The sequence below is a fragment of the Dechloromonas sp. TW-R-39-2 genome (genome assembly GCF_016864195.1).
Classification (GTDB): Bacteria; Pseudomonadota; Gammaproteobacteria; order Burkholderiales; family Rhodocyclaceae; genus Azonexus.
Genome location: NZ_CP045202.1, coordinates 2741579 through 2798498, shown reverse-complemented (window position 1 = coordinate 2798498; position 56920 = coordinate 2741579). Strand labels below are relative to the sequence as shown.

The 56920-nt window shown below is 56.3% G+C and carries 54 protein-coding genes and 1 tRNA gene (2 of these 55 cut by a window edge); 46 read left to right on the top strand and 9 right to left on the bottom strand.

Annotation, left to right across the window (positions count from 1 at the left end):
• From carB to GBK02_RS13560, 3 genes are all read left to right on the top strand, one after another.
• A protein-coding gene (carB, locus tag GBK02_RS13570; protein WP_203467160.1) for a carbamoyl-phosphate synthase large subunit crosses the window boundary here: on the top strand, positions 1–2299 show its 3' portion. The gene continues 908 nt to the left of window position 1, outside the view; the window shows 2299 of its 3207 coding nt (coding positions 909–3207); its start codon lies off the left edge, out of view; it ends in the stop codon at positions 2297–2299.
• 66 nt (positions 2300–2365) lie between these two features.
• The gene (greA, locus tag GBK02_RS13565; protein WP_203467159.1) at positions 2366–2842 is read left to right on the top strand and encodes a transcription elongation factor GreA; all 477 of its coding nucleotides are present in this window, start codon (positions 2366–2368) and stop codon (positions 2840–2842) included.
• A gap of 36 nt (positions 2843–2878) precedes the next feature.
• Positions 2879–3340 (top strand): DUF4149 domain-containing protein, encoded by a 462-nt coding sequence (locus GBK02_RS13560; protein ID WP_203467158.1) that lies wholly within the window; start codon positions 2879–2881, stop codon positions 3338–3340.
• Here the strand turns inward: GBK02_RS13560 and GBK02_RS13555 are convergent, their stop codons facing one another.
• Positions 3341–3703 carry a YhbY family RNA-binding protein gene (locus GBK02_RS13555; RefSeq protein ID WP_203467157.1) on the bottom strand — a complete coding sequence of 121 codons (363 nt, stop codon included), beginning with the start codon at positions 3701–3703 and terminating at the stop codon, positions 3341–3343.
• A 32-nt stretch (positions 3704–3735) separates the two neighbouring features.
• On the opposite strand from GBK02_RS13555, the gene rlmE reads away from it, so the two are divergent.
• The 22 genes from rlmE to GBK02_RS13445 all read left to right on the top strand — a co-directional run bounded on the left by rlmE (position 3736) and on the right by GBK02_RS13445 (position 25036).
• Positions 3736–4353 carry a 23S rRNA (uridine(2552)-2'-O)-methyltransferase RlmE gene (gene rlmE, locus GBK02_RS13550; RefSeq protein ID WP_203467156.1) on the top strand — a complete coding sequence of 206 codons (618 nt, stop codon included), beginning with the start codon at positions 3736–3738 and terminating at the stop codon, positions 4351–4353.
• A 55-nt stretch (positions 4354–4408) separates the two neighbouring features.
• Complete coding sequence (ftsH, locus tag GBK02_RS13545) at positions 4409–6292, top strand: ATP-dependent zinc metalloprotease FtsH (RefSeq protein ID WP_203467155.1); 1884 nt, start codon at positions 4409–4411, stop codon at positions 6290–6292.
• A gap of 56 nt (positions 6293–6348) precedes the next feature.
• Positions 6349–7188 carry a dihydropteroate synthase gene (gene folP, locus GBK02_RS13540; RefSeq protein ID WP_203467154.1) on the top strand — a complete coding sequence of 280 codons (840 nt, stop codon included), beginning with the start codon at positions 6349–6351 and terminating at the stop codon, positions 7186–7188.
• Positions 7181–8533: a phosphoglucosamine mutase gene (gene glmM / locus GBK02_RS13535; RefSeq protein ID WP_203469413.1), complete on the top strand. Its 1353-nt coding sequence runs from the start codon at positions 7181–7183 to the stop codon at positions 8531–8533. The genes folP and glmM overlap by 8 nt, the downstream gene beginning before the upstream one ends.
• A gap of 83 nt (positions 8534–8616) precedes the next feature.
• Positions 8617–9366: a triose-phosphate isomerase gene (gene tpiA, locus GBK02_RS13530; RefSeq protein WP_203469412.1), complete on the top strand. Its 750-nt coding sequence runs from the start codon at positions 8617–8619 to the stop codon at positions 9364–9366.
• A 9-nt stretch (positions 9367–9375) separates the two neighbouring features.
• Positions 9376–9750 (top strand): preprotein translocase subunit SecG, encoded by a 375-nt coding sequence (secG, locus tag GBK02_RS13525; protein WP_203469411.1) that lies wholly within the window; start codon positions 9376–9378, stop codon positions 9748–9750.
• Positions 9751–9802: 52 nt separating this feature from the next.
• Positions 9803–9887: transfer RNA gene (locus GBK02_RS13520), tRNA-Leu, on the top strand.
• Between the two features lie 62 nt (positions 9888–9949).
• Positions 9950–10324, top strand: coding sequence for an NADH-quinone oxidoreductase subunit A (gene ndhC / locus GBK02_RS13515; RefSeq protein ID WP_203469410.1), 375 nt, complete (start codon positions 9950–9952; stop codon positions 10322–10324).
• A gap of 3 nt (positions 10325–10327) precedes the next feature.
• Entirely contained in the window at positions 10328–10804 is a 477-nt protein-coding gene (locus GBK02_RS13510; RefSeq protein ID WP_203467153.1) for an NADH-quinone oxidoreductase subunit B family protein, read from the top strand.
• A gap of 19 nt (positions 10805–10823) precedes the next feature.
• Positions 10824–11429 carry an NADH-quinone oxidoreductase subunit C gene (locus GBK02_RS13505; protein ID WP_203467152.1) on the top strand — a complete coding sequence of 202 codons (606 nt, stop codon included), beginning with the start codon at positions 10824–10826 and terminating at the stop codon, positions 11427–11429.
• Positions 11422–12675 carry an NADH-quinone oxidoreductase subunit D gene (locus tag GBK02_RS13500; RefSeq protein WP_203467151.1) on the top strand — a complete coding sequence of 418 codons (1254 nt, stop codon included), beginning with the start codon at positions 11422–11424 and terminating at the stop codon, positions 12673–12675. Before GBK02_RS13505 ends, GBK02_RS13500 begins: the two co-directional genes overlap by 8 nt.
• On the top strand, positions 12675–13148 hold the full coding sequence (gene nuoE / locus GBK02_RS13495) for an NADH-quinone oxidoreductase subunit NuoE (RefSeq protein WP_203467150.1): 474 nt from the start codon (positions 12675–12677) through the stop codon (positions 13146–13148). The genes GBK02_RS13500 and nuoE overlap by 1 nt, the downstream gene beginning before the upstream one ends.
• Positions 13148–14476 carry an NADH-quinone oxidoreductase subunit NuoF gene (nuoF, locus tag GBK02_RS13490; protein WP_203467149.1) on the top strand — a complete coding sequence of 443 codons (1329 nt, stop codon included), beginning with the start codon at positions 13148–13150 and terminating at the stop codon, positions 14474–14476. The genes nuoE and nuoF overlap by 1 nt, the downstream gene beginning before the upstream one ends.
• 51 nt (positions 14477–14527) lie before the next feature.
• A complete protein-coding gene (nuoG, locus tag GBK02_RS13485) occupies positions 14528–16858 on the top strand; it encodes an NADH-quinone oxidoreductase subunit NuoG (RefSeq protein ID WP_203467148.1) in 2331 nt (776 codons plus the stop codon).
• Positions 16859–17908 carry an NADH-quinone oxidoreductase subunit NuoH gene (nuoH, locus tag GBK02_RS13480; RefSeq protein WP_203467147.1) on the top strand — a complete coding sequence of 350 codons (1050 nt, stop codon included), beginning with the start codon at positions 16859–16861 and terminating at the stop codon, positions 17906–17908.
• A 10-nt stretch (positions 17909–17918) separates the two neighbouring features.
• Positions 17919–18407, top strand: a complete 489-nt coding sequence (nuoI, locus tag GBK02_RS13475) for an NADH-quinone oxidoreductase subunit NuoI (protein ID WP_203467146.1) — start codon at positions 17919–17921, stop codon at positions 18405–18407.
• 12 nt (positions 18408–18419) lie between these two features.
• Complete coding sequence (locus GBK02_RS13470) at positions 18420–19016, top strand: NADH-quinone oxidoreductase subunit J (protein WP_203467145.1); 597 nt, start codon at positions 18420–18422, stop codon at positions 19014–19016.
• Between the two features lie 13 nt (positions 19017–19029).
• Positions 19030–19341: an NADH-quinone oxidoreductase subunit NuoK gene (gene nuoK / locus GBK02_RS13465; RefSeq protein WP_203467144.1), complete on the top strand. Its 312-nt coding sequence runs from the start codon at positions 19030–19032 to the stop codon at positions 19339–19341.
• A gap of 2 nt (positions 19342–19343) precedes the next feature.
• Positions 19344–21419, top strand: coding sequence for an NADH-quinone oxidoreductase subunit L (nuoL, locus tag GBK02_RS13460; protein WP_203467143.1), 2076 nt, complete (start codon positions 19344–19346; stop codon positions 21417–21419).
• Positions 21420–21451: 32 nt separating this feature from the next.
• Positions 21452–22936: an NADH-quinone oxidoreductase subunit M gene (locus GBK02_RS13455; RefSeq protein WP_203467142.1), complete on the top strand. Its 1485-nt coding sequence runs from the start codon at positions 21452–21454 to the stop codon at positions 22934–22936.
• A gap of 12 nt (positions 22937–22948) precedes the next feature.
• Positions 22949–24427: an NADH-quinone oxidoreductase subunit NuoN gene (gene nuoN / locus GBK02_RS13450; protein WP_203467141.1), complete on the top strand. Its 1479-nt coding sequence runs from the start codon at positions 22949–22951 to the stop codon at positions 24425–24427.
• A 66-nt stretch (positions 24428–24493) separates the two neighbouring features.
• Positions 24494–25036, top strand: a complete 543-nt coding sequence (locus GBK02_RS13445) for an NUDIX domain-containing protein (protein WP_203467140.1) — start codon at positions 24494–24496, stop codon at positions 25034–25036.
• Between the two features lie 104 nt (positions 25037–25140).
• Here the strand turns inward: GBK02_RS13445 and GBK02_RS13440 are convergent, their stop codons facing one another.
• The 6 genes from GBK02_RS13440 to fabI form a co-directional block, all read right to left on the bottom strand.
• A complete protein-coding gene (locus GBK02_RS13440; protein ID WP_203467139.1) occupies positions 25141–28044 on the bottom strand; it encodes an adenosylcobalamin-dependent ribonucleoside-diphosphate reductase in 2904 nt (967 codons plus the stop codon).
• 210 nt (positions 28045–28254) lie between these two features.
• Positions 28255–29436 (bottom strand): acetate/propionate family kinase, encoded by a 1182-nt coding sequence (locus GBK02_RS13435; RefSeq protein ID WP_203467138.1) that lies wholly within the window; start codon positions 29434–29436, stop codon positions 28255–28257.
• Between the two features lies 1 nt (position 29437).
• Entirely contained in the window at positions 29438–30856 is a 1419-nt protein-coding gene (locus GBK02_RS13430) for a bifunctional enoyl-CoA hydratase/phosphate acetyltransferase (protein WP_203467137.1), read from the bottom strand.
• A 100-nt stretch (positions 30857–30956) separates the two neighbouring features.
• Positions 30957–31445 (bottom strand): hypothetical protein, encoded by a 489-nt coding sequence (locus tag GBK02_RS13425; RefSeq protein WP_203467136.1) that lies wholly within the window; start codon positions 31443–31445, stop codon positions 30957–30959.
• Positions 31446–31497: 52 nt separating this feature from the next.
• Positions 31498–32076 carry a hypothetical protein gene (locus tag GBK02_RS13420; protein ID WP_203467135.1) on the bottom strand — a complete coding sequence of 193 codons (579 nt, stop codon included), beginning with the start codon at positions 32074–32076 and terminating at the stop codon, positions 31498–31500.
• 81 nt (positions 32077–32157) lie between these two features.
• The gene (gene fabI, locus GBK02_RS13415; RefSeq protein ID WP_239003031.1) at positions 32158–32967 is read right to left on the bottom strand and encodes an enoyl-ACP reductase FabI; all 810 of its coding nucleotides are present in this window, start codon (positions 32965–32967) and stop codon (positions 32158–32160) included.
• A 368-nt stretch (positions 32968–33335) separates the two neighbouring features.
• On the opposite strand from fabI, the gene GBK02_RS13410 reads away from it, so the two are divergent.
• The 9 genes from GBK02_RS13410 to GBK02_RS13370 all read left to right on the top strand — a co-directional run bounded on the left by GBK02_RS13410 (position 33336) and on the right by GBK02_RS13370 (position 44171).
• Positions 33336–35219: an NAD(P)H-dependent oxidoreductase subunit E gene (locus GBK02_RS13410; RefSeq protein ID WP_203469408.1), complete on the top strand. Its 1884-nt coding sequence runs from the start codon at positions 33336–33338 to the stop codon at positions 35217–35219.
• Positions 35216–35932, top strand: a complete 717-nt coding sequence (locus tag GBK02_RS13405; protein WP_203467134.1) for a 2Fe-2S iron-sulfur cluster-binding protein — start codon at positions 35216–35218, stop codon at positions 35930–35932. The genes GBK02_RS13410 and GBK02_RS13405 overlap by 4 nt, the downstream gene beginning before the upstream one ends.
• Entirely contained in the window at positions 35925–36476 is a 552-nt protein-coding gene (locus GBK02_RS13400; protein WP_203467133.1) for an NADP oxidoreductase, read from the top strand. The genes GBK02_RS13405 and GBK02_RS13400 overlap by 8 nt, the downstream gene beginning before the upstream one ends.
• A 13-nt stretch (positions 36477–36489) precedes the next feature.
• On the top strand, positions 36490–37953 hold the full coding sequence (locus GBK02_RS13395; protein ID WP_203467132.1) for a Ni/Fe hydrogenase subunit alpha: 1464 nt from the start codon (positions 36490–36492) through the stop codon (positions 37951–37953).
• On the top strand, positions 37950–38447 hold the full coding sequence (locus GBK02_RS13390; protein ID WP_203467131.1) for a hydrogenase maturation protease: 498 nt from the start codon (positions 37950–37952) through the stop codon (positions 38445–38447). Before GBK02_RS13395 ends, GBK02_RS13390 begins: the two co-directional genes overlap by 4 nt.
• Positions 38448–38482: 35 nt before the next feature.
• Entirely contained in the window at positions 38483–39469 is a 987-nt protein-coding gene (locus GBK02_RS13385) for an HlyD family secretion protein (RefSeq protein ID WP_203467130.1), read from the top strand.
• 6 nt (positions 39470–39475) lie between these two features.
• The gene (gene rbbA / locus GBK02_RS13380; RefSeq protein WP_203467129.1) at positions 39476–42217 is read left to right on the top strand and encodes a ribosome-associated ATPase/putative transporter RbbA; all 2742 of its coding nucleotides are present in this window, start codon (positions 39476–39478) and stop codon (positions 42215–42217) included.
• A gap of 1 nt (position 42218) precedes the next feature.
• Entirely contained in the window at positions 42219–43358 is a 1140-nt protein-coding gene (locus tag GBK02_RS13375; RefSeq protein WP_203467128.1) for an ABC transporter permease, read from the top strand.
• A 99-nt stretch (positions 43359–43457) separates the two neighbouring features.
• The gene (locus GBK02_RS13370) at positions 43458–44171 is read left to right on the top strand and encodes a hypothetical protein (RefSeq protein WP_203467127.1); all 714 of its coding nucleotides are present in this window, start codon (positions 43458–43460) and stop codon (positions 44169–44171) included.
• Positions 44172–44216: 45 nt separating this feature from the next.
• On the opposite strand, the gene GBK02_RS13365 is transcribed toward GBK02_RS13370, so the two are convergent.
• Positions 44217–44660 (bottom strand): universal stress protein, encoded by a 444-nt coding sequence (locus GBK02_RS13365; protein WP_203469407.1) that lies wholly within the window; start codon positions 44658–44660, stop codon positions 44217–44219.
• Positions 44661–44742: 82 nt separating this feature from the next.
• Here GBK02_RS13365 and GBK02_RS13360 point away from each other — a divergent pair, with 82 nt between their 5' ends.
• From GBK02_RS13360 to GBK02_RS13325, 8 genes are all read left to right on the top strand, one after another.
• Positions 44743–46152: an MBL fold metallo-hydrolase RNA specificity domain-containing protein gene (locus GBK02_RS13360; RefSeq protein ID WP_203467126.1), complete on the top strand. Its 1410-nt coding sequence runs from the start codon at positions 44743–44745 to the stop codon at positions 46150–46152.
• Between the two features lie 51 nt (positions 46153–46203).
• Entirely contained in the window at positions 46204–47934 is a 1731-nt protein-coding gene (locus tag GBK02_RS13355; protein ID WP_203469406.1) for an alpha/beta hydrolase, read from the top strand.
• A 92-nt stretch (positions 47935–48026) separates the two neighbouring features.
• The gene (locus GBK02_RS13350) at positions 48027–48650 is read left to right on the top strand and encodes a chemotaxis protein (RefSeq protein ID WP_203467125.1); all 624 of its coding nucleotides are present in this window, start codon (positions 48027–48029) and stop codon (positions 48648–48650) included.
• A gap of 17 nt (positions 48651–48667) precedes the next feature.
• Entirely contained in the window at positions 48668–49408 is a 741-nt protein-coding gene (locus GBK02_RS13345; RefSeq protein WP_203467124.1) for an MBL fold metallo-hydrolase, read from the top strand.
• Positions 49409–49489: 81 nt separating this feature from the next.
• Entirely contained in the window at positions 49490–49936 is a 447-nt protein-coding gene (locus tag GBK02_RS13340) for a hemerythrin domain-containing protein (RefSeq protein ID WP_203467123.1), read from the top strand.
• On the top strand, positions 49933–50157 hold the full coding sequence (locus GBK02_RS13335) for a DUF2249 domain-containing protein (RefSeq protein ID WP_203467122.1): 225 nt from the start codon (positions 49933–49935) through the stop codon (positions 50155–50157). The genes GBK02_RS13340 and GBK02_RS13335 overlap by 4 nt, the downstream gene beginning before the upstream one ends.
• 29 nt (positions 50158–50186) lie before the next feature.
• Entirely contained in the window at positions 50187–51485 is a 1299-nt protein-coding gene (locus GBK02_RS13330) for a hypothetical protein (RefSeq protein ID WP_203467121.1), read from the top strand.
• The gene (locus GBK02_RS13325) at positions 51485–51865 is read left to right on the top strand and encodes a SirB2 family protein (protein WP_203467120.1); all 381 of its coding nucleotides are present in this window, start codon (positions 51485–51487) and stop codon (positions 51863–51865) included. Before GBK02_RS13330 ends, GBK02_RS13325 begins: the two co-directional genes overlap by 1 nt.
• 4 nt (positions 51866–51869) lie before the next feature.
• On the opposite strand, the gene fnr is transcribed toward GBK02_RS13325, so the two are convergent.
• Entirely contained in the window at positions 51870–52616 is a 747-nt protein-coding gene (gene fnr / locus GBK02_RS13320; protein ID WP_371810491.1) for a fumarate/nitrate reduction transcriptional regulator Fnr, read from the bottom strand.
• Between the two features lie 82 nt (positions 52617–52698).
• Here fnr and hemN point away from each other — a divergent pair, with 82 nt between their 5' ends.
• From hemN to GBK02_RS13300, 4 genes are all read left to right on the top strand, one after another.
• On the top strand, positions 52699–54102 hold the full coding sequence (hemN, locus tag GBK02_RS13315) for an oxygen-independent coproporphyrinogen III oxidase (protein WP_203467119.1): 1404 nt from the start codon (positions 52699–52701) through the stop codon (positions 54100–54102).
• A gap of 64 nt (positions 54103–54166) precedes the next feature.
• A complete protein-coding gene (locus tag GBK02_RS13310) occupies positions 54167–54832 on the top strand; it encodes a sulfite exporter TauE/SafE family protein (protein ID WP_203467118.1) in 666 nt (221 codons plus the stop codon).
• A 21-nt stretch (positions 54833–54853) separates the two neighbouring features.
• Positions 54854–55279 (top strand): universal stress protein, encoded by a 426-nt coding sequence (locus GBK02_RS13305; protein ID WP_203467117.1) that lies wholly within the window; start codon positions 54854–54856, stop codon positions 55277–55279.
• On the top strand, positions 55276–56920 hold the 5' portion of the coding sequence (locus GBK02_RS13300) for a cation-translocating P-type ATPase (protein ID WP_203467116.1). The gene runs 536 nt beyond the window's last position; 1645 of the gene's 2181 nt are visible here — the first part of the coding sequence; it begins with the start codon at positions 55276–55278; its stop codon lies off the right edge, out of view. Before GBK02_RS13305 ends, GBK02_RS13300 begins: the two co-directional genes overlap by 4 nt.

Genomic DNA, 56920 nt, shown 5'->3' with positions numbered 1-56920 from the left:
CGTTTCGCGTTCGTCGGCCCTGGCCTCCAAAGCGACCGGTTTTCCGATCGCCAAGATTGCCGCCAAGCTGTCCGTCGGTTACACCCTGGATGAATTGACCAACGATATTACGGGCGGCAAGACGCCGGCTTCGTTCGAACCATCGATCGATTATGTGGTTACCAAGGTGCCGCGTTTTGCCTTCGAAAAATTCCCGCAGGCCGACAATACGCTGACCACGCAAATGAAGTCCGTGGGCGAAGTGATGGCCATGGGCCGCACTTTCCAGGAGTCGCTGCAGAAAGCCCTGCGTGGCCTGGAAGTCGGCGTTGACGGTTTCAACCTGAAGTCGGTCGATCCGGAAACCATCGACGAACAGCTGGCCCGGCCGACCCCGGATCGCTTGTGGTATGTCGCGGATGCCTTCGGCGTCGGTATGTCGGTCGAGAAGGTTTTCGATCTGACCAAGATCGACCCGTGGTTCCTTGTTCAGATCAAGGAAATCGTTGATCTGGAACTGGAAGTCGAAAAACGCGAATTTTCGTCGTTGACCGCGGAAGAGCTGCGTTTCCTCAAGAAAAAAGGCTTCTCCGACCGTCGTCTGGCTTATTTGCTGAAGACGAATGAATCCGACTTCCGCAAGCGTCGTCACGAACTGGGCGTGCGCCCGGTGTACAAGCGTGTCGACACCTGCGCTGCCGAGTTCTCGACCAACACCGCCTACATGTACTCGACCTATGAGGATGAGTGCGAGGCGAATCCGACCGACAAGAAGAAGATCATGGTGCTGGGCGGTGGTCCGAACCGTATCGGCCAGGGTATCGAATTCGATTACTGCTGCGTGCATGCCGCGATGGCGATGCGTGAAGACGGTTACGAAACGATCATGGTTAACTGCAATCCGGAAACCGTGTCGACTGACTATGACACGTCGGATCGTCTGTATTTCGAGCCGCTGACGCTGGAAGATGTGCTGGAAGTTGTTGCTATCGAAAAGCCGGTTGGCGTCATCGTCCAGTACGGTGGTCAGACGCCGTTGAAGCTCGCACTGGCGCTTGAAGCCAACGGTGTGCCGATCATCGGTACCTCGCCGGAATCGATTGACGTTGCTGAAGATCGCGAACGTTTCCAGAAATTGCTGCATGAGCTGGGTCTCAAGCAGCCGCCGAACCGCACAGCCCGCACCGAAGAGGATGCGCTGCGTCTGGCGGCTGAAATCGGCTATCCGCTGGTTGTTCGTCCGTCTTACGTGCTGGGCGGCCGGGCCATGGAAATCGTGCATGAGCAGAAGGATCTCGAGCGTTACATGCGTGAGGCCGTCAAGGTTTCCCATGATTCGCCGGTGCTGCTCGACCGCTTCCTGAACGATGCCGTCGAGTGCGACGTTGATGCCCTGTCGGATGGTGACGAAGTCATCATCGGCGGCGTCATGGAGCATATCGAACAGGCTGGCGTGCACTCCGGTGACTCGGCATGTTCGCTGCCGCCGTATTCGCTCGGCGCCGAAGTCCAGGCCGAACTGCGTCGTCAGACCAAGCTGATGGCCAAGGCACTGAATGTTTGCGGCTTGATGAACGTGCAGTTCGCGATCAAGGATGAAGAGGTTTACGTCCTGGAAGTGAATCCGCGTGCTTCGCGTACCGTACCTTTTGTTTCCAAGGCCACCGGTCTGCAACTGGCCAAGATTGCTGCACGCTGCATGTCGGGTCGCAGCCTGAAGGACCAGGGCGTGACGAAGGAAGTCATCCCACCGTATTTTTCGGTCAAGGAAGCCGTCTTCCCGTTCGTCAAGTTCCCGGGCGTCGATACCATTTTGGGTCCGGAAATGAAGTCGACCGGCGAAGTCATGGGTGTCGGCGTGACCTTTGCCGAAGCTTTCGTCAAGTCGCAACTGGCTGCCAGCGTCAAGCTGCCTTCGTCCGGCAAGGCTTTCCTGTCGGTCAAGGACAGTGACAAGGTCAAGGCTGTCGATGTTGCACGTCACCTGCATGAGGCCGGCTTCCAGCTGGTTGCCACGCGCGGTACGGCACACGCCATCGAAGCAGCTGGTCTGCCGGTTCAGGTAGCCAACAAGGTGACCGAAGGTCGTCCGCACATCGTCGACATGATCAAGAACAATGAAATTGCGCTGATCATCAACACGGTTGAGGAAAAACGCCTGGCGATCAACGATTCGCGCTCGATCCGGACTTCCGGTCTGCAGGCACGGGTCACCATGTACACCACGATCTGGGGTGCAGAAGCTGCGGCAGAAGGCATTCGCAACAGTGGTGAGCTGGTTGTTTACCCGATTCAGGCGCTGCACGAGCAACTTCACTAAGAGAACCTGAGAACCGCCGGGTAGCCCGACTGGGGCGCCGGCGGTTTTCCTTTTGCTGGAAAAATTATGAGTAAAGTCCCGTTGACCGTGGCAGGTGCCGAAAAGCTCAGGGAAGAGTTGCATCGTTTGAAAACGATCGAACGACCCAGCGTGATTGCCGCCATTGCCGAGGCACGATCGCATGGCGATTTGTCTGAAAATGCCGAATACGATGCCGCCAAGGAGCGCCAGGGGTTCGTTGAAGGGCGCATTCAGGAGGTTGAAGGAAAGCTCTCGAATGCACAGATCATTGATCCGAAAGTCCTCGATGCCGATGGTCGCTGCGTTTTTGGTGCGACGGTCGATATTGAAGATCAGGACTCCGGCGAATCTGTGACCTACCAGATCGTTGGTGAGGATGAGGCGGATATCAAATCGGGCAAATTGTCGGTTGCATCACCGATGGCCCGTGCCTTGATTGGCAAGTATGCCGGTGACGTTGCGCAAGTGCAGGCGCCGGGTGGTTTGCGCGAATACGAAATTATTGACGTTCGGTACGAATAAGGATTTCCGGACTGAAAACAGCCTTGCAGGTCTGCTGTGCGTAAATTTTCCGACGCTTTGTATCTCTCGTGCCTGACCTTGTGGATAGGTGGCATGTGGTCAATCGGTTATATGGTTGCCCCGGTTCTCTTTGCCAGTCTGGCCGACCGCCAACTGGCCGGTTTGCTGGCTGGAAAAATGTTTGCCCTGATTGGCTGGGTGGGTTTGGGTTGTGCCGCTTATCTGCTGATTTTTCTTGTTGTTCGGGGTGGCGTGCGTGCCTTCCGGTCAGCCATGTTCTGGCTGATTCTGGTGATGATGCTGCTGACGGCAGCCAGTCAGTTCGGTATCCAGCCTTTGATGGCGCAACTCAAGGCGGATGCCTGGCCGCGCGAAGTGATGGAGACGGTATTGCGTGACCGTTTTGCGGCTTGGCATGGCATTTCCAGCATTCTCTACCTGGTGCAGAGTATGCTGGGCCTGTGGGTTGTTATCTGGAGTGGGCGAGGGCTGAAGTAATCAGCCCTGGAAAGCGCGCTTGGTTTTGCGCGGTTCGGAGGCGGGACGACGCGATTTTGTGCTGCCGGGCTTGTTGACCGCAGGCGTGCCTGCCGGGGCGGGGCGGTACACAATCAGCAGCTTGCCGATGTGCTGGACAGGGGCGGCGCCGAGGTTGGCGCAGATTTGCTCGTAGTAGGCAAGGCGGTTTTCTCGGCTGTCGCCATAGACACGAATCTTGATCAGTTCGTGTGCCGCCAAACAGACTTCGATTTCCTTGAGAACAGCCTCTGTCAGGCCGTTTTCGGCAATCGAGACAACGGGATTTAGGCTGTGGGCCCGGGCGCGTAGTTCGCGACGTGCATCGGAAGATAATTGCAGCATGTGTAAACCTTTCAAAAGCGGCATTTTACCGAATGAAAAGAACCAGAACCAGTAAAGCATGGATGCGTGAACACATTAATGATACCTATGTGCAACTCGCGCGCAAGGAAGGCTGGCGTTCACGTGCCGCTTTCAAGTTGATGGAAATCGACGATAAGGACAAACTTCTGGCAAGAGGCGAGGTCGTCGTGGACTTGGGGGCGACGCCCGGGGGCTGGTCGCAAGTGGCTGCCAAGCGAGTTGGCGGCGGAGGCATGGTCTTTGCCCTTGATTTGCTGGAAATGGAGCCCATTCACGGTGTCGACTTCATCCAGGGCGATTTTCGGGAGGATGAGGTACTGCATCAACTTGAAGAAAAACTCGATGGCCGGACTGTGGGGCTTGTAATGTCGGATATGGCCCCCAATATGTCAGGAGTGCCTTTGGTCGACCAGGCTCGGGTAATGTACTTGGCTGAGTTGGGTCTGGAGTTTTGCAAGGCACACTTGAAACCGGAGGGTGCTTTTCTGGTCAAAGTATTCCAAGGCTCCGATTATGAGAATTTCCTCCGGGCCATGCGTGAGGTTTTCAAAACGGTTGTTGTACGTAAACCCGATGCTTCGCGTGACCGAAGCGCTGAGCTTTATTTGCTCGGTCGTGTGTTGCGCTGACAGTTGTGTATAGAATGGCGTTTTTGTCGCTCGGCGCCGTAGAAGGAGAGCAAGCTTGAACAACATGTTCAAAAACCTCGCAGTCTGGCTGGTTATCGGTCTTGTACTGATGACGGTTTTCAACCAGTTCAACAGCCGTCAGGTTGCGACCGGTTCCGTCGAATATTCGCAATTCATCGAAGAGGTGAAGCAGGGGCGCATCTCCAAGGTTGTTATGGAAGGACGTACGCTCAAAGCGACGACGACTGAGGGCAAGCGCATCACGTCGTATGCGCCGCCTGATTTGTGGCTGGTTTCCGATCTGCTCAAGAGCGGCGTGAAAATTGAAGCCAAGCCAGAAGAAGAGCCGTCTTTCCTGATGAATCTGTTTGTCAGCTGGTTCCCGATGCTGTTGTTGATCGGCGTCTGGGTATTCTTCATGCGTCAGATGCAGGGTGGCGGAAAGGGTGGAGCATTCTCCTTTGGCAAGTCGCGCGCCCGGATGACGGACGAGGCTCAGAATGTCATCACATTTGTTGACGTTGCCGGTTGTGATGAGGCTAAGGAAGAAGTTCAGGAAATCGTTGATTTTCTGCGTGACCCGTCGAAGTTCCAGAAGTTGGGCGGCCGGATTCCCAAGGGGGTGCTGATGGTCGGCAACCCGGGTACGGGTAAAACCTTGCTTGCCAAGGCGATTGCCGGTGAGGCAAAAGTGCCTTTCTTCAGTATCTCCGGTTCCGATTTCGTTGAAATGTTCGTTGGCGTCGGTGCGGCTCGTGTTCGCGACATGTTCGAAAACGCCAAGAAGCACGCGCCGTGTATTATCTTCATCGATGAAATCGATGCGGTTGGCCGTCATCGTGGTGCGGGCGTCGGCGGTGGTAATGACGAGCGCGAGCAAACGCTCAATCAGTTGCTTGTTGAAATGGATGGTTTTGAAGGTCACTCCGGGATCATCGTGATCGCTGCGACCAATCGTCCTGACATTCTGGACCCGGCGCTGCTTCGTCCGGGTCGTTTCGACCGTCAGGTTGTCGTTCCCTTGCCGGATATTCGCGGCCGTGAAGAAATTCTCAAGGTTCACATGCGCAAGGTGCCAATTGCCGGTGATGTCAAAGCGGATGTGATTGCTCGTGGTACGCCCGGTTTTTCGGGGGCAGACCTGGCAAATCTGGTTAATGAGGCAGCCTTGTTTGCTGCTCGCCGTAACAAGCGTCTGGTTGATATGGACGACTTCGAAATGGCGAAGGACAAGATCATGATGGGCAGTGAGCGCCGCAGCATGGTGATGTCCGAAGAAGAAAAGATGAACACGGCTTACCACGAGTCTGGTCATGCCGTGGTTGCCAAGATCATGCCTAAATCCGACCCTGTTCACAAAGTGACGATCATCCCACGTGGTCGTGCGCTCGGCTTGACCATGCAACTGCCCGAGCAGGATCGCTATGCGTATGATCGTGTCTATCTGATGAGTCGCATTGCCGTTCTCTTTGGTGGCCGCATTGCCGAAGAGTTGTTCATGAACCAGATGACGACGGGGGCTTCCAACGATTTCGAGCGTGCAACCTCGATGGCACGCGATATGGTCACCCGCTATGGCATGTCGGATGCGCTGGGCCCGATGGTGTATGGCGAAAACGAAGGTGAGGTTTTCCTCGGACGTTCGGTCACGACCCACAAGAGTGTTTCGGAAGCGACCATGCAGCAGGTTGATGCCGAAATTCGCCGGATTATTGACGAGCAGTATGCGTTGGCCCGGAAAGTCCTTGAAGAAAATCGCGACAAGGTGGAGGCGATGACCAAGGCGCTGCTTGAATGGGAAACCATCGATGCCGAGCAGATCAACGACATCATGGAAGGCAAGCCACCGCGCGCGCCGAAGCCGAACCAGAGTACATCGCGTGCCTCGAAGCCCGATGACTCACATGACGCCGAGCCGAGTGCTGCTGCGCCGGCCTGATCAGGCTGATTCATCAACAAGCCGGGAGCCTGTTCCCGGCTTTTTCGTTTCTTGCTATGTCAATTCTTCAATGTGGTTCTTATCAGCTTGATCTGACTGTTCCCAAAGTCATGGGGATTGTTAATGTAACGCCGGATTCTTTTTCCGGTGATGGTCTGGCGGGCGATGTCGATCGGGCAATTTTGCATGCCCGTGCGCAACTGGAAGCAGGGGCGGATATTCTCGATATCGGTGCCGAGTCTTCGCGCCCGGGTGCGATTCCAGCATCTGAAGCGGATGAGTTGGCGCGTCTCGTTCCCCTCTTGAAGGAAGTGACAGCTTGGGGGGTTCCTGTGTCGGTGGATACCTACAAGCCTGCCGTGATGCGTTCAGCCTTGGCGCTGGGGGCTTCGATGATCAATGATATCGCTGGCTTGTCCCATCCGGGGGCTCTGGAGGCGGTTGCCGGGAGTGAGTGTGCAATTTGCCTGATGCACATGCAGGGCGCGCCAGGCACGATGCAGTCAGCGCCGGTCTATGGCGATGTTGTGCGTGAGGTGCATGATTTTCTCGCGCAGCGAATTAAAGCCTGTCGGGCGGTGGGTGTTGATGATCGGCGACTGGTTCTTGACCCTGGTTTCGGATTTGGCAAAGCGCTGACGCATAATTTGCAGCTTTTTCGTCAGTTGACCGCGGCAGTCCCCGCAGGTTTTCCTGTCTTGGCGGGAATTTCACGTAAGACGATGCTTGGGCAGATAACCGGTCGTCCGGTTGAGGGACGGCAGGTTGCCAGTGTGGCTGCTGCACTTCTTGCTGCTCAAAAAGGTGCGAAAATATTGCGTGTGCATGATGTTGGCGCAACCAGGGATGCCTTGGCTGTCTGGTTGGCAATTGAACGGGAGCTTGATGATGAGTAGAAAATATTTTGGTACTGACGGCGTGCGTGGCCGTGTTGGTCAGGCGCCAATCACGCCGGATTTTGTCATGCGGCTTGGTTATGCAGCCGGCAAGGTGTTGATGGAAAGTCGCAAAATGCCAGCTGGTGAGCGCCCATCCGTGCTGATCGGTAAAGATACCCGTCTGTCGGGGTATATGCTTGAGTCGGCGTTGGAGGCCGGATTTTCTGCGGCGGGTGTTGATGTCTGTCTGGTTGGGCCGATTCCGACGCCGGCCGTGGCTTATCTGACGCGCGCTCTTCGGCTGCAGGCCGGGATTGTTATCTCGGCATCTCATAATCCGTATTACGACAACGGGATTAAGTTCTTTTCGGCACAGGGCACCAAGCTGCCTGATGAGGTTGAGTCTGCCATCGAGGCGGGTATCGACCAGCCGATGGTGTGCGTGCCGGCTGCTGAGTTGGGGCGGGCTACCCGCATTGATGATGCGCGCGGCAGGTATATTGAGTTCTGTAAAAGCACCTTCCCAAACGACCTGGATTTGCGCGGTCTGAAAATTGTGGTTGATTGCGCGCACGGTGCTGCCTATCACACGGCGCCCAGCGTTTTTCATGAGTTGGGTGCAGAGGTTGTTGCAATTGGCGCTCAGCCCAATGGCCTAAATATCAATGATGGTTTCGGAGCGACTGCGCCTCGTGCCCTGTGTGATGCTGTTCTTGCGAACCGGGCGGATCTGGGGGTCGCGCTGGATGGTGATGCGGATCGAATCCAGATGGTCGATGCGGAAGGTAACCTCTACGATGGTGATCAATTGCTTTACGCCATCGTCCGAGGCCGTGCGCGTCAGGGCCAGGTTGATGGTGTGGTTGGAACGCTAATGACCAATCTGGCGCTCGAGCACGCCTTGGGAAAAATGAATATTCCGTTTGCGCGAGCTGCGGTGGGCGATCGGTATGTGGTTGAAATGCTCAACACAAAAGGCTGGTTGTTCGGCGGTGAGAATTCGGGGCATATCCTCGTCCTTGATCGTCATAGTACAGGGGATGGGCTGGTTGCTGCATTGCAGGTTCTCGCCGCCATGCGGCAGTCAGGTGAGGATTTGAAATCACTGCTTGGCGGATTGAGTCTCTATCCGCAAAAATTGATCAATGTGCCAGTCAGCAAAGGGTTTTCATGGAAGGAAGATCCTGAAATCATGGCTGGTTTAGCGATGGTTGAGTCTGAGATTTCAGGGCGAGGAAGGGTTTTGCTTCGTGCATCAGGGACCGAGCCTTTGCTGAGAGTGATGGTGGAGGGCGATGATGCTGTGTTGGTCCAGTCCGCTGCCGAGAAGCTGGCTGAGATAGTCCGGCGGGCAGCGCACTAGCGTGCTCATGGACATGGATATTGCCGTGCCAACGTGCTGTCGCTATAATCCAAAGGTTTTTGCCAATCAAAATAAGCGGGCTTATGCGTAAAAAGTTTGTCGCCGGTAACTGGAAAATGCATGGCAGCATCCAGCAAAATGCGGCACTGCTTGAGCGCATAAAGCATGAGGTGGTGGGTGGTGCGTGCGATGTTGCTGTGTGCGTACCTTATCCCTATCTTTCGCAGGTTCAGCAGCTGCTTGGTGGGTCTTCTGTTGCCTGGGGGGCTCAGTCGGTCAGTCAGTATCCGCTGGGCGCGTTTACGGGCGAAGTTTCAGCCTCAATGCTCATGGAGTTTGGTTGCCGCTACGTGCTGGTTGGCCACTCTGAGCGACGCAGTTTGTTTGCCGAGTCAGATGCTGTTGTTGCTGATAAGTTTTTTGCAGCGCAGGAGGCGGGTCTTGTTCCAATCTTGTGTGTTGGCGAAACTTTAGCTGAGCGCGAGTCTGGTCAGACTACGGTAGTGGTTTCTCGTCAGTTGGCGGCGGTGCTTGAGCGTTCGGGGGCTTCTGCTCTGAGGGGGGCGATTGTTGCTTATGAGCCGGTCTGGGCGATAGGTACGGGGGTTACGGCCTCTCCTTTGCAGGCTCAGGAGGTGCATGCAGCAATCCGGGCGTTTGTGGCCGGGTTTGATGGGGTAGTGGCTGAAAAGCTTCGCATTCTTTATGGGGGGAGTGTGAAGTCTGGTAATGCAAAAGATTTGTTTGCGCAGTTGGACATTGATGGTGGTTTGATCGGTGGAGCTGCGCTGGTTGCGGACGATTTTCTGGCGATTTGCCAAGCGGCGAATTGATAGGCGTAAATAATGAATTGGTTATTCTCTGTTGTTTTGACGGTCCATATTCTTGTGGCTCTGGCGATTGTCGGGTTGGTGCTGATGCAGCACGGCAAAGGAGCGGACATGGGTGCGGCTTTTGGTAGCGGTGCTTCGGGTAGTTTGTTTGGCTCATCGGGCTCGGCAAATTTCCTGAGTCGTGCAACCGGAATTCTTGCTGGTGTGTTCTTTGTGACGAGTTTGACCTTGGCATACGTCGCGTCAAATAAGCCAAAAACGACTGGTAGTGTGATGCAAGAGACGGTACAATCGCAGCCGGTTTCGGGGTCCGCGTCTGCGGGCGTTGAGGCGCCAGTGGTGCCGGTTGATGCGGCTTCCAAGGCAAAAGATATTCCGAAGTAACGCAAGGCTGTTTGCCTGGCAACGAGTCCTCGCCGGGTAAGCAGATGGTAGTGCCGACGTGGTGAAATTGGTAGACACGCTATCTTGAGGGGGTAGTGGCGCAAGCTGTGCGAGTTCGAGTCTCGCCGTCGGCACCAATCATTGGGGCAGTGGCCGTAAGGTGCGCTGTTTCGTACAAGAAACTGAAAATTGGCGGCGGATCATGGAAAACTACTTTCCAATCCTGATGTTCGTCCTGGTGGGGGTTGCGGTTGGCGTTCTGCCGGTTGCAATGGGTTTCCTGCTTGCACCCAGCAAGCCGGATCCAGAGAAGCTTTCTCCCTACGAGTGCGGCTTTGAGGCTTTCGAAGATGCACGTATGAAGTTTGACGTGCGTTATTACCTGATTGCTATCCTTTTCATTCTTTTTGACCTGGAAATTGCATTCCTGTTTCCGTGGGCAACAATTTTCAAGGATATCGTCGCGACTGAATCGATCAAACTGTTCGGTTTTGTCGAAATGCTGGTTTTCGTTACCATCCTGGTTATTGGCTACGTGTATGCCTGGGCCAAGGGTGCGCTGGAATGGGAATAAAGCATGGCTATTGAAGGTATTCTCCAGGAAGGTTTTGTCACCACGACGGCTGACAAGCTAATCAATTACATGCGCACAGGTTCGATGTGGCCAATGACTTTTGGTCTTGCCTGTTGTGCAGTTGAAATGATTCACGCGGGCTGCGCCCGCTACGACCTTGACCGCTTTGGCGTGGTTTTTCGCCCGAGTCCGCGTCAGTCAGATGTGATGATCGTTGCAGGTACGCTGACCAATAAAATGGCGCCGGCCTTGCGTAAGGTTTACGACCAGATGGCAGAGCCGCGTTGGGTTATTTCCATGGGTTCCTGCGCCAATGGTGGTGGCTACTATCATTACTCGTATTCCGTAGTGCGTGGCTGCGACCGAATTGTACCGGTCGATATCTATGTTCCCGGTTGCCCTCCCACGGCGGAGGCTTTGCTGTACGGCATCATCCAGTTGCAGAACAAGATTCGCCGTACTAACACCATTGCTCGTTAATTGCCAAGGCTGATTGACTATGTCCGCCAAGCTGGAAACGCTTAGCCAGAATTTGCAAAAGCACTTCGGTGAAAAACTGAAGTCGCTGACGCTTGCGTTGGGAGAGGTGACTATTGAAGTTGCTTCCGCCGACTATTTTTCCGTGATGCAGACGTTGCGCGACGAAGCTGATCTTGGCTTCGATGAGTTGATCGATCTTTGCGGTGTTGATTATTCGACCTATGGTGATGGTGTGTGGCAAGGCAAGCGTTTTGCCGCTGTCTCGCATCTCCTGTCGATTCCGAACAATTGGCGTCTACGGGTTCGTGTCTTCGCCGAGGATGATGCCTTTCCTGCGGTCGACTCGGTAACGTCAGTGTGGACCAGTGTTAACTGGTTTGAGCGCGAGGCATTTGATCTGTTCGGTATCGCCTTTGTCGGTCACGATGATTTGCGTCGCATTCTTACTGATTACGGGTTTATCGGTCATCCTTTCCGCAAAGATTTCCCAATTTCCGGTCATGTCGAAATGCGCTACGACCCGGATCAGGCACGAGTTATTTACCAGCCGGTAACCATCGAGCCACGTGAAAATACCCCGCGCATTGTGCGCGAAGATACTTACGGGGACCCCGCACATGGCTGATATCCGCAATTTCACGCTTAATTTCGGCCCGCAACACCCGGCCGCACACGGTGTGCTCCGTCTGGTTCTTGAGCTTGATGGTGAAGTTGTCCAGCGTGCCGATCCGCACATTGGTCTGCTGCATCGTGCCACTGAAAAACTGGCTGAAACCCGCACTTGGGTCCAGTCCGTGCCCTATATGGATCGTCTCGACTATGTGTCGATGATGTGCAATGAGCATGCTTACTGTCTGGCGACCGAGAAATTGCTCGGCATCGAAGTGCCTGAGCGTGGCAAGTACATCCGCACCATGTTTGACGAAGTTACGCGCATCCTGAACCACTTGCTCTGGATTGGTTGTCATGCACTGGACGTTGGTGCAATGACCATGGCGCTCTATACCTTCCGCGAGCGCGAAGACTTGATGGATGCCTACGAGGCTGTGTCCGGTGCTCGTCTGCATGCCGCCTATTACCGCCCGGGTGGTGTTTATCGCGATTTGCCAGATCGTATGCCGCAATACGAAGCTTCAACCTGGACCAGCGCCAAGAGAGCCAAGGAACTGAACGGTAATCGCGGTGGTTCGTTGCTGGATTTCCTGGAAGACTTTACCGATCGCTTCCCGACGTATCACGCGGAGTACCACACGCTTCTGACCGATAACCGGATCTGGAAGCAACGTCTGGTCAATGTTGGCGTCGTAACACCAGAGCGTGCGCGCCAGATGGGATTCTCCGGCGCCATGCTACGTGGTTCCGGGATTGCTTGGGACTTGCGCAAGAAGCAGCCGTATGCCGCTTATGACAAGATGGATTTTGATATCCCGGTCGGTGTGAACGGCGATAGCTATGATCGTTATCTGGTTCGCATGGAAGAAATGCTCCAGTCGAACCGCATTATCAAACAGTGCATTGACTGGCTCCGCAAGAATCCGGGGCCTGTGATCACTGATAATCACAAGGTTGCACCGCCGTCGCGTGAAAACATGAAGACCAACATGGAGGAGCTGATTCATCACTTCAAGCTCTTTACTGAAGGGATTCACGTTCCGCCGGGTGAGGCTTATGCAGCTATCGAACACCCGAAGGGTGAATTCGGCATCTACTTCGTTTCGGATGGTGCAAATAAGCCATACCGCATGAAGATTCGTGCGCCGGGTTATGTTCACCTGGCCGGTATGGACGAAATGTCCCGCGGCCACATGCTTGCCGACGTCGTTACGATTATCGGTTCCCAGGATATTGTTTTTGGCGAGATCGACCGCTGATGTTTTCCGCTGAAACCCTCGAGAAGTTCGCACGTGAAGTTGCCAAATACCCGGCTGATCAAGCTCAGTCGGCAGTAATGGCCTGTCTCGCGCACGCACAGGAAGAAAAAGGCTGGTTGCCCCCTGAGGCAATCGAAGCCGTCGCCAACTATCTTGCTATCGCTCCGATGGCAGCTTACGAGGTCGCTTCCTTTTACAACATGTATGATCTCAAGCCGGTCGGGAAGTACAAGATTACAGTCTGTACCAACCTGCCTTGTGCTCTTTCCGGTGGCTATCACGCCGGTGAATACCTGCAGAAAAAGCTGGGCGTCGGCTACGGTGAGACGACCAGCGACGGCAAGTACACCCTGAAAGAGGGCGAGTGTATGGGTGCCTGCGGCGATGCTCCTGTATTCATTGTCAATAATCGCTCCATGTGCAGCCACATGCATCCGGAACAGATCGACAAGCTGCTTGAGGAGTGCAAATAATGGCAATGCTTGGTTCGATCAACGGCGTCCTGATGGAAGGCCTGAACGGCGATAACAGCTGGAGCCTGAGTGATTACGTGGCGCGTGGCGGTTATGCGCAACTCAAACGTATTCTGGAGAGCAAGATTACCCAGGAAGACGTTATCAGCGAGGTCAAGAAGTCCGTTTTGCGTGGTCGTGGTGGTGCAGGTTTCCCGACAGGCTTGAAGTGGTCTTTCATGCCACGTTCGTTTCCTGGCGATAAATACGTTGTTTGCAACACCGATGAAGGTGAGCCCGGGACATTCAAGGACCGGGACATCATGCGCTACAACCCGCATGCAGTCATCGAGGGTATGGCCATTGCAGCTTATGCAATGGGTGCCAACCGCGGCTATAACTACGTGCATGGCGAAGTCTGGCTTGAATACAAGCGTTTCGAAGAGGCTCTCGACCAAGCTCGTGCCGCCGGTTTTATCGGGCAGAATATTCTTGGTTCCGGCTTCAATTTCGAGTTGTTTGCTCACCATGGCTACGGCGCCTATATCTGCGGCGAAGAAACTGCGCTGCTTGAGTCGATTGAAGGCAAGAAAGGGCAGCCGCGCTTCAAGCCACCCTTCCCGGCATCCTTCGGGTTGTACGGCAAACCGACGACAATCAACAATACCGAAACCTTTGCGAGCATTCCTTTCATTCTGAAAATGGGTGGCGAAGATTTCCTTAACCTGGGCAAGCCAAACAACGGTGGCACCAAGCTGTTTTCGGTGTCTGGCCATGTCAATCGCCCAGGTAATTACGAGATTCCCCTTGGTACACCGTTTTCGACCTTGCTCGAAATGTGTGGAGGAATGCGTGGTGGTCGCAAGCTGAAGGCAGTTATTCCGGGTGGTTCGTCCGCCCCTGTAATGCCGGCGGATGTGATCATGGACTGCACCATGGATTACGACTCGATCAGCAAGGGCGGTTCAATGCTGGGTTCGGGAGCTGTCATCGTCATGGACGAGACGGTATGCATGGTCAAGGCGCTTGAGCGTTTGTCTTTCTTCTACTACGAAGAGTCATGCGGTCAATGCACCCCATGTCGCGAAGGTACGGCATGGATGTACAAGATTATTCACCGGATCGAAAACGGTCTGGGCAAGCCCGAGGATCTCGATCTGCTGGGTAGTGTTCTTGGAAATATTTCCGGTCGCACGATCTGTGCGCTTGGCGATGCTGCAGCCTTTCCGGTGCAAAGTTTCCTCAAACACTTCCGTAGCGAGTTCGAATACCACATCGAGCACAAGAGCTGTCTTGTGCCCAAGGATGTGCAATGGGCGGGTAGTGGTTTCCACAAGGTTGCGGCTTAAGCCCAACCTTCCAAGCGATAGATACGAAAGAACTGGCTACAAGGTAGCGACATGCTAGAAATCGAGATCGACGGCAAGAAGGCGCAAGTACCCGATGGCAGCACGGTGATGGATGCCGCGCAGCAGGTTGGGGTTTATATTCCGCACTTTTGCTACCACAAGAAATTATCGATTGCCGCCAACTGCCGGATGTGTCTGGTGCAGGTTGAGAAGGCACCGAAACCCCTGCCTGCCTGTGCGACTCCGGTCACAAACGGCATGAAGGTGTTCACGCATTCGGAACTGGCCGTCAAGGCACAGAAGGGCGTGATGGAATTCCTCCTGATCAATCACCCGCTGGACTGTCCGATTTGCGACCAAGGCGGTGAGTGTCAGTTGCAGGATATGTCCGTCGGTTACGGCCCGATGAAGAGCCGCTATACCGAGGAAAAGCACGTCGTTTTCCACAAAAATGTCGGTCCGCTCATTTCGATGGAGGAAATGAGTCGCTGCATCCACTGCACGCGCTGTGTCCGTTTTGGTCAGGAAATTGCAGGGATCATGGAGCTTGGCATGGCCAATCGCAACATGCATTCCGAAATCACGACATTCTTGGGGCGTACGGTCGACTCGGAATTGTCGGGTAATATGATTGACCTCTGCCCGGTAGGCGCGCTGACTTCCAAGCCATTCCGCTATACCGCGCGTTCGTGGGAGCTGCAGCGTCGCAAGTCGGTCAGTCCACACGATTCCGTTGGTGCCAATCTGGTTGTTCAAGTCAAGCACGATAATGTGATGCGTGTTCTGCCGCGTGAAAACGAGGCGGTCAATGAATGCTGGATTTCCGACAAGGAACGTTTCTCTTATCAGGCGCTTAATTCCGAGGAGCGTTTGACCAAGCCGATGGTGAAGCAAGGCGGCGAGTGGCGTGAAGTTGATTGGAATGTTGCACTCGACTACGTCGCTCATGGTCTGAAGGATGTCGCCCGTACTCACGGCGGAGACTCGATTGCTGCGCTGGCATCGCCAAATTCGACGCTGGAAGAGCTATTCCTGCTGGGCAAGGTTTTCAAGGGCCTGGGCAGCGGCAACGTCGATTTCCGTCCGCGCCAGAGTGACTTTGGCACTGATTTCAAGCGTGCCGGTACGCCTTGGCTGGGTATGCGCCTGGCTGAAATCAAGGATCTTGATGCCGCGCTTGTGATTGGCTCTTTCCTGCGTAAGGATCACCCGCTGATCGCTCAGCGTTTGCGTCAGGCTGCCAAAAAATATACCAAGGTCAGTTCCTTGTCGGTTACTTCCGACGACCAGTTGATCAGCTTTCACGCCAACATGGCGGTTGCACCATCCAAGTTGGCCAGCTCGCTTGCCGGGATTGTCAAGACTGCGGCCGAATTGAAGGGCGCAGCTGTTCCGGCAGGTCTGGAAGGCGTTGCCGTATGCGAGACCAGCAAGAAAATCGCACAGAGCCTGATCGAAGGCGAAAAGCGTGCGATCTTCCTCGGGAACGTTGCGACCCAGTCGGCTCAGGCCGCGCAATTACATGCCCTGGCGCTCCAACTCGGTCAGCTAACCAGCGCTACTGTTGGTTTCCTCGGCGAAGGTGCCAACGTGGTCGGCGGTCATGCCGGCTGGGCTCTGCCTTCCGGTGCAAATGCACGTCAGATGTTTGAGCAGCCGCGCAAGGCTTATGTTCTGATGGGGATTGAGCCAGAATTTGATTGTGCTAACCCGCAACTGACTCTGGGCGCACTTAAACAAGCCAACCTCGTTGTTTACGCTTCCGCATTCAAGCATGCTCCAGCACTTGAATACGCCGATGTGATTCTCCCGATTACGCCTTATACCGAGACGGCGGGTACGTTCGTCAATATCGAAGGCCGTATCCAGAGCTTTAACGGTGTAGTCAAAGCACGCGGCGACGCACGTCCGGCCTGGAAGCTGCTTCGTGTTCTTGGAAATGTCCTGAATCTTGATGGTTTTGACTACCAGTCTAGCGAGGCAGTGCGTGACGAAGTGCTGGGTGCAGGGGCCGAATTCGTTGCCGGTCTTGATAATGGCCTGAATGGTGTGGCTATTGCTCTGCCGGCAAGTCAGGATGGGGTTGAGCGCATTGCAGATGTGCCAATCAACTTTGCCGACGCCATGGTACGTCGCTCACCTGTGTTGCAGCAGACCGCAGATAGCGTTGCACCGACTGCACGGATGAATGAACAGGTTCTGACTCAGTTGGGGCTGGTTGCCGGCGCTCAGGTTCGCGTCAAGCAAGGCTCCGGCGAGGCAGTTCTTGTCGCCAAGCTTGACAACAACGTACCGGCAGGTTGTGTCCGTGTTGCTGCAGCGCATGCCTCGACTGCCGCACTGGGCGAGATGTTCGGTACCCTCTCCGTGGAGCGTGCATAAATGGACGCACTGATGAATTTTGGTTCGGGCATCTTTGGTGGCGTTTGGCCTGCAGTCTGGGCCTTGCTCAAGATCGTTCTGATCGTTGCTCCGCTGATGCTCAGCGTCGCGTACCTGACTTGGGCCGAGCGCAAGGTAATCGGTTACATGCAGGTGCGAATCGGCCCGAATCGAGTCGGTCCGTGGGGCTTGATCCAGCCAATCGCTGACGGCCTGAAGCTGTTGATGAAGGAAATTGTCGTACCGAGCGGTGCGAACAAAGCTATCTTCATCATCGCTCCGATGCTCGCTATCGCGCCTGCTCTGGCTGCTTGGGCGGTCGTACCGTTCAATGAGACGCTGGTCTTGGCCAATATCGATGCCAGCCTGCTTTACATCATGGCGATCACCTCGATGGGTGTTTACGGGATCATCCTTTCCGGCTGGGCATCGAACTCGAAGTATGCTTTCCTTGGCGCAATGCGAGCTGCAGCACAGATGGTTTCTTACGAAATCTCGATGGGTTTTGCGTTGATCTGCGTATTGATGGTTTCGAACAGCCTGAACTTGGTTGATATCGTCCATGCCCAGCAACAGGGCCGCTTCGCTAGTTGGGGACTGAGTTTCCTCTCTTGGAACTGGTTGCCGCTCCTGCCGATGTTCCTGGTCTATCTGATTTCCGGGGTGGCTGAAACTAATCGTGCTCCATTCGACGTTTGCGAAGGCGAGTCCGAAATCGTTGCCGGTTTCCACGTTGAATACTCGGGTATGGCATTTGCCGTGTTCTTCCTGGCTGAATATGCCAACATGATCCTTGTGTCGACGCTGACTTCGATCATGTTCCTGGGTGGCTGGTCTTCTCCGTTTGGCTTCCTGCCTGACAGCATTCTCTGGCTGTTCGCCAAGGTGGGCGCCATCCTGTTCCTCTTCCTCTGGTTCCGTGCCACTTTCCCTCGCTATCGCTACGATCAGTTGATGCGTCTCGGCTGGAAGGTTTTTGTGCCGGTTTGTCTGGTCTGGCTGGTTGTCGTTGGCGTCTGGATGATGTCACCGCTGAATATTTGGAAGTGAGGAGATAAATATGGGTTCGATGAAGGAAATCTTCAACAGCCTCCTCCTCAAGGAGTTGTTGAAAGGCATGGCAGTGACCGGCAAATATTTCTTTGCCAGCAAGATCACCGTGCAGTACCCCGAGGAAAAGACCCCGCAGAGTTTCCGCTTCCGCGGCCTGCATGCATTGCGCCGTTATCCGAATGGTGAAGAGCGTTGTATCGCCTGCAAGCTGTGCGAAGCAATTTGCCCGGCCATGGCGATCACTATCGAAGCCGAGCCGCGCGATGATGGTTCACGCCGCACGACGCGTTACGACATCGATCTGACCAAATGTATTTTCTGTGGTTTCTGTGAAGAAGCCTGCCCGGTCGATGCTGTGGTTGAAACGCGCGTTTTTGAATACCACGGCGAGAAACGTGGTGATCTGTACTACACGAAGCAGATGTTGCTGGCTAACGGCGACCGCTACGAGAATCAGATTGCCAAAGATCGTGAACTCGATTCTGCTTACCGCTAACAGGTACAAGTGATGGATTTTCAGACACTGGTCTTCTTTTTTCTCTCGGCGATTCTGATCGTTGCCAGCCTGCGGGTGATTACTGCCCGTAACCCGGTTCATGCCGCGCTGCATCTGATTCTCGCTTTCTTTACCTGTGGCGGTATCTGGTCGCTGCTTCAGGCTGAATTCCTCGCTATCGCGATCATCCTGGTCTACGTCGGCGCGGTCATGGTGCTGTTCCTGTTCGTCGTGATGATGCTCGATATCAACATGGATCGCATTCGTCAGGGGTTCTGGAACTACCTGCCGCTGGGTGCCTTGCTTGGCATTCTGATGGTTCTCGAAATGGGGCTGGTGCTGGGTAGCAAGTACTTTCAGGTACCTGCCGCTGAAGCAGTCGTCGCCGCAGGGACATCGAACACCAAGAGCATTGGTGCCTTGATGTTCACGGACTACGTATTCCCGTTCGAATTGGCTTCGATTGTGCTGCTGGTCGGCATGATTGCAGCGATCGTCCTGACCTATCGTGGTCCCAAGAAATCCAAGTACACCAATCCGAATCAGCAGGTTTTCGTCAAGGCGAAGGATCGTATCCGCGTCCTGCAGATGCCGGCTGAAAAAGACTGAACCCGGGAAGACTATGCTTACTTTGTCACTCTCGCATTTCCTGATTCTGGGCGCGATTCTTTTCGCGATCAGCGTAGTCGGCATTTTCCTTAACCGGAAAAACCTCTTGGTGCTTCTGATGGCCATTGAGTTGATGCTTCTCGCGGTCAACATGAATTTTGTTGCTTTTTCGCATTACCTCCAGGATCTTTCCGGTCAGATTTTTGTTTTCTTCATTCTGACTGTCGCCGCTGCCGAATCAGCGATTGGCCTTGCCATTCTGATCGTGCTGTTCCGCAACCTGAAGAGCATCCATGTGGATGACCTGGACAGCCTTAAGGGTTAAACATGGAAATGCAGAAACTTTACCTGCTCGTACCGCTTGCACCCTTGGTGGGTGCAATCATCGCCGGCCTCTTTTGCCGAGTGATTCCGCGCTGGGTTGCTCATACGGCAACCATCGCGGGCGTTGCGATTGCCTTCATTGCCTCGTTCATCATTTTCAAGGATGTACTGGCGGGACACACCTACAACGGCACGGTCTACACTTGGATGACCAGTGGTGACTATCGTTTCGAAGTGGGTTTCCTGATTGATACCCTGACGACGACAATGATGCTCGTTGTGACCTTCGTTTCACTGATGGTCCATATCTACACCATGGGCTACATGAAGGAAGATCCGGGCTATAACCGTTTCTTCAGCTACATCTCTTTGTTTACCTTCTCCATGCTGATGCTGGTGATGAGCAACAATTTCATGCAGCTCTTCTTCGGCTGGGAAGCTGTGGGCTTGGTGTCCTATCTGCTGATCGGCTTCTGGTATACACGCCCAACCGCGATTTTTGCGAACATGAAGGCGTTTCTGGTCAATCGCGTTGGTGACTTCGGTTTCATTCTCGGTATCGGCCTGGTTCTGGCGCATTTCGGATCGCTTGACTACGCCACCGTTTTCCAGAAGGCCCCGGAACTGGCTAACACGACAATTTCCCTGTTTGCCGACCGCGAATGGGCAACTGTCTCGTTGATGACAGTGACCTGTATCTGCCTGTTCATCGGAGCCATGGGTAAATCGGCCCAAGTGCCGTTGCATGTCTGGCTACCTGACTCAATGGAAGGTCCGACCCCGATTTCTGCCCTGATTCACGCAGCAACCATGGTTACTGCTGGTATTTTCATGGTATCCCGCATGTCGCCGTTGTTCGAGTTGTCGACGACAGCGTTGTCCTTCGTGATCGTGATCGGTGCAATCACTGCATTGTTCATGGGCTTCCTGGGCATCATCCAGAATGACATCAAGCGTGTCGTGGCGTACTCGACACTTTCTCAGCTTGGTTACATGACTGTCGCGCTGGGTGCATCGGCTTACTCAGTGGCTATCTTCCATCTGATGACACACGCTTTCTTCAAGGCCCTGCTGTTCCTTGCTGCGGGCTCCGTCATTATCGGCATGCATCACGATCAGGACATCCGTAACATGGGTGGCTTGCGCAAATACATGCCGATTACCTGGATTACCTCGCTGATTGGCTCGCTGGCCCTGATCGGTACGCCGTTCCTCTCTGGTTTCTACTCCAAGGACTCGATCATCGAGGCGGTTGCGCTGTCCCATATTCCTGGGGCTGGATTCGCTTACTTTGCTGTGATGGCCGGTGTTTTCGTGACTGCCTTCTACTCCTTCCGCATGTATTTCCTGGTGTTCCACGGGGAAGAACGATTTGGCAAGGCACATGAAGGTCACGATGCGCACCATGACGTCCATCACGATGACTCCCATGCCGATGCGCACGGCGATGACCATGGTCATGACGATCACGATCATCATCACGGTCTGGCACCGGGGCAGAAGCCGCACGAGACGCCTTGGGTCGTTACGCTACCGTTGGTCCTGCTGGCTATTCCGTCGATGTTCATTGGTTTCATTGCCATTGGCCCAATGGTCTTCGGTGACTACTTCAAGGGCGTGATTTTCATCGATCACCATGCCCATCCGGCGATGGAGCATCTGTCCGAGCACTTCCATGGTGCCGTTGCGATGGGTATTCATTCACTGACCAGCCTGCCTTTCATTCTGGCCCTGTCCGGTGTCGTGCTGTCGTGGTTCTTCTACATGAAGCGCCCGGATATCCCGGCTGCCATTCAGCGCAGATTCTCGGCAATCAATACCCTGTTCGAAAACAAGTATTACTTCGATAAGGTCAATGAACTGGTGCTCGCCGGTGGCGCGCGTCTGCTGGGCAAGGTTTTCTGGCGCGGCGGCGATGTTGCAATCATCGATGGCTTCATCGTCAATGGTTCTGCCAAGCTGGTTGGCTGGATTGCCTCCGTGACTCGTTTCTTCCAGACCGGTTACGTTTATCACTACGCTTTCACGATGATCATCGGTTTGTTTGTACTGATGACCCTGTGGATCAACCGCGCCTAGCGTGATCAGTTCGCAGAAGAGCAAGGAATAACATGTCGAATTACCCGCTGCTATCTTTCGCCGTTTGGATTCCGATCGTTACCGGTCTGGTGGTACTCGCCACCGGTTCGGACCGGAATGCACCTCTGGCACGGATGCTTGCACTTTTTGGTGCCATCGCCGGCTTCCTGATCACCATCCCGCTCTGGACCGGATTCGATCTGGCTAATCCAGGGATGCAGTTTGTCGAACTCAGATCCTGGATCCCACGCTTCAACATCAATTACCACCTTGGTGTTGATGGCATCTCGATGCTGTTCGTGGTGCTGAATGCCTTCGTCACGATTATCGTGGTTGCGGCAGGCTGGGAAGTCATTCAGGAGAAGGTCGCTCAGTACAACGCGGCTTTCCTGATCATGTCCGGCTTGATGAACGGTATCTTTACTTCGCTTGATGGCGTCCTGTTCTACGTCTTCTTCGAAGCCTCGCTGATTCCGCTCTATCTGATCATCGGTGTCTGGGGTGGCCCCAACCGTGTTTATGCAGCCTTCAAGTTCTTCCTTTACACGTTGTTCGGCTCGCTGTTGTTCCTGCTGGCACTGATGTACCTGTTCATCCAGTCCGGCGGTAGCTTCTCCATTCTTGAGTGGCACAAGTTGCCGATTGCTCTGGGCGCTCAGACCTGGTTGTTCCTCGCATTTTTGGTTGCCTTCGCCGTCAAGGTTCCGATGTGGCCGGTGCATACCTGGTTGCCGGATGCCCACGTTGAAGCACCGACCGGTGGTTCGATCGTACTGGCAGCTATCGGCCTGAAGCTTGGGGCCTACGGTTTCCTGCGTTTCTCGCTGCCGATCGCCCCTGACGCTTCGCACGAGTTGTCCGGCCTGGTTATTGCCATGTCGCTGATTGCTGTGGTCTACATTGGTTTCGTCGCCCTGGTTCAGGAAGACATGAAGAAACTGGTGGCATATTCATCGATCGCCCACATGGGTTTCGTCACGCTGGGCTTCTTCATGTTCAGCCCGATGGGTATCGAAGGCGCACTGGTGCAGATGGTTTCGCACGGTTTCGTGTCCGGTGCAATGTTCTTCTCGATCGGTGTCATGTACGACCGTGTGCATAGCCGTCAAATTGCTGATTACGGTGGTGTGGTCAACACCATGCCGAAGTTCGCAGCCTTCTTCATGCTGTTCTCGATGGCTAATGCCGGTTTGCCTGCAACGTCCGGTTTCGTCGGCGAGTTCATGGTCATCCTTGGCGCCGTCAAGTTCAACTTCTGGGTAGCTTTTGCTGCAGCCAGTTCGATGGTGGTTGGTGCTGCCTACACCCTGTGGATGTACAAGCGCGTGATTTTTGGTGATGTTGCAAATCATCATGTTGCCGAGCTGAGTGACATCAACAAGCGCGAATTCGCCATTCTGGGCATTCTCGCCATCTGCACGCTGTGGATGGGTCTCTACCCGCAGCCTTTCACGGAAGTCATGCATGCATCGGTCAACGACCTGCTGCGTCACGTCGCCATCAGCAAGATTCAATAAACGGTAGCCGACATGTTCGACAATTTCGTTATTCCCGACCTCCTGCCCGCTGCACCGGAAATTTTCCTGGTGGTGATGGCTCTGGCCATTCTGATGATCGATCTTATGGTCAAGGACAGTCGTCGCACGGTGACCTTCGTTCTTAGCCAACTCACCCTGGTAGGGTGTGCGCTGATCCAGTTCTCGACCAGCACCGGTGAGATCGCCTACACGTTCAGCAATATGTTCGTCGATGATCTGATGGCCGATTTGCTGAAGCTGTTCCTCTACATGACCGTGATCATGGTCATGTTCTACTCGCGTGCTTATGTAACTGCCCGCGAAGCGATGAACAAGGGCGAATATTACGTTTTGACGCTGTTTGCCACGCTGGGCATGATGGTCATGATTTCGGCCAATCATTTCCTGACCGTCTATCTCGGCCTTGAACTGCTCTCGCTGTCGCTTTACGCAATGGTTGCGATGAACCGTGACTCTGTTGTGTCCACCGAAGCGGCGATGAAATATTTCGTTCTTGGTGCCTTGGCCTCCGGGTTGCTGCTCTACGGCATGTCGATGATCTACGGTGCTACCGGTACCCTGGAAATCACCGGCGTTGCCGAGCGGCTCTATGGTGGTGGCGTCAACAAGTCGGTTCTCGTCTTCGGTCTGGTTTTCCTGGTTTGCGGCCTGGCTTTCAAGCTTGGCGTCGTTCCCTTCCACATGTGGATTCCGGACGTCTATCACGGTGCACCGACCTCGGTGACCCTGCTGATCGGTTCTGCACCCAAGCTGGCTGCCTTCGCCATCGTCATGCGTTTGCTGGTCAATGGCCTGATCACCATGGCCGCCGACTGGCAAGCCATGCTGATCATTCTGTCAGTTCTCTCGATGGCCATTGGTAACCTGGCTGCCATCGCCCAGACCAATCTCAAGCGTATGCTGGCTTATTCGGCCATTTCGCACATGGGTTTCATGCTGCTCGGCATCACCACCGGTGTCGTCAGCGGCGATGCCCGCTATGCGCTGAATGCCTACAGCTCGGCGATGTTCTATGTGATCGCCTACGTGCTAATGAGTGCCGGTACTTTCGGCATGATTCTGCTGATGTCGCGCGCTGGTTTCGAAGCTGACAATCTGGAAGACTTCAAGGGCCTGAACAAGCGCAGCCCATGGTTCGCCGGCATCATGTTGATGCTGATGTTCTCCATGGCTGGCGTGCCGTTCTTTATCGGTTTCTTCGCCAAGTTCTCGGTTCTGCAGGCAGTTGTTGCTGCGGGCTACCTCTGGCTGGCCATCGTGGCTGTCCTGTTCTCGCTGATCGGTGCCTTCTACTACCTGCGTGTGGTCAAGCTGATGTACTTCGATGCGCCGACAGACGACACGCCGCTTACCGCTGGCATGGACATGCGTATCCTGATTTCTGCCAACGGACTGGCTGTTGCTTTCCTGGGTATCTTCCCGCAGATGATCATGTCCTTGTGTGCATATGCACTATTGCGTTCGCTCTGATACGCAAGCCTGTAGCTAGTATTCAAACGCCCCGTTGATCGGGGCGTTTTCTTTTGGGGGAATCAAATGAATCAAGATAGCCATCTCATTGAAACTGAAATTTCGTCCGAAGCCGTTTTCAAGGGAGTTTTACTGGAGGTGCGCAAGGATAACGTCCGGCTGCCCAACCAGGCTGAGTCTGTGCGCGAGTACATTGTTCATCCCGGTGCAGTCGTTATTCTGGCTTTCCTTGAAAACGGGAATCTTCTCTTCGAGCGCCAGTTCCGTTACCCACTGCGTCGCATTTTTCTCGAATTGCCGGCCGGGAAAATTGATCCGGGTGAGGCTATCCTCGATACGGCTCGTCGCGAACTTCTGGAAGAGACAGGTTATGTGGCTGCGAGTTGGGAGTATCTTGGTGTGATGCATCCCTGCATCGGTTATTCCGATGAGCGGATTGAGATTTTCGAAGCGCGTGATTTGAAACTTGCCGGTGAGAAGCAACTGGACCACAACGAGTTTCTCGATGTGGTTGAGCTGGCTCCTGCCGCTGCCAAGGAGGCGGTGTGGAAGGGGGAGATTACCGATGCAAAATCGATTACAGCGCTGTTCTGGCTGGACCGGCCATAAGCCGATCGCTCAAATTTGACCAGATTTTGCGGTCGACCGTGAAATTGATGTAAAAAAGCCCCGGGGATTTCTCCGGGGCTTTTTTGTCAGCAGGATTTATTGGCTTAGCCGCAGGTCCCCACCGCGCCACAGGCGGTGCAGAAATCACAGCCATCTTTGCGGATCATGGTGTGGTTGCCGCATTCGCCGCACAGCTTGCCCTGGGTCGGCAGCACCTTGTTGCTGGTCGTGTCTTCCGGGGCTTCGAGAATGCCCATCTGCTGCAACGGGAAACCCTTGTCATCAAGAATGCCGAGCATGCAGTAGCGGTGGATGATCAGATTGGCGATGTAAGCCACGGTCGACGGGTAGGTCTGTTGCTTGCGCGAACCTGGTACGAAGGCCATGAAATCGCCGAGTGGCTCGGAGTAGTCAATCAGCTTGCGCAGCTTCATGCCGATCCAGGCGGGATCGAGAACCCGCATGTCGAGCGACAGCAGCTTGGACAGACCATCGAGGGCACGTGGGTAGTTGCCCGAAAGCCACATCGAATACGGGCGGGTAACACCATCCGGCAGGGTGATTTCCTTGAGTCCGAGGACGAAGTCTTCACCGGTCGAGGGGTTGTTGACGTCGACCGTCCAGGACAGCGTACCATCCGTACCGGTCTTGGGCTCCTTGGCGCTGAACAGCGCATCCTTCACCGGGGTCGGGCCTTCATGCTTGAAGGCACCCAACTGCTCGCAACGCCAGGCAATGACCTGGGCCATGGCGGAAACGACGGACGGAACGCGTTTGCGCTCACCATGCGGCGGCATCGGCATTTCGAAAGAGTCGCCCGGCGTTTTTGACAGGGCTTCCAGTTTCATTTCGAGCCAGCCATGGTCCTTGGCGCGCATGTCCATCGACAAGGTCTTGGCGACGGCGCCCAGGCCGCGTGGTTCAGCCGGGCCGTTGGCCCATACTTCAAATGGCCAGGCACGGCCTTCCGGCTCGACGTGGCCGACAAACAGCGCAAACTTGCCGATCGGCGAGTCAAGCATGTAGGTCCAGCACAGATTGCCTTCCGGCAGGCTCGGACGGCCCGGCCAGCGCAGGCTGGAGAGCACCGGGGCTGGCAGGTTCTTGATTGACAGACGGCGGTTGGCGTCGGAAACGAAATCCTGCGGAGCCTTGGCATCCGTCGACGTTGCATCGGCCTTGGCCGGTTCGACTGCAGCAACCGACAGGACGGAGCCCAGCACGCTGTTCGGACGGTAAGTAGCCAGTCCCTTGAGGCCGGCCTTCCAGGCGCTCATGTAGAGATCCTGGAAATCTTCGTACGGGTAGTCGGCAGGGACGTTGACCGTCTTCGAGATCGAGGTGTCGATGTGCGGAGCGACGGCAGCAACCATGTCGGCGTGAGCTTGCGCCGAGATTTCGAGGGCTGTGACGAAATACTCCGGCAACTTGGTGACATCGCCACCCTGATGCTTGTACAGGCGCCAGGCGTAATCTTCAACCGAATACTCTTTCAGCGTGCCATCCGGCATGCGCTTCTTGCGGTTGTAGGTCCAGGAGAACGGCGGCTCGATGCCGTTCGAGGCGTTGTCGGCGAAAGCCAGCGAAATGGTGCCGGTCGGGGCGATCGACAGGAGGTGCGAGTTGCGCAGGCCGTGCTTGCGGATTTCTGCCTTGACGTCATTCGGCAGGCGCGAAGCAAAGTTGCCGCCGGAAAGATAAAGCTCGGCGTTGAACAGCGGGAAGGCGCCGCGTTCCTTGGCCAACTCGACGGAGTAGAGGTAGGCAGCATCGCGCATGCTTTCGGTGATGCGCGTTGCCATGGCACGGGCTTCGACCTTGTCGTAGCGCAGGCGCAGCATGGCCAGTGCGTCACCGAGGCCCGTGAAACCGAGGCCGACACGACGTTTGTTGGCGGCTTCCTGCTGCTGGCGTTCGAGCGGCCAGTGGGTTGCATCAAGCACGTTGTCGAGCATGCGGGTCGAAATGCGGACGACTTCCTCGAAGGCGGCGAAATCGAATTCGGCCTTGTCGGAGAAAGCATCACGCACGTACAGCGTCAGGTTGATCGAGCCCAAGCAGCAGCAGCCGTATGGCGGCAGCGGTTGTTCGGCACAAGGATTGGTCGCCTCGATCACTTCGCAGTAATTGAGGTTGTTGTCCTTGTTCATCCGGTCGAGGAAGAGAATGCCCGGTTCGGCGTGGTCATAGGTCGATTTCATCACCTGGTCCCACAGGTCGCGGGCGCGCACCTTACGATAAACCCACAGGCCGTCTTCACGCTGGAAAGCCCCGGCCGAACGCATGTCGGCATTCGGTTCGGCGCGATGCAACAGCTCGACATCGGTGTCGGCATCGACAGCTTCCATGAAGGTGTCGGTAACGCCGATGGAAATGTTGAAGTTGGTCAGGTCGCCATGATCCTTGGCGTGGATGAATTCCTCGATATCAGGGTGATCGCAGCGCAATACGCCCATCTGGGCACCGCGACGGGCGCCGGCTGATTCAACCGTTTCGCATGAGCGGTCGAAAACACGCATGTAGGAAACCGGGCCGGAGGCACGCGACTGGGTGCCCTTGACGCGGGCACCTTGCGGACGAATGGAGGAAAAATCGTAACCGACGCCACCACCACGACGCATGGTCTCGGCGGCCTGGGCGAGGGCGGTGTAGATGCCCGGTTTGCCATCGGTGTTTTCGACGATGGAGTCGCCCACCGGCTGGACGAAGCAGTTGATCAGCGTTGCCTGGAGGTCAGTACCGGCTGCCGAGTTGATCCGGCCGGCCGGGATGAAACCGTTTTCCTGGGCCCAAAGAAATTTCGATTCCCAGTGGGCGCGATCTTTTTCCTGCTCAACCTGGGCGAGCGCGTAGGCAACGCGACGACGAACGTCGTGCACATTGGTTTCCTTGCCCTTGGCGTACTTTTCGATCAGGACTTCGGCGGAAATTTCCTGCTCGGGCAGGGGCGCGAACTGCGGTGGCGCCGGGATGTCGGTCAGCGACAGTTGTTCGGAGACTGGGCTCATTTTTTGCTCCTCAGCATGGCTTTGTGAATTGAATTTGTTAATCTTGGTATAGGTGTGAATCTACTATATCTAGTAGGTCAAGGCAATCCGTTGACTAGATACGGTGTTTTCTGCTCGTTGGCTCAGTGTTCTGTCATGGCATAAAAAAAGCCCGAAAAAACAAAGCCCCGGCACCTTTCGGGGCCGGGGCCTGGGGCTTAAAATATTTTTTTAGAGGGCCAGCAGCGTCTGTGCGTGATGCGCAATCATCCACTCTTCGTTGGTCGGAATGACCATGACGTCGACCGTGCTGTCGCTTGTTGAAATACGCAGTTTGTCGTCGTTATTGGCTGCCTCGTCGAGGTTGATGCCGAGCCAGCCAAGACGGCTGCAGACACGGCGGCGAACTTCGGCCGAATGTTCGCCAATGCCGCCGGTGAACACCAGAGCATCGACGCCTTCGATTGCGGCCGCAAGTGAACCGATTTCGCGCAGGATGCGGAAGCAGTAGAGCTCGATCGCTTCTTCGGCTTCCGGCTGGTCGGAGGCGAGCAGGGTACGCATGTCCTGGCTGATGCCGGAGACGCCGAGCAGACCCGATTCTTTGTAGAGCAGGCGAGTCAGATCCTTCGAATTCATGCCCTTGTTGTCCATCAGGTAGAGCAACACGCCCGGGTCGATGGCACCGGTCCGGGTACCCATCATCAGGCCGTCGATGGCGGTGAAGCCCATCGTCGAGGTGATGCTCTTGCGCTCGAGCATGGCGCACATCGACGAACCGTTGCCGAGGTGAGCGACGATGACCCGGCCGTTGGCCTTGCTGCTGTGTTCCGGCAGGACGCGGGCGATGAACTCATAGGACAGGCCATGAAAACCGTAGCGTTTGACGCCTTCCGCGGTCAACGCCCGTGGAATGGCAAAAGCCTGGGCGACGGGCGGGTTGGTCCGGTGGAAGGCGGTGTCGAAACAGGCGACCTGGCGGACTTGCGGCAGCAGTTTGGCGATGGCCTTGATGCCGTTGAGATTGTGCGGCTGGTGCAGCGGGGCGAGGGTGATGAATTGTTCGAGCTGGGCGACAGTGTCGCGGTCAACGGCCATCGGGGCCGAAAAAAGCTCGCCGCCGTGCACGACGCGGTGGCCGACGGCAACCAGTTCGGTGCCGGTCTGGTGTTCCTGGATCCAGGTCAGCAGGAAATCGAGCGATGCCTGATGCTGGGCTTCCTGCTCGCCGCTCAGCTTGAGTTCGATTTCATGCTTGCCGGCCGGGTCCTTGGCGATCAGCTTGGCGCTGGCGCCGATGCCGTCGATCTGGCCGGAGAGTGTCGGCTTGTCGGCCAGGCCGCCATTCAATTCGTAGAGTGCAAACTTGATGGATGACGAGCCTGCATTAATGGTCAAAATGCCTTTGTTCATATCAGGCAGTTCCCTTCTTTCGGTTAGCGTGTGCGATGAGTGCTGCAATGACGCAGGAGGCGGTCCGCGTTTCGGCGGAGTCGGCACGGCTGGTCAATACAATCGGGACGGTCGTGCCGAGGACGATGCCGGCGGTCAATGCGTTGGCTAGATATTCCAACTGCTTGGCGACCATGTTGCCGGATTCGAGATCGGGTACGACAAGGATTTCGGCGTGGCCGGCGACGGCGGACTTGATGCCCTTGGTCTTGGCCGCGACGATGGAGACGGCGTTGTCGAAGGCGAGCGGGCCATCAAGAATGCCGCCGCGAATCTGTCCCCGGTCGGCCATCTTGCACAGGGCAGCGGCATCGAGCGTGGACTGGATCTTGGGATTGACGGTTTCGACGGCGGAGAGAATCGCCACCTTGGGTTCGGGGATGCCGATGATGTGGGCCAGGTCGATGGCGTTCTGGATGATATGCACCTTGTCTTCCAGCGTCGGGGCAATGTTGATTGCCGCATCGGTAATCAGCAATGGCCGATGGTAGGTGGGCACATTCATCAGGAAAACATGGCTGATCCGGCGCGACGTGCGCATGCCATTGGCTCTGGCCACCACTTCGCTCATCAGCTCATCGGTGTGCAGGCTACCTTTCATCAGCGCTTCGGCGTCGCCGGTGCGGACAAGCGATACGGCGAGTGCGGCCGAGTCGTGGCTATGCTTCGAATTGACGATGCGGATGCCATGCAGATCGATGCCGAACTCTTCGGCCACCGCACGGATTTTCGATTCGGGACCGACCAGGATCGGTTCGATGATGCCTTCCTGGAAAGCGATGACCGGCCCCTTCAGCGACTCGCAATCGCACGGATGGGCCACTGCGGTCGGAATGGGCTCCAGTCCCTTGACGCGGGAAAGCAGGTGCTGGTAGCGCTCATGCTTGTCGTCGATGCGGATTTCCGGGAAATGGACGTCCTGCATGTGTGACACTTTTTCCGAGGGCGCCAGCACTTCGGCGGTGCCGCGTACCACCTGCAAACCTTCCTGGTTGGTGCATACACAATCGAAAATGACGTGCTGGTTATGGTCGAATTTCTGTTTGACCGTGACGGTAATGGTGATCGTGTCGCCAATCGTGACCGGACGGGCAAAATGCAGGGTCTGGTCAATCAGGTTGGTGCCGGGGCCGGGGAACTGGGTGCCGAGTACCGTCGAAATCAGCGATCCGCTCCACATGCCGTGGGCGATAACCTCGCGAAACATGCCGCTTTCGGCATATTCGCGGTCGACCACGGCAGGGTTGATATCGCCGGTCAAGACAGCGAAGAGTTTGACGTCTTCCGGCATCAACGTTCTGGTCAGGCTGGATGTATCGCCGATGTGTATCTCGTCATAAACCTTGTTGACGAGCAAGCGCCGTTGATTGGACTCCTGCATGGTAGTGCTCCCGAAAAATGACATGAACCATTCGGTTCTGCTGGGTGTTCTGTGTGGAGGCTGTCGCCCCTGGAATTTGCGTGCTTTTGCCCGGTGTTCCTCAGGAGGCTCTTTGCCGGGTGCGCCGATCGCTGGCTGCGGTCATGGGCGGAATGTCGACTTGCAGTCCGGGAACGAGTTGCGACAGGCGTTCAAGCACCCATTGGTTGGCTTCGTAGGTAAACTCGCGGGCTGTCAGCGGTGCACCGGAAAATGCCTCGACGAACAGGGCGACCGCAGCAGAGCGACTGACGCCGTATTCGCAGTGCACCATGACCGATATTTCAAACGGTGCCGCCTGCAGTTCCGCGACAAAATCGTGGATGCGGCGCGCCATCAGGTGGTCGAACAGGCCTGGAATGGGCGCTGGCAGGTATTCATCGGCCGGCTGTGCGTCGTAGAACGACAGGCGCAGCACATGGTGGAACATGGGGTCGAGCTTGGCATCGGCCTGGCCTGGGTCGGTGATCGAGATGACAGCCATGTAGGGATTGCCAGCCAGTGACTCGGCGAGTTCGCGGGAGGCGAAATGAACTTGATTGATGGTCATGATCCGGAGTGGCCGGCAGGTTGGTGAGGCAGTGTGGTGCGCAAAAAGTGATTCATTCCATGAAAACAGGATCGGAAAAAACCAGTGTTCCGTCCAGGCGCATCATCAGGTTGTCGGCCTTGATCAAATCGGGCAGGGCGCCGTATTCGCTCGAAAACTCCTCCAGCGCCTTGAGTGACTGCTGGACGGTTTCTGTCCAGCCCATGGGGGTGACAACCAGATGGTGCAAGGCGATGCGTCCCATATCCTGCGCCAGATTGCGCCAGATCATGCAGGCGTCGAAATACGACGATGAAATTTTGGTGGCAACTTCGGCTGCTTCGCCGGCGACCGGCAGCGGATAGAGTTTTTCGACTTCGACGATATGGAACGGGAAACCGCGGGAAGAGCGGCCAACCGTGCCGTGATCGGCGAATACGACAGGAAAGTGCCGACCTGTCGGCCTGTCCTCTGCCGTGTAATAGGCATAGTCGGTCGGCGAAGAAAGTACCTTGAAGACACGGGCTTGTCCGTCGATCACATCGCCATCCAGCACGATGGTGTTTTCGCCGCGACCGATTTCCAGCCTTCCGTTGAGCAAAGGATGGTCGGGAACGGGGTCTGGAATGATGCCGGGACAAATGTCAGTCATGGTCAACTCCGCCTGTCTGCCTAGTTGGTGGCCAGAAGCATGGCACAAGACGCAGCGTGGCTGCGTCTTGTTACACCTTGCTTAAGCGACGATATGGGCTCCGCCATCGACATAGATCGTCTGGCCGGTCATGCCGGAGGAACCCGGCGTGCACAGGAAGGCCGTCAGGGCGCCGACTTCATCGATGGTCACGGTACGGCCGAGCGGTGCTTTCATTGCATCGGCTTCGAGCAGCTTGTTGAAATCGGCAATGCCGGAAGCAGCACGCGTCATGATCGGACCGGGCGAAACGGCAAAAACGCGGATGCCCTTGGGGCCGAGGTCGTAGGCCATGTAGCGGACGGCCGATTCAAGCGCTGCCTTGATGATGCCCATCACGCCATAGTTGCGCACGACGCGCTCGGCGCCGAGGTAGGACATGGTGATCAGCGAGCCGCCGTGGGCCATCAGCGGTTCGAGGGCTTTGGCCATGCGCAGGAAGCTGTGGCAGGAAATGTTCATGGCTGAATCAAAGCCGGCTTCGGAGGTGTCGATGACACGGCCGTGCAGATCGTCACCGTTGCAGAAAGCCATCGAGTGAATGGCGAAGTCGAGTTCGCCGAATTCCTTGCCGCATTCTTCGATAGCCGACTCAAGGCTGCCTTCTTCGGTCACGTCAAGCTTCAGGAACAGCTTGGCACCCAGGGCTTCAGCCAGGGGCTGGGTATATTTTGCCGTCTTGTCGTTCTGGTAGGTCAGCGCAATTTCGCCGCCGAGTTCGCGAATGGCCTTGGCAACGGCAAAAGCGATCGATTTGTCGTTGGCGACACCGGTGATCAAGCCTTTTTTGCCGGCCAGCGGGAGCATGGCGTTCGTTTTAACCAGCGGGGATTGTTCATTTATTGTATTCATGCTGTTCTTCCTTCCAATGTCAGGCCGGAGATGGTGCGACGCACCATTTCTTAGCAATAACAACGATTTAACGTGGGTTTTGGATTGCTGTAATGCAGCATCATTGTTGCACAGTCCGATTTCACTTTGTTGACAATCACTACTCCTTTTGAGCTAGGTCAACCCTTGCGCATCCTGCGGTTTACTTGTCGGCATTTTTGGCATTCAGGCCGTGTCGACCGTGGGCTATCGGGATGCGTTGATGAATGCTGCCAACCCCTTGAATAAAAATTCTAGGTTATTGATCTTTCTCAACAAACCTTGTTTTGTTGGTGCTAGCCTGAGGTGGAACCAATAACTTCCGGGAGGTTGTTGTGGCACTTGGCGAAATGCATGGCGAAGCGATTGCCGGAATTGTCGATCGGGTCATCGCGCGTTACCGTCGCGATTCAACCTGCATGGTGCAGATACTGCGCGAGGTGCAGGAGGCTTGCGACTGGATTCCTCCCGAGGCGATTGACCGGATTCAGGCTGTGCTGGGCGTGGCGCGTGCCGAGATAGAAAGCGTGGCCGGGTTTTACAGTTTTTTGTATCTCCAGCCACGCGGTCGATACCGGATTCTCTTTTCGGACAATATTACCGACCGGATGCAGGGCAGCGAGGCCTTGCTCGAACAGTTGTGCCGTAGCTTGTGGGTCGAGCCGGGCAAGGTGTCGGAAGACGGCCTGCTCAGTATCGACCGGACATCCTGCACGGGCATGTGCGACCAGGGACCGGGGATGCTGGTCAATAATCGGGCAATTACGCGGTTGACCGCAGTACGCATCGAGCAAATTGCCGAACTGGTTCGCAACCAACGGCCATTGAATGAGTGGCCGGCAGAGTTCTTCGATGTTGCCGACCATATTCGTCGGGCGGATATTCTGCTCGATCAGCCAATGCAGCCGGGCGATGCGCTGCGTGCTGCCCGCGAGCGCGTACCGAGCGATGGCCTGATTGCTTCCAACATGCGTTCCTGGCGGGAGGGATTGCCCTCGGGCATCGGCGGGCCGGCGGCAATGCTTGATGAAATCAAGCGGGCCAATCTGCGTGGCCGGGGTGGGGCTGGTTTCATGACCGGCCTGAAATGGGAGGCTTGCCGCAATGCGCCACTGAAAGCCGGGCAGCAGCGGATCATTGTCTGCAATGCCGACGAAGGAGAGCCGGGTACCTTCAAGGACAGGGTGTTGCTCGGTTCATATGCCGATCAGGTGTTCGAGGGCATGACCGCGGCCGCCTATGCCATCGGGGCGCAGCGCGGGTTCCTGTATTTGCGTGGCGAGTATCGCTATCTGCTTGATGCGCTGAATGCGACCTTGAATGCCCGGCGCAAGGCAAATTTACTGGGCCGGGATATTCTGGGAATTCCGGGCGCCGATTTCGATATCGATATCCACCTTGGGGCGGGGGCTTATGTCTGCGGCGAGGAGTCGGCGCTGATCGAATCGCTTGAGGGCAAGCGTGGCACGCCGCGCAATCGGCCTCCGTTTCCAGTCACGAATGGCTATCTGGATCAGCCGACGATCGTCAATAACGTTGAAACCTTTGCCGCCGTTGCCCTGATTGCGCTGAAAGGCGGCGACTGGTATGCCGCTTTCGGTACCCGGCATTCAGCTGGCACCAAATTGCTCTCCGTTTCCGGTGATTGCGCCCGTCCGGGTATCTATGAATATCCCTATGGCGTGACGGTGCGCCAGGTGCTGGAGGATTGTGGTGCGAGCGATACCCAGGCAGTGCAGATCAGTGGTCCATCCGGCATCTGCCTGAGCGAAGCAGAGTTCGACCGGGCCATCGGTTTCGAGGACATTCCAACGGCGGGCGCATTTACCGTCTTTGATCGCAGTCGCGACATGTTTGAAGTGGCGCGTGCTTATGTCCATTTTTTCCAGCATGAGAGTTGTGGTTTCTGCACGCCTTGCCGGGTTGGAACGTCGTTGCTCAAAAAACTGATGGACAAGTTGCATGACGGGCATGGCTCGCCTTACGACCTCGGTGAAATCGAAAAACTCGACAAGCTGCTGCAGTCGATGAGCCACTGCGGCCTGGGGCATACCGCCGGCAATCCGGTGATCGACACGATTGCCCGCTTCAGGCCGGCTTACGAAAAGCGCATGGTGCACGATCAGTTTGTCCCGGCGTTCGATCTTGACCGGGCCTTATCGACCGCCAGGCAAATGACCGGACGCGATGATTCACAAGCGCATCTGGACGTTGAACAAGGGAGAAGCGCATGAGCCAGACTTTCACGATCGACGGCAGAGTGATCCCTTTCGAAGTCGGCCAGACCGTCATGCAGGCTGCCAGCCAGGCTGGAATCTACATTCCCCATCTGTGCTACCACCCGGCGTTCAAGCCGAATGGTTCGTGCAAGCTGTGCACCGTCAAGGTCAATGGGCGTCAGAGTGCATCCTGCACGCTGCGTGCGCAGTCCGGGATGGTGGTGGAAAGCGATACCGAAGAAATCAACGCCGAGCGCCGGATGCTGACGCAGATGCTTTTCGTTGAAGGCAATCACTTTTGTCCTTCCTGCGAAAAGAGCGGAAATTGCCAGTTGCAGGCCACGGCATACCATCTCGGCATGATGTCGCCGCATTTCGATCACTTTTTCCCGGATCGCGCGGTCGACGCCTCGCATCCGGATATTTTGCTCGACTTCAATCGCTGCATCCTCTGTTCGCTGTGTGTTCAGGCCAGCAGGGAGGTCGACAAGAAGCAGGTTTTTGCACTGTCCGGGCGCGGTATCGGGACGCACCTGATCATCAATGCTCGCTCCGGCCGTCTGGCCGATACGGATTTCTCACTGGCCGACAAGGCTGCACAGGTTTGTCCGGTCGGCGTCATCCTCAAAAAACGCACCGGTTTTGCCGTGCCCATCGGCCAGCGGACTTACGACCAGCAGCCGATCAGTGTGCCGGGCAAGGTTGCCGAGGAGATTCGCCATGATTGAGCCCAGGAAAAAGATCAAGGTGGCAACCACTTCGCTGGCCGGTTGTTTTGGTTGCCACATGTCCCTGCTCGATATCGATCAACGCTTGTTCACCTTGCTGGAGCACATTGAATTCGATCGCTCGCCGCTGACCGACATCAAGACCTGCAGCCCGGATTGCGATATCGGGATTGTCGAGGGAGGCTTGTGCAACACCGAGAATATTCATGTACTGCGCGAATTTCGCCGGAACTGCAAAATCCTGATTGCGCTGGGCGCTTGTGCAATCAATGGCGGCTTGCCGGCGCAGCGCAATCATTTGCCGCTGGCAGTGCTGCTCGAAGAGGTTTATCACACCAGCCCGGGGCTGGCCAACGGGATGATTCCGAACGACCCCGAGCTGCCTTTGCCCCTGGATCGTGTTCATCCGATCCATGAGGTGGTCCATGTCGATTACGCCATTCCCGGCTGCCCGCCATCCGGGGATGCCATCTGGAAGGTGTTGACCGATCTGCTGGCCGGTCGCGAGCCCGAATTGGGGCATGGCTTGCTGCATTACGATTGATTGAGGTGGGACGATGACTTATTCGCTGGAATCAGCCGAACACCCGGAGCGCTTGCGCCGCGTGGCAATCGATCCTGTTTCGCGGGTCGAAGGACATGGCAAGGTAACGATCCTGCTTGATGAGCACAACAAGGTGCATCAGGTACGCCTGCATATCGTCGAGTTCCGCGGCTTTGAAAAATTCATTCAGGGGCGGCCTTATTGGGAAGTGCCGGTAATGGTTCAGCGCCTGTGCGGCATTTGCCCGGTTTCCCACCACCTTGCGGCCTCGAAGGCGCTTGATCAGGTCGTCGGTGCAAAGCGACTGACGCCAGCGGCAGAAAAACTTCGCCGCTTGATGCATTACGGCCAGATGCTGCAGTCGCATGCGCTGCATTTCTTCCATCTCTGTTCCCCGGACCTGCTTTTCGGTTTCGATAGCGATGTCAGTCGCCGCAATATCGTCGGTGTTGCGGCGGAGCATCCGGAAATAGCCCGACGCGGTGTGCTGTTGCGTAAATTTGGCCAGGAAGTGATTCGCCTGACCGCAGGAAAACGGGTGCACGGAACGGGGGCGGTGCCCGGTGGCATGAACAAATCATTAACCCCGGCCGAGCGCGACGAATTGCTTGGCGAGATTTACCAGATCGTTGCCTGGTCACGCGATGCCGTCCATTTGATCCAGAAGGTGCATAGCCAGAATCCGGCCCTTTACAACAGCTTTGCGACGGTTCGTTCCAATTTCATGTCACTGGTCGGCAATAACGGCCAGCTCGATTTTTACCATGGCTCGCTGCGTGCCCGTGACGAAAATGGCAAGCCGATCTTCGATGGCGTCGATTATCAGGATTACGCACGTCATATCGAAGAGGAAGTTAAGCCGTGGAGCTACATGAAGTTTCCTTATTTGAAATTGCTCGGCAAGGAAGACGGCTGGTACAAGGTTGGCCCGCTGGCCCGGGTCCAGAACTGCGACCAGATATCGACGCCATTTGCCGAACATGAGCGCAAGGAGTTCATCGATTACGCCGGTGGAACGCCGATGCATGCGCCGTTGGCCTATCACTGGACGCGGATGATCGAAATGCTGCATGCCGCCGAAGTCATCAAGGAATTGCTGCACGACGATGATCTGCTGGGCAGTGACCTGATGGTCGAGGGCAAGCGGCAGCACGAAGGCATTGGCGTGATTGAGGCGCCGCGCGGCACTTTGCTCCACCATTACCGGATTGATGACGACGATCTGGTCACGATGGCCAATCTGATTGTGTCCACGACCCACAATAACCAGGCCATGAATGAAGCCGTCCGGCAGGTCGCCAGGCGTTACCTGAACGGCCATGAAGTGACCGAAGGCTTGTTGAATCATGTCGAGGTTGCCATTCGTGCCTTTGATCCCTGTTTGTCCTGCGCAACGCATGCCCTCGGGAAAATGCCCCTGAGTGTCGAATTGCGCGATGCCGAAGGACGCTTCCTGCATGCCTTGAATCGTCAATGAAAGCCCCGTTTCTTATTGTTGCGACGGGAAATCCGAGTCGTGGCGATGATGCGCTCGGCCCGCTGCTGTTGGCCAGAATCGCCGACTGGCTGGCCGGGTCGCCGCTGGCCAGCCGTTTTGAACTGATCGAGGATTTTCAGCTGCAGATCGAACATGCGCTGGATCTCGCCGGGCGACAACGGGTCTTGTTCATCGATGCCGGTATGCGGACGCCGGGGCCGTATCGTTTTTTTGAAATCCAGCCGACTGGAGACATGGCGCACACCACGCACGCCCTGTCGCCGGAGGCGGTGCTGGCCGTCTGTGGCCGGATCGGGAACGAAGCTCCGCCGCCGGCTTTCGTCCTTTGTTTGCGCGGTGAGTCGTTCGTGCTCGGAGAGCCGCTGAGTACCACGGCAAGCCACTCCCTGGCGGCTGCTTTTGCCTTCCTGGTCCGGGTTTTCGAGAAAACAGAGGTGGCTGACTGGAGGGCGGCGTCGTATAATTCGAATTAATGACTTGTTGGTCAGTAATTCGAATGAGGTGGTATATGAACCGTTCTCGTCTGATCAAAATGCTGTTTTTCCTGGTTTTAGCCGGGTCGACCGCAGCATTGGCCTACTTTCTCTACTTGCAGCGCCCCGTCGGTCTGCCGGCCGGCCTGGCTGCCGGAAATGGGCGACTCGAAGCGATCGAGGTTGATGTCGCTACCAAAATCGCCGGGCGCCTGGGCCGGGTGGATGTTCGCGAAGGCGATCAGGTGCAGGCGGGGGCCGTGCTTGCCCGACTTGATGCCGATGATCTGCGCGCCCAGTTGCGTCTGGCCGAAGCGCAGGCCCGCCAGGCCCGGCAGGCCGTGAATGAGGCACGGGCGGGCGTACGCAAGGCGGACAGCGACGTGTTGCTGGCCGGAAAAACACTGCAGCGCTCCAGGGAACTGGTCGGTCGTGGCTTCATCAGTGGCGACAAGCTCGATCGTGATAGCAGCGGTTTGCAGGGCGTGCAGGCCGGCCAGTCGCAGGCGCAGAGCCGTGTGGCCGAGGCTGAAGCGGCGGTCGCTGCAGCCGATGCCCGGGTCGATAGCCTCAAGGTCAATGTCAACGATACCGATCTCAAGGCGCCGATCAGTGGCCGTGTACTTTACCGGCTCGCCGAGAGCGGCGAGGTCCTGGCGGCTGGTGGCAAGGTGCTGACCTTGCTCGATTTGTCGGATATGTACCTGACTATTTACTTGCCGACCGAAATTGCGGGGCAGGTCGCCCTGAACAGCGAAGCCCGGATTGTGCTCGATGCCTTGCCCGGGCAGGTGATTCCCGGTCGGGTCAGTTTTGTTGCGCCGAAAGCGCAATTTACGCCGCGCGAGGTCGAAACCCGGAGTGAGCGGGAAAAATTGATGTTCCGCCTGAAAATCAAGCCGGATCCGGCCTGGCTGGAGGCGCATGCCGATCTTGCCAAGGCCGGTATGCCGGGGGTGGCTTATGTCCGTCTGCAGCCTGACGCCGTCTGGCCGGCCAATTTGCAGGTGAGCGGGAAGTAGGGCGCCATGGAACGTCAGCCGGTGGCTTGTTTGCAGGGCGTGAGTCATCGCTATGCAACATCCGTCGCTCTCGACCGGGTGGACATAGCCCTGCCGGCAGCTTGCATGGTCGGCTTGATCGGCCCTGACGGTGTGGGCAAGTCATCATTGCTGGCCTTGGTTGCGGGGGCGCGCCAGATTCAGTCGGGGCGGGTCGAGGTGCTGGGCGGCGATATTGCCAACGCCCGCTTCCGGGCGCAGGTCCAGCCGCGCATCGCATACATGCCGCAAGGCCTGGGCAAGAATCTTTACCCGACTTTGTCGGTCTTCGAAAATGTCGATTTCTTCGGCCGCTTGTTCGGGCTGGGGCATGCCGAGCGCGAGCAGCGCATCTCGGTCCTGCTGGAAAGTACCGGCCTGAGCTCGTTTCGTGATCGTCCGGCGAGCAAGCTGTCCGGGGGCATGAAGCAAAAACTTGGCTTGTGCTGTGCGCTGATCCACGATCCCGATCTGCTTATTCTGGATGAGCCGACGACGGGGGTCGATCCGCTGTCCCGCCGCCAGTTCTGGCAACTGATCGCGCGCATACGCCAGCACCGGACGGGGATGAGTGTGCTTGTCGCAACGGCCTACATGGAAGAGGCCGAGCAGTTCGACTGGCTGGTGGCGATGGACGCCGGCCGGGTGATCGGCGAGGGTGCGCCGTCCGACTTGCTCGATGCCACCGGGCAAACGTCGCTTGATGCCGCATTCATTGCCCTGTTGCCCGAAGCGCGGCGCCAGACGCATCGCGAATTGATCATTCCGCCGCGCAGTGCCCAGCGCGGGGGGCTGGCCATCGAAGCAGAGGCCTTGTCGCAGCGTTTTGGCGACTTTACGGCGGTCGACCGCGTCAGTTTCCGGATTGAGCGTGGTGAGATTTTTGGCTTTCTCGGGTCGAATGGCTGCGGCAAGACGACGACGATGAAAATGCTGACCGGGCTTTTGCCGCCGAGTGAAGGCCTGGCTCGTCTGTTCGGCCAGCAAGTCGATGCGACCGACCTTGAAACGCGCAAGCAGGTTGGCTACATGTCGCAGGGTTTCTCCCTGTACGGCGAATTGTCGGTTCGGGCCAACCTTGAATTGCACGCCCGACTCTTTCATTTGCCGGATGATCGGCGTATTTCGCGCATCGCCCTGCTGATGCAGCGTTTCGGCCTGGAAATTTATGCCGATGTGCCGGCGCTCGATTTGCCGCTGGGTATCCGGCAGCGTTTGTCGCTCGCCGTTGCGGTGGTGCACGAACCGGCCTTGCTGATTCTCGACGAGCCGACTTCCGGGGTGGATCCGGTGGCGCGCGATGCATTCTGGACGCTGCTGGTCGAGCTTTCCCGCGAGCAGGGCGTGACCATTTTCATCTCGACGCATTTCATGAACGAGGCTGCCCGCTGCGACCGGATCTCCTTGATGCATGCCGGCAAGGTGCTGGCCAGCGATACGCCGGCCGGTTTGTGTGCGGCGCGGGGCAAGGCGACGCTCGAAGAGGCATTTATCGATTACCTGGAGACCGCGACCGGCGCGAGCAAGGAGGTTCCACAAACGCTCACCTCCGCGGTCGACCTTGCTCAAAGCCATGAAACCCGGCTCGAACCTTTGCCGCCCGCCTGGTTCAGCCTGCGCCGCCTGCTTGGCTACGCCTATCGCGAAACGCTCGAACTGCGTCGTGATCCGATTCGCCTGGCATTTGCCTTGCTCGGCTCGGTGCTGTTGATGTTCGTGCTCGGCTTCGGTATTTCACTGGATGTCGAAGGCTTGCGTTTTGCCGTACTCGATCGAGACCAGTCGCCGGAAAGCCGGGCGTACATCGCCAATATTGCCGGTTCGCGCTATTTCATCGAGCAACCGGCAATCATCGACGATGCCGATCTCGACCGGCGAATGAAAAATGGCGAATTATCGCTGGCGATCGATATTCCTCCGCGTTTCGGCAGCGATTTGCGGCGCAGTCACTGGCCGGAAGTCGGTATCTGGGTCGATGGTGCAATGCCTTATCGCGGCGAAACCGTCCGCGGCTACGCACAGGGCGTCCATTTGCAATATGTCCAGCAGATGATTCGCGAAGCGAGCGGTATCGAGACAACTTATCCGGCCAACATCATTTCGCGTTATCGCTACAACCAGGATTTCAAAAGTATTTACGCCATGGTGCCGGCGGTCATTCCCATCCTGCTGATTTTCATCCCGGCCATTTTGATGGCGCTCGGGGTTGTCCGCGAAAAAGAGCTGGGCTCGATTACCAATCTCTATGTGACGCCGGTGACTCGGCTTGAATTCCTGCTGGGCAAGCAATTGCCTTATATCGGCGTGGCCTTGATCAGTTTTGTCCTGCTCGTCATTCAGTCGCAGCTGATGTTCCATGTGCCGATCAAGGGCAGTTTGCTTGCGCTGTGCTGTGGCGCATTTCTCTATGTGATTGTCACGACCGGGCTGGGCCTGCTGATCTCGACCTTTACGCATACCCAAATTGCGGCCTTGTTCGGAACGGCCATTCTGACGATCTTGCCGACCGTGCAGTTTTCCGGGCTGACCACGCCGGTCGCTTCGCTTGAAGGGTTCAGTTACTGGATAGGCCAGTTTTTCCCGGCCAGTTATTTTCTGGTGATCAGTCGCGGTGCCTTCACCAAGGCGCTGGGCATGATTGACTTGCTGCCGCAGTTTGTCGCGCTGGCCGCTTTCATTCCCCTGCTCACCTTGCTTTCCGTGCTTTTGCTCAGGAAGCAGGAGAAATAGCATGCATGCGCTGCTGCACAGCCTGAGCAATATCTATCGTCTTGGCGTGAAAGAGCTGAAAAGCCTGTGGGCAGACAAGGTTTTGCTGGCGCTGATTGTCTGGGCTTTCAGCGGGGCGATTTATACCGCGGCAACCGGTGTCTCCCAGGAATTGCACAATGCCCCGCTGGCGGTCGTCGATGAGGACCATTCACCGCTGTCTCGACGCATTGTCGATGCTTTTTACCCGCCTTATTTCAGTACACCGCAGCAAACCACGCTGGCTGAACTGGATGCCGGCATGGATGCCGGACGTTACTCGTTTTCCCTGGTTATCCCGGCCAATTTCCAGCACGACATCCAGGCGGGTCGCCATCCGGAAATACAGTTGAATATCGATGCGACGATCATGGCCCAGGCGTTTATCGGTGCCAGCTACATCAAGAGCATCGCCCTCGGTGAAATCAGCGAATACCTGACCGGTACGCGGGAGGCCGGCGCAACGCCAATCAGGCTGACGACGCGGGTACGTTTCAATCCGAATCTGACCGGCGTGTGGTTCGGCGGCGTCATGGAGGTGATCAACAATGTGACCATGCTGACCATCATTCTCGTCGGTGCAGCATTCATCCGAGAAAGAGAGCACGGCACCATCGAGCACTTGCTGGTCATGCCGCTGACTCCCTTTGAGATCATGATGGCCAAGATCTGGGCCAATGGCCTGGCCGTTCTGCTCGGGGCAAGCTTTGCCCTGATCGTGATGGTCGAACAAGTGCTCAAGGTGCCGATTGCCGGTTCGGTACCACTTTTTCTCACGGCGGCCGCCTGCTATCTCTTTGCGGCCGCCTCAATCGGTATTTTTCTCGGCACCCTGGCCCGTTCGATGCCGCAACTGGGTTTGTTGATCATCTTGTCGATCATCCCCTTGCTGATGCTGTCAGGCGGTATCACGCCGCGCGAAAGCATGCCGCAGCTGGTCCAGCATCTGATGCTGGCAGCACCGACGACTTACTTTGTCCGGCTGGCCCAGGGCATTTTGTATCGTGGCGCAGGTTTTGACGTTGTCTGGCGTGATCTGCTCGCGATGAGCCTGGTCGGCAGCTGTTTCTTTGCCGTTGCCCTGGTCCGCTTCCGCAAGGCCGTCAGCCAGACGCAAATCTAAATTGCATCAGAAAATGTTGATATGCATCATGGGCTTGATGCTGCCCAAAGGCGCACTATCGGCCCCGTGATTCGCCCTTATGGCGACACAATATGCGAAATGATCTCCCTCAGATATATCTTCACGGCGGCCACGGTCGCCGCCTTTTTTGGCTCACTGCATGCCGCCGAACCTGCCGACCGGCAGTTCGAGGCCATGGCGCGTCTGTCCGAGCCGGAACTTCAGGCAAATATCGGCCGCGTGGTTGAAGTTGCCGTCGATCTGACGAATGCCGGCTTGAGTTTCGAGCCGGAGGGCGATCGGGTCGAAGCGCGTTATCGCATGGCATTCAATCAGATTGCTGAAGGCTGGAGTTGGCAGCCCAATGCGAATTCTGCGGTCGACGACTACTATCGCTACAAATTCCTGCCGCTGCAGTCGGTACAGGTTGAACGTGGCGCTTATGCCTTTGAAGACAAGATCGGGGAAACGCAAAACATGAAAGTCAGTTGGCGCTACGACTACTTTCTGGCCTTTGCGAATCTCTACGATTTTTATCCACGCAAAGTCGACGACGATGCCGGTTTCGTTGCAGATCTGCCGGCAAGCGCCAGCGAACATGTCGGCCTGATGGCGACGCTCAGCCTTGAAGCGCCACTGCTCAGCGAGAGCACTACCTTCTGGAAGGCAACGTACAGCAGACCGACCGACTTCACGTTGAAGAAACGCTATCTGATCGGGCGACTGACTTCACTCAGCTTTATCGATACACAAAGCGGCAAACTGCTCTGCCGTATCAAGCCCGAAGACACCGGGCGCTGTGTAATGCGCTAAGTCGACAGCGCGAGTCAGCCCTCAGGGGACTGACTCGCGGTTTGGTCAGCGATAGACCAGCACCGGAACCTTCGAGTGCGTCAGCACCTTGTTGGTTTCACTGCCCAGCAAAAAGCCGCTGATCCCGCGTCGACCGTGGGATGCCATGAAAATCAGGTCACATCCTGAAGTTTCTGCTGCCTGAATGATGGCTTCGTAGGGAACATCGCTCGTTGCCGAGGTGATGCTGCATTCGACGCCATTTTCAGCACAGAACTTCTGCACTTCGCCCAGATATTCCGTGGCTTGCTGGTCAGCCATTTCGGCAAATTTCTCCGGCGTGGTCGGGTCGATCAGCGCCCCTTCGCCAAAATAGGCGATCGGGTACTCCGGTTTGGCAAAAAAGACGGTTACCCGGGCACCTGCTTCCTTGGCAAAGGAAACAGCACGTTGTGCCGTGGCGCGCGAGAGTTCGGAACCGTCGGTTGGGACAAGAATATGTTTGAACATGGTCACCTCCTGAAACTGTGCAATGCCGTTGCATTCGGCCTTCTTGAGGTTCATGCTACGCCAAGTCAGGAGGAAATCAACCATGCGACTCGGTTTTCTGGGAGCAGCAGGCGAGGTCACCGGTTCCTGTTATCTGGTCGAGACAGGAAATATCCGCTTTCTCGTTGACTGCGGCATGTTTCAAGGCGGCCCGGAGGCTCGCCAGAAGAATCAGCGAGCCCTCAATTTCGGCTTTGATGTCCGCAAGATCGACTTTGTTTTGCTGACGCATGCCCACATCGATCATGCCGGATTGCTGCCGCGTCTCTCGATGCTGGGTTACAAGGGGCCGATTTACGCAACCCCGGCAACGATCGACCTGCTTGAGGTTTTGTTGCCCGACAGCGCCCATATCCAGGAAAAGGAGGCCGAGTGGCAGTTGCGCCACCGGCACCGTCGCGGTATGGGCGAACGGGGCATTCCTGCGCCGCTCTATTCCGTTGCTCAGGCCTTGTCGGCACTTGAGCAGTTAAAGCCGGTGTCTTACGGTCAACCGTTCAATCCGGTCGAAACAGTTAACGTTGTTTTTCGCGATGCCGGCCACATCCTGGGTTCGGCCCAGCTTGAAATTACGGTTTCCGGTGAAGGTCGACCGCGGAAAATGATTTTTTCCGGCGATCTCGGTATGCCGGGGCGGCCGGTTCTCTGCGATCCTGCTCAACCGACCGAGGCGGATGTGCTGCTGGTGGAATCGACTTACGGTAACCGCATGCATCGTTCGATGATTGAAACAGAAGAGGAAATCGTCGATGCCTTCGAGCGTACACGCGCTGCGCACGGCAACCTGATCATTCCGGCTTTTGCGGTCGGGCGAACCCAGGAGTTGCTGTACATGCTGGCCGATCTGGTTCGGCGCAAGCGGATCAGCCCGCTCAAGGTTTATGTCGATTCGCCCATGGCCAGCAAGGCGACACATATCACGATGGCGCATCGTGAATTGCTCGATCCTGAAACGCGGGATCTGATCGACTGGCTTGGCGCGCATCCGGACAAAATGCACATCGAGTTCGTCTCCGATGCCGATCACTCCAAGGCGCTGAACGATATTCGCAGCGGTGCCGTGATTGTTTCCGCCAGCGGCATGTGTGAGGCCGGGCGCATCAAGTATCACCTGCGTGAAAATCTGCCACGCAGCGAATGTACGATCCTGATCACCGGATTTCAGGCGGCTGGCACTTTGGGGCGACGCTTGGTCGATGGCGCGCGACTGGTTCATATCTTTGGTCAGCCTGTTCCTGTCAGGGCCCGTATCTATACCGTCGGCGGACTTTCAGCTCATGCCGATCAGGGGGCATTGCTCGGCTGGCTGGGCGGTTTTCGTCATCCACCGGGGCAAACCTTCGTGGTCCATGGCGAGGCCGGTGCATCGGCCGACCTGGCGCAAGCCATCAAGGATAAACTGGCTTGGTTAAACGTGCAGATGCCTCGCCCTGGCGAGTTCGTGACACTGTAATATGCATTCGGAAAATGAGAAAAGGTGAAGCAAATGGCGGGTAATGGAGCAATGCAACACGGCGGGATCGATATCAATACACTGAGTCCGGCCGAATCTGTCGGCAAGGCAATTGGTGCCGCTCTTGATCCGTATGGCGTGACGACTTCGCTGCTGTCCGCCCAGATGGCGTGGATGATGCACCCTCAGGAGCTGACCCGTGCGGTCAACGCGCTGTCGAGCGATCTTTTCGCTTTGCAGTCTCATGTCTTGCGTCGCGCCATGGGGATTCCTTCCGAAGATGTGATCCAGCCGAATGCCGATGATGCCCGTTTCAGCAAGCCGGTTTGGACTGATTCGGCCAGTTGGGACATCATCAAGGAGTGGTACCTGGCCTTCACTCACCGTTTGCAGGACATGTACTTCGAAACGCCCGGCCTGTCCGACAAGGAGCGGCGTCGGGCGGCGTTCTGGTTGCGTAAATGGCTCAACATGGTAGCCCCGACCAACTTCTTCTGGCTCAATCCGGAGGCGATGGAGCGGGCTGTCGAAACCAATGGCGAAAGCCTGCGTCAGGGCTGGGAGAATTTCCAGCGGGATGCCAAGGCCAAGAATATCCTGATGGTCGAGCCGGATGCCTTCGTCGTCGGCAAGGACCTGGCAACCACGCCGGGCAAAGTGGTTTTCCGCAATCGCCTGCTTGAAGTCATCCATTACACGCCAACGACCGAGAAAGTCCGGGCGATGCCGATCGTCATTACGACGCCGTGGATCAACAAGTTCTACATTCTTGACCTGACGGCCAAGAAAAGCATGGTCAAGCACCTGACCGACCAGGGTTTTTCAGTCTTCATTACCAGTTGGAAAAATCCGACGCCGGAAATGTCGGATATTCGTCTTGACGACTATCTGCTTGAAGGCGTCAATGAAGCGGTTCGCGTGGCAACCGAGTTCTGCAAGGTGGAGAAAGTTCATCTCGTCGGTTACTGCATTGGCGGTACGCTGGTCAGTACTTACATGGCCTGGGCCAACAAGCGTTTTGCCCCAGGCAAGGTGCCTGTGGCGCACTGGACGCTATTCACCACCCTGACGGATTTCTCGCATCCAGGCGATATCGATGTCTTTATCGACGAAGCCTGCATCAATGCGCTGGAAGAATCGATGGCTAAGAAGGGTTACCTGGATGGTGCCGAAATGGCCAGTTCCTTCCGCCTTTTGCGCTCAAACAGCCTGATCTGGCACTACTGGGTCAAGAGCTATCTGCTTGGCGAGAAGCTGCCGCCATTCGACGTGCTGTTCTGGAACATGGATACGACGCGCATGCCGCAGGCCATGCATGCCTATTACCTGCGTGAAATGTACCTGCACAACAATCTGATCAAGCGCGACAAGCTGAACATTGCCGGAGAGTCGATCGATCTCGATCAGATCGTCCAGCCGCTTTACGCCGTCACGGCAGAGGATGACCACATTGCCCCGTGGAAGCAGTGCTACCGCATTCGCAAGTACATCAATGTTGCAGCACCGGTGCGTTTCGTACTGTCTACCTCGGGCCATATTCTCGGTATCGTCAATCCGCCGGCCAATCCGCCCAAACGGGCTTACTGGATTGCCGAGCCTGAGCGGAACGAGCATTGGGAGCACTGGATGGAGCGTGCTGAAAAGAAACCGGGAACCTGGTGGGACGACTGGACCGCATGGCTTGGTGAAAGAACCGGCGAACTGGTTGAAGCCTATCCGGCGGCCAGTCGCAAGTTCCCGTCACTGGCCGATGCGCCCGGGACTTACGTTCTCGAAAAATAGGCTCCGCTTACTGTGAATCGACCGTGGGCTATGCGTCCACGGTACGAATTGGTACATTAGCCGCTGACTGGGGACTTCACGGTAGAACATAAATGACAGATGCCTTGATGGCAGTGAATGCCAAAACATCGCGGGCTGGTGCCGATCTTTTGCGCATCGTCCGGATCAATGAAGAAATCAAGCGGGTTGTTGGTGTTTCCTTCAAGATCAACATCATGGCACTGAATGCCATTTTCCTGGCCAAGCGGGCGGGAACGGCCGCACTTGGCTTCGGCGTCCTGTCAAATGAGCTGCGTGTGTTTTCTCAGGATCTACGGACCTGCATGGAATCCCTTACCGGCCTGATTCACGGTTGCGTCGATGAGGTTTCGATCGTTCTGAAGGATATTCGTTTTACCCGGTTGTTGCGCCAGACCGATCAACTGACCACCAATGGTTCCGTAGTACCTGTCCTGCGCCAGCGTGAAATTGAAAATGATCAGCATGAGCGCCGCCTGAGCAGTTTGCGCAACCAATTGAAACGTGCGCTTGAAGATGCCTTCAGAATGGTTGAATTGGGCGGTGTACTGGCTAAATCGGCCAAAATTGAAGCCGCCTACGGGCAAAGTTTTGCCCCGGCGCTGGCTCAGGTTTCCGGTGAGTTTGACGGGATTGTCGAAGAAATTCGCGACTCACTGGAGTCGTTGCGCCGTTCGGCTTTTTTCACCGGACATTGAAATCAAGCGAGGGATCAATGAAAACAACAAAAACCATTTTCCAGGAAGGCAACCACAAGTGGATTGCCATTGTCCGTGACCCCAACAAGCCTGGCTACATCATCGATACCAACGAGTATCTGGTGACCCATGGCGGGCGTGGCCTGTTGCTTGATCCCGGCGGTGCTGAGGTTTTTCCTGCAGTTTTTTCGGCTTTGTCTACCGAATTCGATCCCTCCTTGCTGAGCGGTATTTTTGCCTCGCATCAGGATCCGGATATTTGTTCATCTCTGGCTTTGTGGCTCGAATTCAATCCCCAGATGCGCTGCTATGTCAGTTGGTTGTGGAGCAGCTTCATTCCGCATTTTGGCGGTACGGCGGAAACGTTTGTTGCAATTCCGGACGAGGGAATCGATATATCCCTCGAAGGGCTTCATCTTCAGGCTGTCCCTGCCCATTTCCTGCACTCGTCGGGAAATTTCCACCTGTATGACAAGATTGCCAAGATTCTCTTTTCCGGCGATGTCGGTGCAGCTTTGCTGCCGCCGTCAGAGGATGCCTTGTTCGTCGAGGATTTTGACAAGCACATCCGCCACGCCGAGGGTTTTCACCGGCGCTGGATGGGCTCGAATGAAGCCAAGCGTCGCTGGTGCGAGCGCGCTGCGAAAATGGAAATCGACATGTTGTGTCCGCAACATGGTGCAATTTACCGTGGCGCAGATGTGCAACGTTTCATTAATTGGTTTGATGAATTGCAGGTCGGTATTGTTGCCGCCTGATTTTTTGTGATTTGACGGCGGTCAAGGTGGCTGCGTAGTGCAGCCCCGAAAATGAAGCCATCCAAACGCCGTGAGTGAATCATGACCAGTATCCGCAGTTTTATGACCGATGATCATCGCCGCTGTGATGACCTGTTCGCCGAAGCCGAGCAAGCTGTTGCCAAAAAGGATTTCAATCTTGCACGGGCCAGTTTCGGGCACTTTCGTTCCGCTGTGCTGGCACATTTCGATACCGAAGAAAAAACACTGTTTCCGACGTTTGAAGCGAAGACCGGGATGACCATGGGGCCGACCCAGGTGATGCGTATGGAACATGCACAGATGCGCTCCCTGCTCGACGAGGCGGATGCGTCTTTGCTGGCCGGCGAGGCCGAGGATTACCTCGGTCAGGCGGAAACCTTGCTGATCATGATGCAGCAGCACAACATGAAAGAAGAAAACATTCTCTACCCGATGTGTGATCAACACCTGTCGGCAGAGTTATCCGCCGTTCTTGAACGGCTTGAAGCAGAACTCTCAGAAGCATGACTCATCCTAAAACTCCTCATGTCGTTGATGCCAGGTTCATGGAACCGCCCGAGCCATTTGTCCAGACCATGGAAATGCTCGACACGCTGAAGGAAGGGGAAAAAATGCTCCTCCTTCTTTACCGCGAACCCCATCCGCTTTATAAGGTGCTGGCCCAGAATGGCCATTCGCACGAAACCGAACTGATGCCGGATGGCACATTCGAAATCCTCATCTGGTGAGGATTGACCGGGTTTTTTCGGGGCTTTGAATGCAAGCACTGCTGGCCTTTGAAAATGCGCCGCCTTTGATGGCGCCTTTTCGGTTTTTTATCACGGCACCCTTGTTTGGTGTGCTGGCCGGCCTGTTACTGATCGTAGAAGGCCCCTCGCTGTTTTCCTCGCGCTGGATGCCGGGGACGTTGGCCGTAACGCACTTGTTGACCGTCGGTTTCATGCTGCAAGTCATGCTGGGGGCGCTGGTCCAGATTTTTCCTGTCGTGGCGGGGGCCAATCTGTGGCGCCCCTTGCGGCTCTCGGCCATGTTGCATAGTGGGCTGACGCTGGGCACGTGCCTGCTGGCTGGCGGCTTCTATTTCGGAAGCCCGTTGTTGCTCAGCGTTGCGGCCGGGGTGCTTTTGTTGACGGCACTGCTGATTCTGGGGGCGACAACTCATGCCCTGATTGGTGTCCGATCCACCAGCCCGACGATTCTTGGCTTGAAGCTTGCGCTGGCCGGGCTGGCTGGCGTGGTCGGACTTGGCGTGCTGATGGCTTGGGGGCTGGCTCATGGCTGGCCTTTGCCGCTGCCTATGCTGGCTGATTTGCATGCAGCCTGGGGGCTCGGGGCTTGGGCCGGCGTCCTGTTGGCAGCCATTGCTTATGTGGTTGTGCCGATGTTCCAGCTGACGCCAGGTTATCCCGCACGTCCGGGCTGGCTGTTCCCGTGCTGCATGTTGCTCATCGTCCTGCTTTGGAGCGGTGCCGTATTTTTCGATATACCGAACATGATCCGCGTCGTCCAGGGAATAACCGCATTGCTCGGCCTGGCTTTTGCCGGGCTGACCCTGCGTCTTCAACTCAAGCGTCGGCGGGCGAGGGCTGATGCCACTTACCGTTATTGGCAAATCGGTTTGGCGGCCAGCATTTTTGCACTTTTGATGTTGTTGACCGCAGCAATGTGGCCGGCTGCTTCGGAGATCGATGGCTGGACCCTGTTTTTTGGCATCACATTGCTTGCTGGCGGATTTGTCCCTTTCATCATCGGGATGCTCTACAAGATTGTTCCATTCCTTGCCTGGCTTCATTTGCAGAACCAGGGGCAAGCCAAGGTGGTTGCGCCGAACATGAACAAGATCCTGTCTGATGCCGACATGCAGCGGCAGATGAAATGCTATGCGCTGGCCGTGGTGCTTTTGCTCGGTGCCGTGCTTTTCCCGGAATGGCTGGCTCGTCCCGCCGGGGTGGCCTTTGCATTGGCCAATGGCTGGCTCGGATTCAACTTGAGCCTCGCTATTTCCCGCTATCGCAAGCATTCGGCTGAAATAGCGCTCAAGCTGGCGGCTCGGTGATGAGTTATCTGGCACTAAAGCACATACACGTTACGTGCGTGTTGCTCAGCGGTCTTGGCTTTTGTCTGCGGGCAATCTGGATGCTTGCCGATTCGTCCTTGCTGAAGCATCGCTTGGTCAGGCTGCTGCCCCATCTTGTCGATACGACCTTGCTCGGGAGTGCCGTGCTGCTGGCTATATCAAGTGGGCAGTATCCGTTTGTAAACGGATGGTTGACCGCGAAATTTCTCGGGCTGCTGGCTTATATCGTCTTTGGAACGTTTGCCCTCAAGCGGGGCAGGACAAAGGCGATCCGCGCTATGTTTCTGGGTTTCGCGCTGCTCGCCTACGCCTACATCATCAGTGTTGCGCTGACGCGTAATCCGCTGCCCGGCTTGTAGTCAGTCAGTTGGGATGATGATTCATCAGGGCTTTCAGCCCGTTAACATTCAAGATCCGGATATGTTTTTGCTGGACGGCGATATGGCCTTCTTCTTGGAATCGGGAGAAGGCGCGCGAAACCGTTTCGAGCTTGAGGCCGAGGTAGCTGCCGATTTCTTCGCGCGTCATGCGCAGGTAAAACTCGGCGTGAGAAAAACCACGTGCCGTGAATCGCTGCGAGAGATTGAGCAGGAAGGCGGCCAGTCGCTCTTCGGCGCGCATGGTGCCGAGCAGCATCATTACGCCGTGGTCGCGGACGATTTCGCGGCTCATGACCTTGTGAAAATGGTGCTGCAAGGTATGAATTTCACGCGACAGGCTTTCCAGTTGCGAAAACGGAATGGCGCAGATTTCACTATCTTCGAGGGCGATCGCGTTGCAGGTGTGGTGTTCAGTGCTGATGCCGTCAAGTCCGAGCAGCTCGCCAGCCATCTGGAACCCGGTCACCTGATCCCGGCCATCCTCAAGCAGCACATCGGTTTTGAAGAAGCCGCTACGGATGGCGTAAATTGCATCGAATGTTTCTCCGGCCCGGTAGAGGTGGTCGCCACGCTTGATGCGGCGACGGGTCGATACCAGGTCATCCAGGCGTTCGAGCTCGTCAATGTTGAGTCCGAAGGGTAGGCAGAGTTCGCGCAGATTGCAGTTCGAACACGCCGTCTTGATGACCGAAAGAGAAATTTCCTGTGAAGCTGTTTGTTGGGGCATCATCAACCTGCGTTCGCTTGATCCATGTCAACCATGATTTGGCACCATCCGAACATAATCCGTGCAACTCTTGGTGGTATGTTTAATGAATTTCGCAACTGAAAACCTCGTATTCGATCCTCAGATCATTCGCCGCTTCGACGTCAACGGCCCCCGCTACACTTCGTATCCGACGGCCGATCGTTTCGTCGAAGCTTTCGATTCGGACGCTGCCAAACTGTGGCTCGGCAAGCGCAACATCGGCGGTATCAGCCGTCCGCTGTCATTATACTTCCACATACCGTTCTGTAACACTATCTGCTATTACTGTGCCTGCAACAAGATCATTACCAAGGATCACGGGCGCAGCGCCAAATACCTGAAATACCTTGCCAAGGAGCTTGCCCTGCAAAGCGCCAGCCTGGACGGTCAGGACGGCGAGCATGAAGTGATCCAGCTGCATTGGGGTGGCGGTACGCCGACTTTCCTGTCGCATGACGAAATGCGGCAACTGATGAGCGAAACCCGCAAGCATTTCAAGTTGCTCGATGGCGGTGAGTACTCGATCGAAGTTGATCCGCGCAAGGTCGATACGGCAACCGTGGCTTTGCTTGGTGAACTGGGTTTCAACCGGATGAGTGTCGGCGTCCAGGACTTCGACGAACGTGTTCAGATTGCCGTTAATCGCGTCCAGACCGAAGAAGAAACGGCGAATGTGATCAATGCCGCGCGGGCCAACGGTTTCAAATCAGTTTCGGTCGATTTGATCTACGGCTTGCCGCATCAGTCGGTCATGGGATTCAACCGGACACTGGAACGTGTTCTGGCCATGGATCCGGATCGCCTGTCGATCTACAACTATGCGCACATGCCGAGCCTGTTCAAGCCGCAGCGCCGGATCGCCGAGCCGGATTTGCCATCGGCCGATACCAAACTGCAAATTCTTGCCCTGGCGATCAAAAAGCTGACCGAAGCTGGCTACGTCTTTATCGGCATGGATCACTTTGCCAAACCGGATGATGAGCTGGCTGTGGCTCAGCGTCAGGGGCGCTTGCATCGCAATTTCCAAGGCTATTCAACCTACGCTGACTGCGACATGCTGTCTTTCGGTATTTCGTCGATCAGCAAGGTCGGGCCGACCTACAGCCAGAACGTCAAGACACTTGATGAGTACTACGATCGGCTCGATGAGCAGATGCTGCCGGTGTTCCGCGGCATTGAACTGAATGCCGACGATATTCTGCGTCGTTCGATCATCCAGGCCCTGATGTGCCACTTCGAATTGTCCATCGAGAGCATCCAAAGTGCTCACTTGATTGATTTCCACAAGTATTTCGCTGCCGAGCTGGAAGACATGCGCGAAATGGAGCGTGGTGGTCTGCTCAAGATCGAGCGTGACTGGATTACCGTCCTGCCGCCGGGACGGATGCTGGTTCGTGCAATTTCGATGGTTTTTGATCGTTATCTGCGGGCTGATCGCCAGCGGACGCGCTACTCGAAAGTCATCTGAGCGCTGCGTTCAGCAGAGGCGGACAGGTTAAACTGTCCGCCTTGTTTTTTGGATGTCTGCGGCCATGCCTGATTCTGGCTATCTAGCCCTTTTCCTTGTCGGACTGCTTGGCGGTACGCATTGTGTCGGCATGTGCGGCGGAATTGTCGGCGCTCTTTCGATGGGCGCTCCCGGTCGTTGGTCCTTGCTGTTTGCCTACAATGCCGGGCGTATTCTGTCCTATTCCGCAGCAGGGGCAATGGCCGGTGCGCTGGGGGCAGCCAGCCTGGGGCTGGAAGGCCAGGTTCCGGTTCGTCTGGGACTCTATCTGCTGGCCAATCTGATGCTCATTGCGCTCGGTCTTTACCTGCTCGGCATTACGCGCGCGCTGGCCTTTATGGAGAAGGCCGGGCAATCCTTGTGGCGTTTGATCCAGCCCTTGACCCGCCGTTTTTTGCCTGCCAGCAATGTGTTTCAAGCTTTTCCCCTTGGCGTGCTTTGGGGATGGTTGCCCTGCGGACTTGTTTACAGTGCATTGGCCACCTCCTTGGCTGCAGGCTCGGCAGGTCGCGGGGCGTTAACCATGCTGGCTTTCGGTTTGGGTACTTTGCCCAATCTTCTGCTGGCTGGCATTGTGCTGGCCCGGCTGAATGAATTTGTTCGTCGCTCCGCTGTCCGTCTGATATCCGGATTGCTGGTCCTGGGATTCGGGGTTTATGGCATGCTGGGTTTGATCCGCTTGCTTCGCTGAATTTTTTTGGGAATGCCACTGATGAAAATTTTATTGCCCGTTGATGGCTCCGATTGCGCCTTGCGCGCCGTTGATCAATTGATCGCTCACTCCTCCTGGTACCGGGAGGTGCCGGAAATCCACCTGCTCAACGTACATCCGCCGATTCCGCTGGGCCGCGTACAGGCGCACATCGGGAAAGAAACCTTGCATGATTATTATCTTGAAGAAGGGCAGCGAGATTTGCTGTCTGCGCAAGAGGCGCTCAATCAGGCGGGGCGTTATCACACCAGCCACATTCATGTCGGGCAGCCGGCCGAGGTGATTGCCAAGGTTGCCGCCGAGCTTGGCTGCGACCTGATTGTCATGGGGTCGCATGGCCGCAGTGGCGTTGCCGGCTTGATCGCAGGTTCGGTCGCCAGCCGTGTGTTGCACCTGGCGCATTGTCCTGTGCTTTTGGTCAAATGAGCGACGATAACGCAGGCAAGGTTGTCGAGTTTGCCATTGCCGGAATGACTTGTGCCGCTTGTTCTGCGCGCCTTGAGAAAGTGCTGAATCGCCAGCCGGGCTTGCAGGCCAACGTCAATCTGGCGGCCGAACGTGCCCGCGTGCGTTTTTCCGGGGCGGCAGACGAGGCGCAGGTCATCGCCGCCGTGGCCAAGGCGGGCTTTTCCGCCACTCGGGTTGATGGTCAGACGCGTGAGCGCGAAAAAGCCGAGAAAAACCGTGTTTACCGCAGCGATCTTCGTCGTTTCTGGATTTCGGTTGCGTTGACCTTGCCCTTGCTTGGCCAGATGTTGTTTATGTTTGGCGAGCATGGTCACCAGAACGAACTCCCCCGCTGGTTGCAGTTTGCGCTGGCGACACCGGTTCAGTTCTGGATCGGCTGGCGCTTCTACGACGGTGCCTGGAAAGCGTTGCGTGGCGGCGGTGCCAATATGGATGTGCTGGTTGCCCTGGGGACGACCATGGCCTGGTTGCTGTCCAGTGTCGTGACCCTGCTCGGGTTGGCGCAGCACGTTTATTTCGAAGGCGGTGCGGCGGTCATTACGCTGGTCCTGCTCGGTAAATTACTGGAGGCACGGGCCAAGTCGCGAACGTCGGAGGCGATCGAGGCGCTGGTTCGCCTGCAACCGCGCATGGCGCGGGTCGAGCGTGATGGACAGTGGGTTGAAATGCCGGTTGAAGCATTGATGCCGGGTGACATCTTCATGGTTCGTCCGGGCGAGAGCGTACCGGTCGATGGCGAGGTGATCGACGGCGAATCCAGCCTGAATGAGTCTATGCTGACCGGGGAAAGCATGCCGGTCGGTAAAAAAGCGGGTGACAAGGTTTTTGCCGCGACAGCGAACGGGCATGGTGCGCTGCATTGTCGGGCAACTGGCGTCGGTGAGCACACTTTGCTTGCCGGCATCATCCGGATGGTGGGCGAGGCTCAGGGCTCCAAGGCGCCGGTGCAGCGCCTGGCCGATCAGATTTCTGCCGTTTTTGTTCCGGTTGTCTGCGCAATTGCGGCCCTGACCCTGCTGGGCTGGTGGTGGCAGAGTGGTGATTTTTCTGTCGCCTTGATCAATGCCGTGGCTGTGCTGGTGATCGCCTGTCCGTGTGCTCTCGGCCTGGCAACGCCGACGGCAATCATGGTCGGGACGGGGCAGGGGGCTCGGGCCGGAATTCTGGTCAAGAATGTCGAAGCGCTGGAGCGGGCTGAAAAAATCAGGATTCTGGCACTTGATAAAACCGGAACGCTGACCTGCGGCCAGCCGCAACTGACCGACATTGTTCCGCGCCACATGGCGAGTGATGAGGCGTTGCGTCTTGCCGGGGCCCTCGAACAGCATTCCGAACATCCACTGGCACGCGCCGTGCTGGCAGCCCTGGGTACGGTCGACCTCGAAAAAGTGCAGGATTTCAAGGCGCATCCTGGTCATGGTGTGAGTGGCGTACTGGCCGGCCGAGCGCTTCGTCTGGGCTCGCCCGATTGGCTCGATTGTGCAGCCGATCCCGAGGTGCTGGCTTTGCAGCAGGCGGGCAAGACGGTGATCGTGCTGGCCGATGAGCAGCAAGTGCTGGCTTTGCTGGCGATTGCCGATGCGTTGCGCCCGACCTCCC

What these genes read in the sequence shown, in the direction of transcription:
- greA (WP_203467159.1), top strand. Translation starts at nt 2,366, where the DNA reads ATGAGTAAAGTCCCGTTGACCGTGGCAGGTGCCGAAAAGCTCAGGGAA.
- GBK02_RS13555 (WP_203467157.1), bottom strand. Translation starts at nt 3,703, where the DNA reads ATGCTGCAATTATCTTCCGATGCACGTCGCGAACTACGCGCCCGGGCC.
- rlmE (WP_203467156.1), top strand. Translation starts at nt 3,736, where the DNA reads ATGAAAAGAACCAGAACCAGTAAAGCATGGATGCGTGAACACATTAAT.
- folP (WP_203467154.1), top strand. Translation starts at nt 6,349, where the DNA reads ATGTCAATTCTTCAATGTGGTTCTTATCAGCTTGATCTGACTGTTCCC.
- glmM (WP_203469413.1), top strand. Translation starts at nt 7,181, where the DNA reads ATGAGTAGAAAATATTTTGGTACTGACGGCGTGCGTGGCCGTGTTGGT.
- tpiA (WP_203469412.1), top strand. Translation starts at nt 8,617, where the DNA reads ATGCGTAAAAAGTTTGTCGCCGGTAACTGGAAAATGCATGGCAGCATC.
- GBK02_RS13510 (WP_203467153.1), top strand. Translation starts at nt 10,328, where the DNA reads ATGGCTATTGAAGGTATTCTCCAGGAAGGTTTTGTCACCACGACGGCT.
- GBK02_RS13505 (WP_203467152.1), top strand. Translation starts at nt 10,824, where the DNA reads ATGTCCGCCAAGCTGGAAACGCTTAGCCAGAATTTGCAAAAGCACTTC.
- GBK02_RS13500 (WP_203467151.1), top strand. Translation starts at nt 11,422, where the DNA reads ATGGCTGATATCCGCAATTTCACGCTTAATTTCGGCCCGCAACACCCG.
- nuoE (WP_203467150.1), top strand. Translation starts at nt 12,675, where the DNA reads ATGTTTTCCGCTGAAACCCTCGAGAAGTTCGCACGTGAAGTTGCCAAA.
- nuoF (WP_203467149.1), top strand. Translation starts at nt 13,148, where the DNA reads ATGGCAATGCTTGGTTCGATCAACGGCGTCCTGATGGAAGGCCTGAAC.
- nuoG (WP_203467148.1), top strand. Translation starts at nt 14,528, where the DNA reads ATGCTAGAAATCGAGATCGACGGCAAGAAGGCGCAAGTACCCGATGGC.
- nuoH (WP_203467147.1), top strand. Translation starts at nt 16,859, where the DNA reads ATGGACGCACTGATGAATTTTGGTTCGGGCATCTTTGGTGGCGTTTGG.
- nuoI (WP_203467146.1), top strand. Translation starts at nt 17,919, where the DNA reads ATGGGTTCGATGAAGGAAATCTTCAACAGCCTCCTCCTCAAGGAGTTG.
- GBK02_RS13470 (WP_203467145.1), top strand. Translation starts at nt 18,420, where the DNA reads ATGGATTTTCAGACACTGGTCTTCTTTTTTCTCTCGGCGATTCTGATC.
- nuoK (WP_203467144.1), top strand. Translation starts at nt 19,030, where the DNA reads ATGCTTACTTTGTCACTCTCGCATTTCCTGATTCTGGGCGCGATTCTT.
- nuoL (WP_203467143.1), top strand. Translation starts at nt 19,344, where the DNA reads ATGGAAATGCAGAAACTTTACCTGCTCGTACCGCTTGCACCCTTGGTG.
- GBK02_RS13455 (WP_203467142.1), top strand. Translation starts at nt 21,452, where the DNA reads ATGTCGAATTACCCGCTGCTATCTTTCGCCGTTTGGATTCCGATCGTT.
- nuoN (WP_203467141.1), top strand. Translation starts at nt 22,949, where the DNA reads ATGTTCGACAATTTCGTTATTCCCGACCTCCTGCCCGCTGCACCGGAA.
- GBK02_RS13445 (WP_203467140.1), top strand. Translation starts at nt 24,494, where the DNA reads ATGAATCAAGATAGCCATCTCATTGAAACTGAAATTTCGTCCGAAGCC.
- GBK02_RS13440 (WP_203467139.1), bottom strand. Translation starts at nt 28,044, where the DNA reads ATGAGCCCAGTCTCCGAACAACTGTCGCTGACCGACATCCCGGCGCCA.
- GBK02_RS13435 (WP_203467138.1), bottom strand. Translation starts at nt 29,436, where the DNA reads ATGAACAAAGGCATTTTGACCATTAATGCAGGCTCGTCATCCATCAAG.
- GBK02_RS13430 (WP_203467137.1), bottom strand. Translation starts at nt 30,856, where the DNA reads ATGCAGGAGTCCAATCAACGGCGCTTGCTCGTCAACAAGGTTTATGAC.
- GBK02_RS13425 (WP_203467136.1), bottom strand. Translation starts at nt 31,445, where the DNA reads ATGACCATCAATCAAGTTCATTTCGCCTCCCGCGAACTCGCCGAGTCA.
- GBK02_RS13420 (WP_203467135.1), bottom strand. Translation starts at nt 32,076, where the DNA reads ATGACTGACATTTGTCCCGGCATCATTCCAGACCCCGTTCCCGACCAT.
- fabI (WP_239003031.1), bottom strand. Translation starts at nt 32,967, where the DNA reads ATGAATACAATAAATGAACAATCCCCGCTGGTTAAAACGAACGCCATG.
- GBK02_RS13410 (WP_203469408.1), top strand. Translation starts at nt 33,336, where the DNA reads ATGCATGGCGAAGCGATTGCCGGAATTGTCGATCGGGTCATCGCGCGT.
- GBK02_RS13405 (WP_203467134.1), top strand. Translation starts at nt 35,216, where the DNA reads ATGAGCCAGACTTTCACGATCGACGGCAGAGTGATCCCTTTCGAAGTC.
- GBK02_RS13400 (WP_203467133.1), top strand. Translation starts at nt 35,925, where the DNA reads ATGATTGAGCCCAGGAAAAAGATCAAGGTGGCAACCACTTCGCTGGCC.
- GBK02_RS13395 (WP_203467132.1), top strand. Translation starts at nt 36,490, where the DNA reads ATGACTTATTCGCTGGAATCAGCCGAACACCCGGAGCGCTTGCGCCGC.
- GBK02_RS13390 (WP_203467131.1), top strand. Translation starts at nt 37,950, where the DNA reads ATGAAAGCCCCGTTTCTTATTGTTGCGACGGGAAATCCGAGTCGTGGC.
- GBK02_RS13385 (WP_203467130.1), top strand. Translation starts at nt 38,483, where the DNA reads ATGAACCGTTCTCGTCTGATCAAAATGCTGTTTTTCCTGGTTTTAGCC.
- rbbA (WP_203467129.1), top strand. Translation starts at nt 39,476, where the DNA reads ATGGAACGTCAGCCGGTGGCTTGTTTGCAGGGCGTGAGTCATCGCTAT.
- GBK02_RS13375 (WP_203467128.1), top strand. Translation starts at nt 42,219, where the DNA reads ATGCATGCGCTGCTGCACAGCCTGAGCAATATCTATCGTCTTGGCGTG.
- GBK02_RS13370 (WP_203467127.1), top strand. Translation starts at nt 43,458, where the DNA reads ATGATCTCCCTCAGATATATCTTCACGGCGGCCACGGTCGCCGCCTTT.
- GBK02_RS13365 (WP_203469407.1), bottom strand. Translation starts at nt 44,660, where the DNA reads ATGTTCAAACATATTCTTGTCCCAACCGACGGTTCCGAACTCTCGCGC.
- GBK02_RS13360 (WP_203467126.1), top strand. Translation starts at nt 44,743, where the DNA reads ATGCGACTCGGTTTTCTGGGAGCAGCAGGCGAGGTCACCGGTTCCTGT.
- GBK02_RS13355 (WP_203469406.1), top strand. Translation starts at nt 46,204, where the DNA reads ATGCAACACGGCGGGATCGATATCAATACACTGAGTCCGGCCGAATCT.
- GBK02_RS13350 (WP_203467125.1), top strand. Translation starts at nt 48,027, where the DNA reads ATGACAGATGCCTTGATGGCAGTGAATGCCAAAACATCGCGGGCTGGT.
- GBK02_RS13345 (WP_203467124.1), top strand. Translation starts at nt 48,668, where the DNA reads ATGAAAACAACAAAAACCATTTTCCAGGAAGGCAACCACAAGTGGATT.
- GBK02_RS13340 (WP_203467123.1), top strand. Translation starts at nt 49,490, where the DNA reads ATGACCAGTATCCGCAGTTTTATGACCGATGATCATCGCCGCTGTGAT.
- GBK02_RS13335 (WP_203467122.1), top strand. Translation starts at nt 49,933, where the DNA reads ATGACTCATCCTAAAACTCCTCATGTCGTTGATGCCAGGTTCATGGAA.
- GBK02_RS13330 (WP_203467121.1), top strand. Translation starts at nt 50,187, where the DNA reads ATGCAAGCACTGCTGGCCTTTGAAAATGCGCCGCCTTTGATGGCGCCT.
- GBK02_RS13325 (WP_203467120.1), top strand. Translation starts at nt 51,485, where the DNA reads ATGAGTTATCTGGCACTAAAGCACATACACGTTACGTGCGTGTTGCTC.
- fnr (WP_371810491.1), bottom strand. Translation starts at nt 52,616, where the DNA reads ATGATGCCCCAACAAACAGCTTCACAGGAAATTTCTCTTTCGGTCATC.
- hemN (WP_203467119.1), top strand. Translation starts at nt 52,699, where the DNA reads ATGAATTTCGCAACTGAAAACCTCGTATTCGATCCTCAGATCATTCGC.
- GBK02_RS13310 (WP_203467118.1), top strand. Translation starts at nt 54,167, where the DNA reads ATGCCTGATTCTGGCTATCTAGCCCTTTTCCTTGTCGGACTGCTTGGC.
- GBK02_RS13305 (WP_203467117.1), top strand. Translation starts at nt 54,854, where the DNA reads ATGAAAATTTTATTGCCCGTTGATGGCTCCGATTGCGCCTTGCGCGCC.